General features: G+C 38.9%; 47 protein-coding genes. 22 read left to right on the top strand and 25 right to left on the bottom strand.

The window, feature by feature from the left end; all coding sequences use genetic code 11:
- Positions 1–398 precede the first annotated feature (398 nt).
- The 6 genes from K5G00_RS21145 to K5G00_RS21170 form a co-directional block, all read right to left on the bottom strand.
- Complete coding sequence (locus tag K5G00_RS21145) at positions 399–1,436, bottom strand: PDDEXK nuclease domain-containing protein (protein WP_238768243.1); 1,038 nt, start codon at positions 1,434–1,436, stop codon at positions 399–401.
- A 63-nt stretch (positions 1,437–1,499) separates the two neighbouring features.
- The gene (locus K5G00_RS21150; RefSeq protein WP_238768245.1) at positions 1,500–2,546 is read right to left on the bottom strand and encodes a nucleoid-associated protein; all 1,047 of its coding nucleotides are present in this window, start codon (positions 2,544–2,546) and stop codon (positions 1,500–1,502) included.
- On the bottom strand, positions 2,543–3,694 hold the full coding sequence (gapS4b, locus tag K5G00_RS21155; protein ID WP_238768247.1) for a GapS4b family protein: 1,152 nt from the start codon (positions 3,692–3,694) through the stop codon (positions 2,543–2,545). Before gapS4b ends, K5G00_RS21150 begins: the two co-directional genes overlap by 4 nt.
- Positions 3,694–4,602 carry a GapS4a family protein gene (gene gapS4a / locus K5G00_RS21160; RefSeq protein WP_238768248.1) on the bottom strand — a complete coding sequence of 303 codons (909 nt, stop codon included), beginning with the start codon at positions 4,600–4,602 and terminating at the stop codon, positions 3,694–3,696. Before gapS4a ends, gapS4b begins: the two co-directional genes overlap by 1 nt.
- Before the next feature lie 1,070 nt (positions 4,603–5,672).
- Positions 5,673–6,191, bottom strand: a complete 519-nt coding sequence (locus K5G00_RS21165) for a PIN domain-containing protein (RefSeq protein ID WP_238768249.1) — start codon at positions 6,189–6,191, stop codon at positions 5,673–5,675.
- A gap of 24 nt (positions 6,192–6,215) precedes the next feature.
- On the bottom strand, positions 6,216–7,292 hold the full coding sequence (locus K5G00_RS21170) for a helix-turn-helix domain-containing protein (RefSeq protein ID WP_238768252.1): 1,077 nt from the start codon (positions 7,290–7,292) through the stop codon (positions 6,216–6,218).
- A gap of 256 nt (positions 7,293–7,548) precedes the next feature.
- Here K5G00_RS21170 and K5G00_RS21175 point away from each other — a divergent pair, with 256 nt between their 5' ends.
- From K5G00_RS21175 to K5G00_RS21220, 10 genes are all read left to right on the top strand, one after another.
- Positions 7,549–8,523 carry a hypothetical protein gene (locus K5G00_RS21175; RefSeq protein ID WP_238768253.1) on the top strand — a complete coding sequence of 325 codons (975 nt, stop codon included), beginning with the start codon at positions 7,549–7,551 and terminating at the stop codon, positions 8,521–8,523.
- Positions 8,524–8,528: 5 nt separating this feature from the next.
- Positions 8,529–10,199, top strand: coding sequence for a ThiF family adenylyltransferase (locus K5G00_RS21180; protein WP_238768255.1), 1,671 nt, complete (start codon positions 8,529–8,531; stop codon positions 10,197–10,199).
- A complete protein-coding gene (locus K5G00_RS21185) occupies positions 10,199–10,660 on the top strand; it encodes a Mov34/MPN/PAD-1 family protein (RefSeq protein WP_238768257.1) in 462 nt (153 codons plus the stop codon). Before K5G00_RS21180 ends, K5G00_RS21185 begins: the two co-directional genes overlap by 1 nt.
- The gene (locus K5G00_RS21190; RefSeq protein WP_238768259.1) at positions 10,653–11,477 is read left to right on the top strand and encodes a DUF6602 domain-containing protein; all 825 of its coding nucleotides are present in this window, start codon (positions 10,653–10,655) and stop codon (positions 11,475–11,477) included. The genes K5G00_RS21185 and K5G00_RS21190 overlap by 8 nt, the downstream gene beginning before the upstream one ends.
- 1,077 nt (positions 11,478–12,554) lie before the next feature.
- A complete protein-coding gene (locus tag K5G00_RS21195) occupies positions 12,555–13,559 on the top strand; it encodes a DUF362 domain-containing protein (protein WP_238768261.1) in 1,005 nt (334 codons plus the stop codon).
- Between the two features lie 2 nt (positions 13,560–13,561).
- On the top strand, positions 13,562–14,545 hold the full coding sequence (locus K5G00_RS21200) for an aldo/keto reductase (protein WP_238768262.1): 984 nt from the start codon (positions 13,562–13,564) through the stop codon (positions 14,543–14,545).
- A gap of 35 nt (positions 14,546–14,580) precedes the next feature.
- Positions 14,581–15,324, top strand: coding sequence for an SDR family oxidoreductase (locus K5G00_RS21205; RefSeq protein ID WP_238768264.1), 744 nt, complete (start codon positions 14,581–14,583; stop codon positions 15,322–15,324).
- 29 nt (positions 15,325–15,353) lie between these two features.
- Positions 15,354–15,995, top strand: a complete 642-nt coding sequence (locus K5G00_RS21210; protein ID WP_238768266.1) for an NAD(P)H-binding protein — start codon at positions 15,354–15,356, stop codon at positions 15,993–15,995.
- 53 nt (positions 15,996–16,048) lie between these two features.
- Positions 16,049–16,885 (top strand): oxidoreductase, encoded by an 837-nt coding sequence (locus tag K5G00_RS21215; protein ID WP_238768268.1) that lies wholly within the window; start codon positions 16,049–16,051, stop codon positions 16,883–16,885.
- A gap of 99 nt (positions 16,886–16,984) precedes the next feature.
- On the top strand, positions 16,985–18,202 hold the full coding sequence (locus K5G00_RS21220; protein WP_238768270.1) for a multidrug effflux MFS transporter: 1,218 nt from the start codon (positions 16,985–16,987) through the stop codon (positions 18,200–18,202).
- A 151-nt stretch (positions 18,203–18,353) separates the two neighbouring features.
- Here K5G00_RS21220 and K5G00_RS21225 read toward each other — a convergent pair whose 3' ends face one another.
- Entirely contained in the window at positions 18,354–19,268 is a 915-nt protein-coding gene (locus tag K5G00_RS21225; protein WP_238768272.1) for a helix-turn-helix domain-containing protein, read from the bottom strand.
- A gap of 157 nt (positions 19,269–19,425) precedes the next feature.
- Here K5G00_RS21225 and K5G00_RS21230 point away from each other — a divergent pair, with 157 nt between their 5' ends.
- From K5G00_RS21230 to K5G00_RS21280, 11 genes are all read left to right on the top strand, one after another.
- Positions 19,426–20,592: an alpha/beta hydrolase gene (locus K5G00_RS21230; RefSeq protein WP_238768274.1), complete on the top strand. Its 1,167-nt coding sequence runs from the start codon at positions 19,426–19,428 to the stop codon at positions 20,590–20,592.
- 2 nt (positions 20,593–20,594) lie between these two features.
- On the top strand, positions 20,595–21,446 hold the full coding sequence (locus tag K5G00_RS21235; RefSeq protein ID WP_238768276.1) for an aldo/keto reductase: 852 nt from the start codon (positions 20,595–20,597) through the stop codon (positions 21,444–21,446).
- A 54-nt stretch (positions 21,447–21,500) separates the two neighbouring features.
- Entirely contained in the window at positions 21,501–23,360 is a 1,860-nt protein-coding gene (locus tag K5G00_RS21240) for an alpha/beta hydrolase (RefSeq protein WP_238768278.1), read from the top strand.
- Positions 23,361–23,435: 75 nt separating this feature from the next.
- Complete coding sequence (locus K5G00_RS21245; RefSeq protein WP_238768280.1) at positions 23,436–24,491, top strand: alpha/beta hydrolase; 1,056 nt, start codon at positions 23,436–23,438, stop codon at positions 24,489–24,491.
- A 12-nt stretch (positions 24,492–24,503) separates the two neighbouring features.
- Positions 24,504–24,950, top strand: a complete 447-nt coding sequence (locus tag K5G00_RS21250; RefSeq protein WP_238768282.1) for a nuclear transport factor 2 family protein — start codon at positions 24,504–24,506, stop codon at positions 24,948–24,950.
- 21 nt (positions 24,951–24,971) lie between these two features.
- A complete protein-coding gene (locus K5G00_RS21255) occupies positions 24,972–26,159 on the top strand; it encodes an aldo/keto reductase (RefSeq protein WP_238768285.1) in 1,188 nt (395 codons plus the stop codon).
- Positions 26,160–26,213: 54 nt separating this feature from the next.
- Positions 26,214–27,833: a carboxylesterase/lipase family protein gene (locus tag K5G00_RS21260; RefSeq protein WP_238768286.1), complete on the top strand. Its 1,620-nt coding sequence runs from the start codon at positions 26,214–26,216 to the stop codon at positions 27,831–27,833.
- Between the two features lie 33 nt (positions 27,834–27,866).
- Entirely contained in the window at positions 27,867–28,598 is a 732-nt protein-coding gene (locus K5G00_RS21265; protein ID WP_238768288.1) for a carboxymuconolactone decarboxylase family protein, read from the top strand.
- A 34-nt stretch (positions 28,599–28,632) separates the two neighbouring features.
- On the top strand, positions 28,633–29,127 hold the full coding sequence (locus K5G00_RS21270) for a cupin domain-containing protein (protein WP_238768290.1): 495 nt from the start codon (positions 28,633–28,635) through the stop codon (positions 29,125–29,127).
- Positions 29,128–29,524: 397 nt separating this feature from the next.
- Positions 29,525–30,358 carry an RteC domain-containing protein gene (locus K5G00_RS21275; protein ID WP_238768291.1) on the top strand — a complete coding sequence of 278 codons (834 nt, stop codon included), beginning with the start codon at positions 29,525–29,527 and terminating at the stop codon, positions 30,356–30,358.
- Between the two features lie 172 nt (positions 30,359–30,530).
- A complete protein-coding gene (locus tag K5G00_RS21280; RefSeq protein WP_238768292.1) occupies positions 30,531–30,845 on the top strand; it encodes a helix-turn-helix domain-containing protein in 315 nt (104 codons plus the stop codon).
- A 109-nt stretch (positions 30,846–30,954) separates the two neighbouring features.
- Here K5G00_RS21280 and K5G00_RS21285 read toward each other — a convergent pair whose 3' ends face one another.
- From K5G00_RS21285 to K5G00_RS21310, 6 genes are all read right to left on the bottom strand, one after another.
- Complete coding sequence (locus K5G00_RS21285) at positions 30,955–36,600, bottom strand: N-6 DNA methylase (protein WP_238768293.1); 5,646 nt, start codon at positions 36,598–36,600, stop codon at positions 30,955–30,957.
- Entirely contained in the window at positions 36,587–37,033 is a 447-nt protein-coding gene (locus tag K5G00_RS21290) for a DUF1896 family protein (RefSeq protein WP_238768295.1), read from the bottom strand. The genes K5G00_RS21285 and K5G00_RS21290 overlap by 14 nt, the downstream gene beginning before the upstream one ends.
- Positions 37,034–37,252: 219 nt before the next feature.
- Entirely contained in the window at positions 37,253–38,713 is a 1,461-nt protein-coding gene (locus K5G00_RS21295) for a DUF3945 domain-containing protein (RefSeq protein ID WP_238768297.1), read from the bottom strand.
- Positions 38,714–38,872: 159 nt separating this feature from the next.
- Entirely contained in the window at positions 38,873–40,918 is a 2,046-nt protein-coding gene (locus tag K5G00_RS21300) for a DUF3732 domain-containing protein (RefSeq protein WP_238768299.1), read from the bottom strand.
- Entirely contained in the window at positions 40,915–41,379 is a 465-nt protein-coding gene (locus tag K5G00_RS21305; protein ID WP_238768301.1) for a three component ABC system middle component, read from the bottom strand. Before K5G00_RS21305 ends, K5G00_RS21300 begins: the two co-directional genes overlap by 4 nt.
- Positions 41,376–42,509, bottom strand: a complete 1,134-nt coding sequence (locus tag K5G00_RS21310) for a hypothetical protein (protein ID WP_238768303.1) — start codon at positions 42,507–42,509, stop codon at positions 41,376–41,378. Before K5G00_RS21310 ends, K5G00_RS21305 begins: the two co-directional genes overlap by 4 nt.
- A gap of 146 nt (positions 42,510–42,655) precedes the next feature.
- Between K5G00_RS21310 and K5G00_RS21315 the strand changes: the two genes are divergently transcribed.
- Entirely contained in the window at positions 42,656–43,021 is a 366-nt protein-coding gene (locus tag K5G00_RS21315) for a hypothetical protein (RefSeq protein WP_238768305.1), read from the top strand.
- Between the two features lie 16 nt (positions 43,022–43,037).
- Here K5G00_RS21315 and mobC read toward each other — a convergent pair whose 3' ends face one another.
- From mobC to mobA, 12 genes are all read right to left on the bottom strand, one after another.
- Positions 43,038–45,047, bottom strand: a complete 2,010-nt coding sequence (mobC, locus tag K5G00_RS21320; protein ID WP_238768307.1) for a conjugal transfer protein MobC — start codon at positions 45,045–45,047, stop codon at positions 43,038–43,040.
- 208 nt (positions 45,048–45,255) lie between these two features.
- Positions 45,256–46,155, bottom strand: a complete 900-nt coding sequence (locus K5G00_RS21325; RefSeq protein ID WP_238768309.1) for a cation diffusion facilitator family transporter — start codon at positions 46,153–46,155, stop codon at positions 45,256–45,258.
- A 97-nt stretch (positions 46,156–46,252) separates the two neighbouring features.
- Positions 46,253–46,585 carry a P-II family nitrogen regulator gene (locus tag K5G00_RS21330; protein WP_238768311.1) on the bottom strand — a complete coding sequence of 111 codons (333 nt, stop codon included), beginning with the start codon at positions 46,583–46,585 and terminating at the stop codon, positions 46,253–46,255.
- A gap of 12 nt (positions 46,586–46,597) precedes the next feature.
- Entirely contained in the window at positions 46,598–47,866 is a 1,269-nt protein-coding gene (locus tag K5G00_RS21335; RefSeq protein ID WP_238768312.1) for an efflux RND transporter periplasmic adaptor subunit, read from the bottom strand.
- A gap of 15 nt (positions 47,867–47,881) precedes the next feature.
- Positions 47,882–52,228 carry a CusA/CzcA family heavy metal efflux RND transporter gene (locus tag K5G00_RS21340; RefSeq protein ID WP_238768313.1) on the bottom strand — a complete coding sequence of 1,449 codons (4,347 nt, stop codon included), beginning with the start codon at positions 52,226–52,228 and terminating at the stop codon, positions 47,882–47,884.
- A gap of 3 nt (positions 52,229–52,231) precedes the next feature.
- Positions 52,232–52,729, bottom strand: a complete 498-nt coding sequence (locus K5G00_RS21345) for a hypothetical protein (RefSeq protein ID WP_238768315.1) — start codon at positions 52,727–52,729, stop codon at positions 52,232–52,234.
- Positions 52,730–52,847: 118 nt separating this feature from the next.
- On the bottom strand, positions 52,848–53,147 hold the full coding sequence (locus tag K5G00_RS30230; RefSeq protein WP_394800873.1) for a DUF6660 family protein: 300 nt from the start codon (positions 53,145–53,147) through the stop codon (positions 52,848–52,850).
- A gap of 61 nt (positions 53,148–53,208) precedes the next feature.
- Complete coding sequence (locus K5G00_RS21350) at positions 53,209–53,613, bottom strand: Fur family transcriptional regulator (protein ID WP_238768317.1); 405 nt, start codon at positions 53,611–53,613, stop codon at positions 53,209–53,211.
- A gap of 183 nt (positions 53,614–53,796) precedes the next feature.
- The gene (locus tag K5G00_RS21355; RefSeq protein ID WP_238768319.1) at positions 53,797–54,696 is read right to left on the bottom strand and encodes a nucleotidyl transferase AbiEii/AbiGii toxin family protein; all 900 of its coding nucleotides are present in this window, start codon (positions 54,694–54,696) and stop codon (positions 53,797–53,799) included.
- Positions 54,689–55,459: a type IV toxin-antitoxin system AbiEi family antitoxin gene (locus K5G00_RS21360; protein ID WP_238768321.1), complete on the bottom strand. Its 771-nt coding sequence runs from the start codon at positions 55,457–55,459 to the stop codon at positions 54,689–54,691. The genes K5G00_RS21355 and K5G00_RS21360 overlap by 8 nt, the downstream gene beginning before the upstream one ends.
- A 56-nt stretch (positions 55,460–55,515) precedes the next feature.
- Complete coding sequence (gene mobB, locus K5G00_RS21365) at positions 55,516–56,778, bottom strand: conjugal transfer protein MobB (RefSeq protein ID WP_238768323.1); 1,263 nt, start codon at positions 56,776–56,778, stop codon at positions 55,516–55,518.
- A gap of 6 nt (positions 56,779–56,784) precedes the next feature.
- Positions 56,785–57,219 carry a conjugal transfer protein MobA gene (gene mobA / locus K5G00_RS21370; protein WP_238768324.1) on the bottom strand — a complete coding sequence of 145 codons (435 nt, stop codon included), beginning with the start codon at positions 57,217–57,219 and terminating at the stop codon, positions 56,785–56,787.
- Positions 57,220–57,671: the final 452 nt, after the last annotated feature.

Here is a 57,671-nt window from a genome sequence, read left to right on the forward strand (position 1 = left end):
GAGAGAAATACGCGTTAGCAACAGTAGTTAATTGGCTCGGAAAGAATAGAGTAATTTATTTGAACTCTATTCTGGATGTGCTTATGTGGGGAATGAACGCTAACGGTTACCTGTATGTGGCGTAGCCGACTGCGGGCTACTTCCCTGTCAAACCGAGATGTAGTTGATGCGGGAGATGAACCTACAATTACCCACAAAACCGGCTATGACATATACAGATTGTTACCTGCTGGGTTTTATTATCTTTCATAGAACTACTTCATTTTCAATTTTAGCACTGTCCCGATTTTGTTTTCGGGTTGGCAAAAAAGCGTTGGAAGACAGACAAGCTCTTTTGCAATTTTTGGTCTTAGGATAGGCTTGTGCGAATTGCAAATGTGCTTGGCTGTGTGTGCTGGCTATTTCATCTTTTTCATTTGTAATCTTTTTCTTTCCAGTTCTATTACCTTATGTAATTTCTTTTGCAATAATTCTTTTGGTGGCAATTCAACCAAATATTCTGCTACTCTTATTCCAGATTCTTCAAGTTGTAATAATTCAATTTGTTCTTTTGAACCTTCAGCACAAAGTATTAACCCAATCGGAGAATCTTCTCCTTTTTCTGTCTCAAATTTCTCCAGGTAGCGAAGGTATAATTCCATTTGCCCCTTGTATTGTGCTTTAAACCTGTCAAGTTTCAGGTCAATTGCAACAAGACGTTTTAGTTTCCGATGATAAAACAACAAATCAAGCTTAAAACTGTCGCCATCAATTAACATTCTTTTCTGACGCTCAACGAATGTAAAACCTTGTCCTAATTCAAGGATGAATTTTTCAAGCTCTCGTAATATCGCATCTTCTAATGATTTTTCGCTGTAGTTATCTTCTAATCCCAGAAAGTTTAGAAAATACGGGTCACGAAAAACGAGGTCTGGACTTAGTTTGTTTTCGTCCCGCAATTCTTTGAGTTCCTTTTTTATTAGTTCTTCAGGCTTTTTCGAGATTGCTGTTCTTTCAAATAACATCGAATCAATCTTTTCATTCAATGTGCGAGTATTCCAGTTCTCAATTCTGGTCATTTGAATGTAAAACTCCCGCTTAAGTTCATCGTCTAAATAGATTACAGTTCGAAAATGAGTCCAACTTAATTGTCTACTCAATGCGTAGAGAATTTCTTTATCGGGAAAAGTCTCCGCAAAGCGTAGACAATGTCGAAGATGTTGTTCACTCCAACCTTTTCCGAATTCTTGAGTCAATTCCTTCGAAAGCGTTTTTACAACTTCTTTCCCATATTCTGCCCGTTTGTTTTCAAGAATTTCATTATTAACTCGATGTCCTATATTCCAGTACAAAATAGTTGTAGCAGCATTAACAGCAACCGCAACAGTTTGCCTTGCTTCTTCAATCAGTTGTTTGATTTCTGAAAACAGGTTGTTATTATGTGGTTTGATATTCATGATTCAAATATAATACTATCCTAAGTTTGTTTGTAAGGTAAATTACAGTTAGGATTGTATTGATTATTTTTCCTCGTTATAATATATTTTGTAATATTTCCTGCCGTCATTATCGATTCCCTGTTCTATAAGTTCTTTATTACCATGAATGTAAATGTGAAAATTTTTGTCCAGTTTGATTACACTCTTAAAGACTCGTGCCTGTTTTTTTACTGCGTTCGCTGAAATTTCAAAGCTGTCATCTACTTTAATGTCATTTTCTTGTTGATACAATTCATTGAAATTTTTAAATGACTCAATTATGTTATTATCCTGCAATACCTCACTTTCAAATGTTTGTTTGTTAAAATTGTCCTTTGACTTAAAAAATTCAACAGAGCGATTTAGTAGGTCAATTTGGTCAGTCCGTGTAATATCAAATTCCTTTGTCAACTCTTTGGTTATGTAGTTTTTAGTAATGCTTAGGAACTGATTCGTTTGAAAAAACTCATTACTCAGAGGTTTAACTTTCAAAAAATCATCTTTCCAGTATTGGGCTTCTACAGACTTATTTGCATTGTCAATTATGAACAGTTTATATCCGTCATCGGCATTTGTATTAAGAATTAGACAGCCTTTGTCGATACCTTTTAGTTCAAATCCATATTCATGTTGTATGTCAAAATTTGTTTGACCAGGATTCATTTTTAAAAAAGGGACATCTTTTTCAGATTTAAAAATTCCAATTGCATCAACTATCTCATCGTCAATAATAACCTTGGAAAAATATGAAACATTTAATTTGCCCTCTTTTATTTTCGGATGCATTGATTGTTCATAAAGTAGCTTGGCAATATCTTGAGATGAGTTTATGAAAAGGCTATTGTCTGAAAATAACTTTCTAACAACTGTATAAATTTCATTCATTTCAAGTTCAATGGAGTGAGAGAATGAATAAAACTCTTCTGTTTTAATCGGCAATAAGAAATATTTTAACAGTAAATTTTTTGTTTCTTCGTCAATCGTTGTTTCTTCTACTGATAAAACAATTTTCTCATCTCGTAATTTATTTCCAACAGAATGTGTTATTAAGTTATCTATTTCTATCTCAGTGAAATCTATATTCGTCATGACTTTGGTGTGTATTGTTTATGTAGGTTTTGCATTTTACTCCATTCATACTTTTCTGTTTTCATTTTCTCGAATTCTTTAAATAATTGCCGCTTTATCGAAGAAAGTGGGACATTGAAGTATTCGTCTTTGGGATTAATTTTCACAATATCTACTACTAATTCAATATTTCCAATTCGTTTTTTAAAATAATTTGGAAATCCAAATCTTATTTTACAATTTCCTTCAACTGAAGGAAGGGAAAAATCGTAGATAATTTCCATTTCAGAAAGCACCATAAACTTATGGAGTGATTTGTCTTTTAAAAACGGAATATTGTGTAAGACTTCACCGTTGATATTTAACTCTCGTACTTTTGCCAATTCCAGCCAATTAATATCATTCGGTAAATTTTCATTAGGGTCAGGTCCGATATCTAAAAAAGTTGCTTTTGAGAAATCAAAAACATCATCACCTTCTGTCATATTTAAGAAGAAGTTTATTCTTTCCTCATTTGTAAAGTCCTTAAAAAGAATTCTCTGAATATCTTTTTTGGGATTCATATAATTTTTCTCTTTGAAATGTCTCTCTAAGGCTCTTGATACTTTTTCTGCTATTTCAGTAGTTTCTGGTGAAGTATGCACTATTTGAAGCTGAACCTTGTTGTCTTTTGTTTTTACCTTTTCAAATGCAACTTGTCCCTTGAATTCATTTTTCCCTCTAAACCAAGCTTTACTATAATTCGTCGTTTCGCATTTGAAGTCCAGTATTATTTTATCTGGATTATTCCCAACCATTTTAAAGTTTGGATTTCCAACCACTTTATATCTCGGGAAAGTTGTTTTAATAACTTCTTGTATATTGAAATTGTCAGGAATTGCTGAAATCAAGGTTTTTGTTGATTCCCATTCAAGAGTCCGATTAATCGTTTTTTCTCTATCTTCTTTTACTTGGAGACTTTCTTTCAAAAATTCAAACTCATTTGGACTAAGTAAGGAAGTTGTAAGAATAGGGAATGTACTATCTTCATCAGTATTATTAACAAAAACACCTTTCATTCTTAGCAGAAGTCGACGTTCTCTGTCTTTAATAGATTCATGTTGCAAAACTGCTCGCAGGGATTCACCAAAAGGTAGAAATCTATCAATATTATCGTTTATTTTTTCCATTAGTTCCGATAGTTTTGGTTATAATTCTCAACTGAAATTGTATTTGTAAAGGAAAATTCCTCAAACATCTGAATGGCATTACTCACAATATGCTCATGTAATAATTTGTTGAAATCAGGAAAGGCAATAATAGTTTTTGATTGATAATTAGCAGTAATGTTTTTTGCTAAGCCTAACAGTTTTACAAGTTCCTCTTCTTCAAATTTTTCTTTAGAACAGAGTATCAGAGTATTTTTATCATCCTCCAATTGTACTCTCATTGGTAGAATATTCGATGCTAAATATTGAACAGGCATAATTCTGCCGTTTTTGGGGGTGTCGTTATCACTATTTAATCCAGTATTGAAATATGTGAACTCAATGATTTTTGTTGGGTATTTTCTTTTCGAGAACTCAATTGCATTAAAGAAGAATTCAATCTTGTCGTTATCAACGAGGAATATTCCATCATGATAAAAATCTTTAGGAGCTTCAAGTTTTGATAGCTTGAATAATAGGTCATTTGAATCATTATCAACATTATTAAGCCAGAAAAGAATTCCTCTGTCAAAGATTGCTTCCAAGTCGGAATAACTATTATTGTTTTTTGCCCTAATTTCTGATTTCTTAAATGATTCAATAGCTTTCCCTAAATCAGTATAATGACTTTTAAATTTGGCTACAGGAGAATTAGGATACTTGTCCTTACTATATTTTACTGATATTAAGACATTTTCTAAGGTCTTTGAAATCAAAGGACTTTTGTAATGAAAATAAGCATCAATCCCATGAGATTTTTTCTCATGTTTTTCGGGGTCAATGCTTGGGATATCAAAGTTTCTGACTAGTTGATGCCAACCTATCAAAGCGAGAAATTCTGCAACTATTTCTTCGCCAATTTCACCTATTCGTTTTGAAAATTCACCCATAATATATCAGTTTAAAGTTTGTTTAGAATTTGGGACTGGGGCACTCTTTTGCAAATTTTGGTTTGTGTGCCGGCTTGTGCGATTTGCAAATGTGTGCAATGTGCGTGGGCTTTCCTAACTGTCCCGAAGGGCAGAAGCGGGAGGGCAAAACAAAATCTCTTCGGAGTAATCATTTTAATTTTGGTTTAGTTATTTCATTTAAAATCAGTTTGTTTGCTTTTTTTCAACCTTGCAGGTAACGGTCACTTGTAAGTTGTCGTTGCGGATTTCGGAGCTCGTTCCTGTCCGGCAGGACGGAACGATGTTGCGAGAATCCAGCGAACGACGTACCACCAACCAAGACATATGATTCTATTTATGTGTTTGAAAAAGAGCAAGTTGCAGAAATAATTTTGCAGACAGGTAACGATTTAGAAACGAGCGAACTTCTGTTTGTTTCTTCTTTTTGCTCAATATAACAAAGAGCGACTTTTGCTTATAAAGATACGAGATTTTCCAATTTGTTCGATTGATTTAATAAATTTATAATCATAACAAGAGACAGCAGTTCAAGCCTATCAATCTCTATTGAATCTGTGGAGTCGGCAAAGGTGTTGTCGTTATTAATATGTAAACTATTTTGTGTCGAAGAACATGGCCTTACCGTTAAAAAGCCCTGACGAACTAAAATCTTTCAAAAGAAATATCTTACATAGACGAAATTTAATGCACCCTATACGAGAATGGCAACATTACCCAGAAAGGAAAAATCGTTAGTTCTGTCTTCCCCTTAAAATTAACATTTGGACGGATTTCAATTTCGAACTGATAGAGTAAATGAAGCCTTAGACTGTGTTCGTTTGATGGACGATGAATTAAGAGGAAATAAAAAAGGGGTTATTGGCTGGATTACAGTATTTCTTTCTCTTCTGTGCTATAAGTAAATTTCTAACTGCAATAATATATTGTAACAAGATCATAAAAATAAACAATCCCGCTGCAAGTGATCGGGGTATCTTTAAGGAATTAGTTTTTAACTCGTAGCAAGTGAGGGGAGCTAACCCCGAAAAGATTGGAGAAGAGTATCTTAATCAATTTGAACTCCATGCCTTTAGTCTTTTACGTATTTCATCCACTAAAGGCTTGTTGTTTTGAAAAATGAAGTTTGAAGCGACAAGTTGCTTCAATTTGTTTGCAGCATCTCTTTTTGTTAGAATATTTGCTTCCACAAGTTTATCAAAGATCCAAATCATTCCATGATATTCAATGTCTTTATTTTTTGCACAATTACGTACTGTTTTATCACTACTTAATACGCAGGCGTTCAGTTTATTCGCAATATGCAAGACGGATTTATCAGTTTCTGATAATGATTTTGGATAATTTTCAGAATGGATTTCAATAAAGTCCTGTTCCTTGAGATTGTGAATAATAAGCTTTTCTACCGATTGATAGGCATTTAAAACTTGCTGTTGCTTCTCAAACAGTTCAAAATAAACTGCAGATGTTGTATGTATTTCTATTTCGAGTTTGAAGAATAGAGCAACAAGATCTAAATCACATAGGTCTATAAATATACACGCATCTGTGACAGCTATCTTTATTTTCATCTTTCAGGCTAACATTTGGCGCGATCAAAACATTGGCTGATGCTCTTTTTTAAACTCAGCAACAGATTTATTGGTTAAGGAGGCTGCCTTAGAAATAGATACCTGCTCTTCTATTAGCGCGCGGAATAAAAGCTGTTCAAAACGGTTGCTTTTTTCAACTCCCTCATATTCAAAAGGTTCATCTACTCTCCAATTCATTTGTCTGAATAAGAAAAAGAATTGTTTTGTATAGTGTTCATTTGTAATACGACAATCTTTAGCTCGCATTGCTATTGCCTGCATGGAAATACCATATTGTTTTTTTATGTTGCCTAATTCATTTATAGATAATTTACTTCTATGATTGCCTAATTCTGCTTTTAAAGTTTTTTCAGGTAATAACATTGCTCCGGCAAATTGGTGGCACAGTATTTCTCTTTGTCGCGCCGTAATGTCTTCAAACTTTAAAAGTAGATGTGCTAATTCGTGAAGCAAAGTAAACCGTATTCTGTCTGGCTTATTAGCTTTTCTTTCATTATAAGCTACTACAGGAAGTTCAATATCATTATTATACTTCACAAATGTTTGCAATCCATCAAAATCTTCTGCAACATTCAATTTAACTACTTTGATTTTATGGTCTTCCAATAATTCTACCACATTGAAGATTGGACCAGTTCCCAAATCCCATTCACTTCTTATTCGTTCGGCAGCTTTACTTACTTGCATGCTATCTTTAACCACCGGAAAATCTTTCAATGGATTCTCAAATTCATTGGATAGACCTAAAATTTCTTCTAATTCTAAATAACGGGAGAGATATTCTTTAGTGGTCTCATTAATGATAGAGACTTCCTTTTGAGGCATTTTACTCAATTTCCTATATTCAATTTCACTCAGCTCAATTTTAGTTGTCCTGAAAAAATAATCAGGGCTAACTTTTAAGGCTTTGCTAAGCATCTGAATTTTCTCTGCATCAGGAATAACCTCTCCTTTTTCATAGCGGTGTAAGGCCTGACGCGACAAGTTTCCGCCTAATTCGTCAGCCAAATCTTGCAATGAAAAACCATTCATCAAACGGGCTGACTTAAATCGTTCCGCAAATATCGCTTTTGTTTCCATTGTAAATTTGTTTTTGTTATGCAAAGATACAAATAATGGTTGACAACAACAAAGATAAAGCTGTGAATCCATAGTCCAATTTTGTAACTATGACAAAATTTCACTTGCCATAAACGTCAATAAATAAGTTAATTTGTCATGTTTTTTGCGTTGGACACTGTAATTGACATAACTTGGTTGACAGATTTTGTTAATGGCATATATTTTGTAACTATTACAAATGTAGCAAGAGCATGTTTAATTTAAATATTTTCAAATGAATAAAAGTAAACATTTAGAAGAGGTAATTAAAACTCATCAGATTACCAAGGAAAAGGCTCTTTTAGACAAGCACATCCAAAAGAAAAATGAAGTCAAAGATGCTTTAGAAGAAAAGTACGGAACAGACATTTACCCTCCGTTTAATTCAGGTTCTTACGCAAAGAACACTGCGATTAACACTAAATTCGATTTTGATTTAGTTTCTCCTTTTAAACGCAATGCTTTTAGTTCTAGCGGGACATTAGAACAAATGTATAATGACGTCTATGATTTTCTTTACGATAAGTATAAGAATGAAGCAGAGGTGAAAAAGCAGAAAGTTTCCATTGGTATGGAATTTTACGCTGACAGTGACGGAGATGTTATCAAAATTGATGTAGTTCCCGGAAGAGAACTCAACCAAGATCAGTACAGTGATGACGAGAATCTCAACTTATATGTATATTATAAGTACGGTAACTTTGACGCAGGAAGTGAAAGAATTAAAACAAATGTGAAAACTCAAATCAATAACATCAAAGACAGAGCTACTAATGAGAAAGATTCCATTAGAAAAATTATCCGTCTACTGAAAGTCTGGAAAAACAATAAAGGTAATTACCCTACTAAGTCATTTTTTTTAGAATTAATAACAATCAAAGCATTTGACAACAACGAGATTACAGGAAATCTTTGGGAAAAGCTGAAAGTTGTGTTAGAATTTATTAGAGACAATGTCACCAAGGAAAACTTTACACTTAAGGATCCAGGAAATAGCTCTAATGACTTAGCTGATACTTTGACAACTTATGAGAAACAGCAACTGTCATCCGACATGGAGAATATGCTGAACCGGATAGGAGAAAATGATGAGAATCTGAAAACATATTTTCCGGAGAACCAAAAGTTTAAAGAAGAGGTTTCAAATAAAAATGAATATGGAACAAATTCAGGAATCCCGATTCCTCCTCCAAAACTAAATTTTGGGTAATAGTAATGAAAGGCAGGACCACTGAAATCAATACAATAATTGGAAACATTCCAGATGTAACAATTATCGAACCTTTTGAATTGAAAGATGGACTAACCAAGGGATGTATTTCCGTATTTGTTGAAGGTTTAACAGAAGCTATTCAATTCTTTGTAGAGATTTCTGAACAATACCCTTTCAAATGGCACGATTCCGAAACCATAAAATTCTTTAATAGTGAATTGCTGGATTATAAGCACATTATGGAAGACGGTTCAGCCTGTATACACACTGCGCATAGTCCTGTTTTGTCGAAAAAACTAAATTACGACATAGAGTCTGTTAAGGCATGGATTAAGAAATACTACATAAACAGAGAGTTAGACACCCACTATGAGCATTTAATAGTACCGAGACGAAAATTTAAGGATGCTTGTTTTGCATATTTCTTTAACGAGGTTGATTATCAATTTTCTAAAAATCAATATGGCTATTTGGACTATTCCACTATAAATATGGGGCATTTTCATAAGGATAGATGTACAAGTTCTATAATCCAATCCTTTAGGAATAAAGACAATAAAGAGCTTGTCGAGGCAAAATGGAATTTTCAAATAAAGTCTCTGGAAAAGCACATTGGAGTATACATATTCATAGAAAATACTCCGTCAAAAAATAACCGCTGGATTTTCGAAAAATGGGGAGATTTTGCAGACATTTTACCACCTGACTTTTTGAAGTTTCTTCATTTTGTTGAAGGACAGTTTAGAAAAAACGAAGGGGCTCATTTGCCATTAATGATTGGCTATAAGATCACCGAAAGCGAAATACATTGGCAGGCCGTTATGTTGGAAATAGGGAATTTCCCAATTTACGGAGAGAAGGTAAACCAACAATGGGTTTCTCAACTAGACAAAGAGCGTATAATTGATTGGGCGATGACCAGAGATTGTTCTTATAAGTACTTCTTTGGAAGAGGAAAGTTATGTGATAGAATTACTGAAAGCAAGATACTTATGATAGGTGTTGGTGCGATAGGAAGTATTGTTGCGAAAACATTTGTTCGTACAGGTTGCACAAAACTTGATTTTATAGATTTTGATGTAAAAGAACCTGAAAATATATGCAGATCTGAATACTCTTTCACAACAGGATTGAATAACAAAACGGATGATCTTATTTTTGAGCTGTTCCGGATATCTCCTTTTTTCGAACCAATAAAAGGAGGATATGAATTTTCTGAAACGTTTAATTATTTCATCAAGTCTAATTTATCCGACAACCAACTAAAATCTGAAATAGAAAAATATTTAAATAGTTACGACATCATTATCGATTGCACCGCAGATAATGATTTGCTTTATATATTAAGTCGACTCAACATAACGTCTTCGCTAATAAATTTATCAATTTCTAATCATGCTAAACATTTGATTTGTGCTACGGAGCAAAATAGATACGAGTTTATCACTACTCAATTTAATGGAAGCGTTTTAGAATTCGATACCGAAGATTTACACAACCCAACCGGATGTTGGAGCCCAACATTTAAAGCATCATATAATGATATTAATACGCTTGTCCAATTTTCAATAAAGCACATTAATTTAAAGATGGGGGAAAAAAAACAATTAAGAAATTTTGTAATCGAAACAGAAGATCAAAATGGATTTAATATTAAACTAAAAGAATTTTGATGCTGAAGGTAGAGGAAATAGGTTTAAGTCTGGAAATTGAAGATATGCTTCTCAATAGTTTGCTGGTAGAAGGGAAAAAGCATTATCCGAATGAGTTTGGAGGATTCCTTATTGGGAATTATTCTAATAACAATAAACATTTGAAATTAACAGATTCAATCCTGCCTACTAAATACAAATCCTCCAGACGTAATTTCGAAAGAACCACAGAAGGAATTGAAGAACAGTTGAAAAAAATGTATTATGAGAAACCATCGAAGTTTTATGTCGGGGAATGGCATACCCATCCCAACAATAGTACTATTCCGAGCTCAACCGATATCTCGGCGATTTACACAATCGTAAATATGCGGGATTCGTGTATAAAAAATCCAATTTTACTAATAATTGGATATACCAAAAGCCAAGTCGATTTCGGCTTCTATGTATATTTTAATAATAAGTTATACAGATATGAATAGCATTGACTTAAAGCAATTATTTAACGGCCTGCAGAAACAAATGTCTGCTTTGCTTAATACAAACAGGGAATTTATTGAACATCCAGGTTCAAAGGGTGATGCTTTGGAAAATGCTTGGATTGAGTGGTTAAGAAAATATCTCCCTAACAGATATTCTATTGATAAAGCGATTGTAATAGACCATAAGGGAAACACAAGCCAGCAAATGGATATAGTCATTTACGATAATTGGTATACACCATTTATTTTCAATCAAAATGGCTTTTACTATATCCCGGCAGAAGGTGTTTATGCCGTTTTCGAAGTAAAACCGGATATACAGGGTAATGTTGGAGATAAAACCTATATTGAATATGCAGGAGAAAAGATAGAGAGCGTAAGGATACTAAAACGAGAAGCGGCAAGCTTTATTAATGGTGGCATCAAATACACACCAAGGCCTTTGACAAAAATTGTCGGGGGAATTTTATGCAGCACCAATTCTTTTACGCACAAAAACAACGATACCATAACAGGACACCTAAAAGCATTACATAATTTAAAAAGTATTGACTTAGGCTGCGTTGCAGATTATGGGAGTTTCTATGTCGATTACAATCCGAATGAAGAAATTATGACTGTTGGTCAGGATGCTTACCTGGAATTCTACGCAAAACGAAAGTTCAACAAGATTAAGTTCAGTGATGCGAATCATTCCTTTGTAACTTTCTTTATGCAACTGACAAGATACTTGCAACAAGCAATAGGTACAATACCGGCAATCAACTTAAATGCATATCTTGAAAACATTGGGGAAGAAATTGATGAGCAAATATGAAATTAGTTAAAAACCCTAAGAGACCCGAATGGGTAAGTGGTTGCATTTAAGGTAATTACATTTTTTTTGAAATGTTTTTATTTTTAGTTCGAACACAGAAAAGCCCTGTAATTATAACTATTACGGGGCTTTTGTGAATTTTTGGTGAACCCTACAGTATAAAATTCGAACCATTTAATGGCAGAACTAAAGCAATTAGGAGATCTTTCGGTTTTATAAAATCAGTTGGGGAATCCTAATTCATAAGTAATTTCACTTACGTTTTACTCGGATCAAATATTTTATCTTTAGCCAAATCACTCTTTTTGCGATGAACATGTTTCAACGCCGACTTCCCTGTTTCTTTTTTTACCAAATCACCGAAATAATTAGAAGATAGGTTTAATTGTTCAGAAAGTTCGCTTCATAGGAGAAAAAAGTGTAATCTTTCAGGTGCTGATTCAGTGAAATCCCGTAAATCAAGTTAGGATGGAATATCAGGACATAGCCTTTTGGTTGAAAATATTCGTCTTTGCGATAAACACCTGAAATTTGCCTAGGCCCGATAAATACCAAAGTATCCTCTCCATAACTATATTTGCTGCATCTATAGGTCAAATTACTACACTTTATTTCTTTCAAAAATATACAGTATAATCCTAAATTCATATAGATATGCTGTATTGGTTTTGATTTTGAAAACTCAATAATACTTATCTATGGATGTAAAGTTTCCATTCCGTGTAGCACATTATAATGAGAAACATTATCCAGTTTTATAATATCGTTCATATAAATCTTTCTGTTTGAAAAAATTAAGCAAATATATCATGCTCATTTCGAATATTTTATTCATTAGTATTCAATCAGTAAAAATGGTATGAATACCTGTAATTTGTATAATAAAGAGACTATTCCTTTTACTGAACTTTGTAGCGTAAATAAAATTAATTCTTAGTCTCGATAATTAATTCCGATATTAGAATACCCCTCTTAAATTTTGGTACTTATTGGGTATTCAAGGCAAGAATAGAAAATTAGATTCAAAATTAACCAGTTTACAGAACCGGAAACATTCATTTTTAAAAGAGATAAATTATGGACAAGAATGTATCATCACGTCGCATGTTTTTGAAGAAACTCGCATTGTCCGGTGGCGCAATTACCCTAGCGAAGTATTCAAGTCTGGCAAATGACTTAAACTTCTATCACGATAAATCACCGGTCTTTTTTACAACTGAAATTAGCAATGAAAGTTTGCTGAACATCTATTCCAAAGTTTCAGAAGCACACAGTTTATCTGGGAAAATAGCTGTTAAACTCCATTCGGGCGAACCTGGAGGTCACCATTTTGCATCTCCGTCATTAATAAAAAATCTGGTGCAGTCGGTAAACGGGACTATCGTGGAATGCAACACGGCATATCAAGGGAAAAGGTTTGAAACAAAGAACCATAAACAGGTTATTAAAGATCATGGCTTTGCTTCAATTGCTCCTTTCGAAATTTTAGATGAAAACGGTTCGATTACTCTTGAAGTCCCCAAAGGGAAGAATATTAAAGATAATTATGTCGGGGCCGGTTTCGCACACTATGATTCTTTCCTTATTCTTTCACACTTCAAAGGACATGCTATGGCCGGTTTTGGCGGTGCTATAAAAAATATGGCCATTGGAATCGCTTCCTCTAAGGGCAAGATGTGGATACATACAGCCGGATTAAGCAAAAGCACTGATGATTTCGAACAATGTTTTAAAACAGAACAGGATCGCTTTTTGGAGTCTATGGCAGAAGCTGCTTTGTCAGTTGATGCCGCTTTATCAGGCAGGCTCATATATATTAATCTGATGAATAATCTTTCTATCGATTGCGATTGTGATAGTAATCCGGCACCACCCGAACTGAGTGATATTGGCATACTAGCGTCTCTCGACCCGGTTGCTTTGGATAAAGCCTGCGTTGATTTGATTCTTGCAGCCGATAAGGAGAAAAGCGCCGGCCTGCGTCAGCGCTTCGAAGAAAAAAACGGGCACTATTTGCTTGATTACGCCGAAAGCATCGGTTTAGGAAATCAATCGTATAAAATGATTTTAATGGATGATTAATTATGAAAACAAGAACATTAGGAAAAAGCGGACTGGAAGTATCTGCACTAGGATTAGGTTGCATGGGGTTAAGTTTCGGCTATGGACCGGCAACCAATAAGCAAGATGCAATTAAACTAATTCAAAAAGCGTATGAATTAGGTGTAACTTTTTTTGATACCGCTGAAGTTTACGGGCCTTTTACTAATGAGGAATTATTGGGCGAAGCGGTGGAACCTTTCCGAAATCAAGTGGTTGTTGCAACTAAATTTGGTTTTAAAGAAGGAACGACAAGTAAAGGGATGGATAGTCGTCCTGAAAATATTCGCGCAGTAGCTGAGGCATCATTGAAAAGACTGAAGACTGATTGCATTGATTTGTTCTACCAACATCGGGTCGATCCGAACGTACCGATAGAAGATGTTGCAGGAACGGTAAAAGACTTGATTCAGGAAGGAAAGGTAAAACATTTCGGTATGTCGGAAGCCGGAGCTAAAGTTATTCGAAAAGCACATGCCGTTCATCCGGTAACTGCTCTGCAGAGTGAGTATTCGTTGTGGTGGCGCGAGACGGAAACTGAGATTTTACCCACACTTGAAGAGCTTGGAATCGGTTTTGTGCCTTTTAGCCCGCTTGGTAAAGGATTTTTAACCGGGGCAATCAACGAAAATACGCAGTTTGACAGCACTGACTTCCGGAATTCTGTTCCTCGGTTCTCTGAGGAAAACAGAAAGGCAAATCAGGTTTTGGTTGATTTGTTGAAATCGATTGCCACAGAGAAAGAGGCCACGCCTGCGCAAATTGCATTAGCCTGGTTGCTGGCTCAGAAGCCATGGATTGTCCCAATTCCCGGAACAACAAAACAACATCGTTTACAGGAAAATATCGGAGCTGCATCAATTGAACTTACAGCTAATGATATGGAGGCTATTGAAATAGCTGCGTTGAAGATAAAAGTTCAGGGTGACCGTTATTCTGTTACTTCTCAGAAAATGGTTAATCGTTAATCAATCAGTCGGTTTTAATTTAAAATTAATATAAAATGGAAAATATAGAAGGAAAAGTAGTCGTAATAACAGGGGCAAGTAGCGGATTTGGAAAAATCACGGCCGAGTATCTTTCAGAACGTGGAGCCCTCGTAGTTCTTGGTGCACGAAGTACAAAAAAAATAGAAGCAATCGCTAATGAGATTATAAGTAAGGGTGGTAAAGCTGTTGCTATAACCACTGACGTAACAGATAAGAATCAGGTGAAAAAACTGGTGGATACCGCTGTAACAGAATTTGGAAAAATAGATGTATTGCTTAATAATGCGGGAATTATGCCGTTATCGCCTTTAGAATATCTAAAGATCGAAGATTGGGATCAGTGTATCGACATCAACATAAAGGGAGTACTCTATGGTATTGCTGCCGCTTTGCCCTATATGAAAGAGCAAAAGTCCGGACAAATTATCAGTGTTTCGTCGGTAGCAGGTCACACCATAAATCCCGGAGGTGCAATTTATTCTGCAACGAAATTTTCGGTGCGAGTAATTTCAGAAGCATTGCGGCAAGAGGTAAAACCATATAATATCCGGACAGCGGTAATTTCCCCCGGAGCTGTTGATACAGGCCTGCCAGAAAGTGTAACTGCCGGAGATGTGGCTGAGGGCATCAAACAATTCTATGCCGAATATGCGATTCCTGCAGACTCTTTTGCCAGAGCAGTCGCTTTTGCCATGAGCCAGCCAGAAGATGTTGATGTGAATGAGATTGTGTTCCGGCCAACAAAGCAACAGCGTTAGTGGATGATAATTTTACTAAAGCACAGGACATGAAAATACTGATATTAGGAGCAGCAGGTCAAATTGGCCGTCTGCTCACTAAAGATTTATTGGAACAAACCGATTACGATCTGGTGCTTTATGCCCGTAATGCATCAAAAAGATTAAAAGATGCCAAGTCCAACCGAGTTTCGGTCGTGAACGGCGATTTTACCAACTATGATGCCCTTGTTACCGCCATGAGTGGTGTTGACGCCATTTACTTAAACGACATGAACAGTAGAAACGGTGTTCAAACCATTGCTAAAGCAATGAAAACTACCGGGCTTAAACGGATTCTAGTAGCATCAATACTGGGCATATACGACGAAGTTCCGGGGGCTTTCGGAAAATGGAACGAAAAAATGGTGGGTAAAGCAGGAATTCAAAGTCACAAAGAAACCGTGACACTCTTTGAAAATCCTGATATGGATTACACGATTTTACGACTTACCTGGCTATACAATCAGGAAGGTAACCGAAACTATCATCTGACTTTTAAAGGAGAACCTTTTGAAGGAGCCCAGTTAACCCGGCAAGCCGTGTCACAGTTAATTGTTGATATTTTGCAGGATAAATCGGGTAAGTTTTTAAAATCCAGCTTAGGGGTTGCTGAGCCCAATACCAATTGGGCTAAACCTTCATTTTATTGAAAATTCAATTGTAAAATATTGAATTTTCAATGATAATCAAAAATATAATAAAAATGAGTACATCAAATAAAACATGGTTAATTACAGGGTGCTCAAGCGGGCTTGGACGTGCTTTTGCGCAGGAAGTATTAAAAAGTGGATTCAATGCAGTGGTAACTGCACGCAACCCTAAAGATATTCAGGACATTGTTGAAGATTATCCGGGAACAGCTTTGGGATTAGCATTGGATGTGACCAATAAGGAACAGATCAAGGCCGTGATAGAACAGGCGGAAGCAAAATTTGGGTACATCGATGTATTGTTGAATAATGCGGGTCATGGATATCGCGCAGCGGTTGAAGAAGGTGATGAAAGCCGGGTAAACGAACTATTCAATACCAATTTTTTTGGTACTGTAAATATGATAAAAGCGGTGTTGCCCAGAATGCGTAAACAAAAATCAGGTACTATTTTCAATGTATCCTCTATCGCAGGACGTTATTCGAATCCAGGGTCGGGTTATTATTCGGCTACTAAATTTGCGGTGGAAGGCATGTCTGATGCACTTAGTAAAGAAGTTGCACCATTAGGCATTCGGGTAATCGTGGTCGAGCCGGGTGCTTTCCGCACCGATTTTGCTGGTCGTTCTCTTGTGGGGACTCCAGCAGAAATTTCAGACTATAAAGAAACCGCTGGTAAGCGTAGAAAAGAAAACGACCACACACACGGAACTCAGCCGGGTGACCCGAAGAAAGCTGCGCAAGCCATTATCAAAATAGCAGAAAGTGAAGTTACTCCATTCCGCTTATTGTTAGGAACAGATGCCATACAGCTGACCCATTCCGAATTAGAACATCAGATTAAAGAATTGGACGAATGGAAAGAAATCAGTTTTAGCACAGATTATTAGTCATATTGGAACACGGAAAGCATTATGGAAAAGGAGTCATCACTAAAAAAAACTCCGTTCATCGACTGTCAAAATAATAGGCGAAAAAGACAATAAAATATGAAGAAGAGATTGACCAGGACAAGCATGTCTATCGATGTGTTTGTCCTGGTTATTTTGGGGGGACTAATGGCTTTTACATCGTTGTCAACAGATATTTACCTTCCTGCCATGCCACAGATGCATAAGGATTTGCAGGGAGACATAGAGCTGACGATTACTGGGTTTCTAATTGGATTTGCGATTGCGCAAATATTTTGGGGCCCAATTAGCGACCAGTTCGGAAGGAAAATTCCTCTCGTTATCGGTTTAGCCTTGTTTATCATTGGCTCCGTTGGTTGCGCCATTTCACAAACCATTACCGGAATTATGATTGCCCGGGTTGTACAGGCATTTGGCGCTTGTGTAGGGCCAATGCTTTCGAGGGCTATGGTGCGCGACATGTTTGATCGCATAAAAGCTGCCGAGATGCTGTCAACTTTGATGATTTTGATGGCGCTGGCACCCATTGCAGGGCCTCTTTTAGGCGGACAATTACTAAAATTTAGTTCCTGGCACAGTATCTTTTGGTTGCTGGCAGTCATTGGGGTAATAATGCTGATTTCTTTAGTGAAGTTACCGGAAACATTATCTAAGGAAAACCACAGGAATACTTCGGTATGGGATGCTTTTAGAAGCTACGGTATCTTGTTTAGAAACAGAAAGTTCATGGCATATGTTCTATGTGTAACATTTTTTTACGTTGGAGCCTACTCGTTCATTGCCGGTTCTCCCGCGGTTTACATCACCTATTTTGGTGTAAGACCACAAAATTATGGTTGGTTATTCGCCATAAATATTTTAGGAATTATGGGACTGAGCTTTGCAAATCGCATTTTGGTTAGAAAATACAATTTAGATTTTTTACTAAAAGTTTCTACGGCAATAGCCATGTCAGCAGGAATTGTCTTGGCAATTTTCGTAAAATGGCATATCGGAGGAATTTATGGAGTTGTCATTCCTGTATTTTTCTTCTTTTCCATGAACGGCATTATTGCAGCCTCTACCACTGCTGCTGCATTAGATAAAGTACCAGAAATGGCAGGTGCGGCATCGGCTTTACTTGGGGCTTTACAATATGGTAGCGGGATTGTATCGACTCTTTTGTTGAGTTGGCTGGGCGATGGTTCCGGTAACCCTTGGAATATGAGTTGGATTATCGCCGTGTTTGCTATTTTCTCTGCATTAACCATTTTTGCAAAAGGTATATTGCAGTTAGCTACTAAAGTGAAGAAGTGAGAGAATACAAGGTACGTGACAAATAAATAAATTGACAATTACTATTATCTAATCCTCCCGGTTCAGAATGGGTTGAAAAAGGAGAAATTAAAAATGGCACAACTATTTTTTACAAAAAATCCCTTTGCTTGAATTTGGTTTGTAAATGAGTTTAGTTCAGTGTTGCCCTAAATTCATTCGGTGTAAAACCAGTCTCACTCTTAAACATTCTACTGAAATGTTGAGGATATTTGAAACCCAACTCAAACGCTATTTCACTCACTGATTTATTTTTATTGAATATTTTGTTTTTGGCCAGCTCAATAATTTTGTATTGGATGTATTCCTTTGCTGATTTCCCTGTTTCCTTTTTTATCATATCACCAAAATAGTTGGCCGACAAATGAAGTTCTCCGGCAAAATAAGCAACAGAAGGCAAGCCAATTGCCTGGGGTTTATCCGACAAAAAATAACCATTTAAAAGTTCCTCAAACTTTTCCAAAGTTCCTTTAATGACATTTTCCCGAGTAATGAACTGTCGATCGTAAAAACGTTCACAGTAGTTCAGAAATAACTCAATATTCGAGGTGATAAGTTTTTTACTGTGTTTGTCAACACCTTGCTGTAATTCGTGCCTTATTTTCGAAAAACAGTCCAAAACAATATGTCTTTCCCGTTCGGATAAATGCAATGCTTCATTAGCACTGTAACTGAAAAAGTGATATTCATGGATACTTTTGGCAAGATTTGTTCCCTGTATCAGGTCTGGATGAAAAACCAAAGCATACCCTTTGGGTTGATAAACCTTACCATCGGTTTCTATTTCCATGACTTGACCAGGAGATACAAAGACCAAAGTACCTTCTTGGTAATCATAGTAATTACGGCCGTATTTTAAGTCACCGCATTTTACTTCTTTCAAGAAGATACAATACAGCCCATAATTAATCCTGACATTCTCGTCTTTACCCCAGCTTCTTGGGTTTGCGTTCGAAAAATTAATGACGCTAACCAGTGGATGGAGTGTTTCATGATTGTTCAAGGCATTGTATGAACTTACAGTATCAAATTGATGCATCTTATCCATAACTGTACTATTATTTAGATACAAAAATAATCATTCCCCCCAAAGCATACATCATCTTAAAGCTGATATCCGTAAAAATGGTAGGCAATACAGTAATTTGTATACAAATATTTATGCGAATAGTCCATAATTTTGTGATAATGAAAACTATAATAGCATGAAACATGAAAATTTCACGAGGAAAGCAGGATATTTGAACAATGCCTCCCAAAGTCGAATTAGCAGATCAAAATTGTGGAACATTTTTTTTCAGCTTATCATAGTGCTTGTTTTTTTCGCTTGTGCGACAAATGATTCAAAAAATACGATTGGCGAGAATCCTTTGGTTATTCGCGAACAGGGAAGTTTTGCAGTTGGAGGAACTGTTAAAAAAAATCCAGGAATTTTCAACACAATTACACGCACACCGGAAGGGCAAACTTTTCATGGAGACCACGCTTATGTTTTTTATCAAATTCCGGCACAAGCCCGAAAATATCCTTTGGTAATGTGGCATGGAATCGGTCAGTTTTCGAAAACCTTCGAAACAACGCCTGATGGACGCGAGGGCTATCAGAATATATTTTTAAGAAGAAAGTTTGGTGTTTATCTGATTGATCAACCGAGACGCGGAAATGCAGGACGAAGTATGGAGGAAGCAACAATTGCACCAACTCCTGATGAACAGTTTTGGTTTAATACTTTTCGTGTTGGTGAATGGCCCGATTTTTTCCCGGGTGTACAGTTTTCAAAAGATCCTGAGGCTCTCAATCAGTATTTTCGGCAGATGGTACCCAATATTGGCCCCATTGATTATGATGTGAATGTAAATGCCGTATCTGCATTGTTCGATAAAATCGGAGAAGGTATTCTTCTTACACATTCACATGCGGGAGGGATGGGCTGGTTGACTGCAATTAAGAATCAGAACATAAAAGCAGTAGTTTCCTATGAGCCAGGCAGCGGATTCGTTTTCCCGGAAGGGGAAGTGCCTGAGCCGATTGAAAACTCAGCTGGTCCGTTGGTAGCAACCGGTGTTCCTATGGAAGAATTTATGAAACTCACAGAGATCCCCATTATCATATATTATGGCGATTTCATTCCTGAGAAACCTGATCCAAATCCAGGAACGGATGGCTGGCGTGCCCGTTTGGAAATGGCCAGGATTTGGAGAGATGCCGTTAACAAACACGGAGGTGATGTAACAGTTATTCATCTTCCTGAAATAGGAATTAAAGGAAACACACACTTCCCATTTTCAGATTTAAACAATGTGGAAATAGCTGATCTTATGGAAGACTGGCTAATTGAAAAAGGGCTTGATAAACAAAGCAAGATAAAATGAAGATGAAAACAGTAAAGTTAAATAATGGAGTAGAAATGCCAATCCTCGGATTTGGAGTATTTCAAATCGCTAATCAGGAAGAATGCGAAAACAGCGTGCTAAACGCGATAGAAACCGGATACCGCTTGATTGATACTGCCTCTTCGTATATGAACGAAATTGCGGTTGGGAATGCAATAAAAAAAAGCGGTGTAACAAGGGAAGATTTTTTTGTAACCTCAAAACTATGGGTTCAACATACCGGGTACGAAAACACAAAAATATCTTTTGAGAGTTCATTGAAAAAGCTTCAACTGGATTACCTCGACTTGTACCTGATTCATCAACCTTACGGTGATGTGCACGGATCGTGGAGAGCCATGGAAGAGCTTTACAAAGAAGGCAAAGTAAGAGCCATTGGTGTGAGTAATTTTCAACCCGATAGACTAATGGATATCATCACTTTTAATGAAATTGCTCCCGCTGTAAACCAGGTCGAAACGCATCCGTTCAATCAACAAATCGAAAATCAAAAATTCCTTATAGACAATGGCGTTCAGATAGAATCCTGGGGGCCTTTTGCTGAAGGAAGGAACAACCTGTTTACCAATGAACTTTTATCTGAAATTGGTAAAAAATATAATAAATCAGTTGCACAGGTGGTGCTCCGTTGGTTAACACAAAGAGGGGTAATTGTGATACCTAAGTCAGTCAGAAAAGAAAGAATGGCTGAAAACTTCAATGTGTTTGATTTTGAACTTAGCAGTGACGATATGGAAGCTATCGCTACGCTTGATACAAAAACCTCCAGCTTTTTCGATCATCGTGACCCGGAAATTATCAAATGGATGGGCAGTCGCAAGCTCGATCTTTAGTCGGTTTATAATCTTGTATTGCATGGCTTTTATAAGAAATATATTATGGTCAACATGGCAAAGAAACATTATTCAGGATCGCGAAAGAATAGTAATAATCCGCCTTTTTTCAGCAATGTCACAATTCTGTTTCTGTTAACCGGACTATTGCTATTAAGTTGTTCGGATAAATATATCGACAAAACAATTGATAATCAAGAGAGTAAAGACAATATTGAAAAACCCGATGAGATGTATAGTCATCTTACGACAAATAGTTATGTTCGGGATATAGTGAATCATCCTGCATTTGAAGGCTTTGGAAAGTTGTTGTTACCTCATGATGATAATTCTGGATACTATAATACCAGCTTGAATAACGTTGGAACCCTTATGCCTTATCATGGACATGTAGTACCGGAAGATGTTGTTGAGGCTCTTAATCGCATGATAGACGATGTAAATGAGGGGAGCAATATATTTTATGATTTCTATACCGAAGAACAAAAACAAAGTAATCCTTCTAAGGAAAATACCGGGTTGTTCTTTTTTAGAGGGAATCCAGGCGCCCCATTTACCATTATTTGTCCGGGTGGTGGTTTTTCATACGTAGGCTCACTGCACGAGGGGTTCCCACTGGCAAAGGTGGTAAGTGATAAGGGATATAATGCATTTGTTATTCGGTATCGGATTGGCGGTGAGCAAATAGCTTCTGAGGATTTGGCTGCGGCAATTTCCTATATATTCAGAAATGCTGCTGAATTGGGTATTGATACTGTTGATTACTCATTACTGGGAGGCTCTGCAGGAGCCAGAATGGTTGGAGACATCGCATTAAGAGGTGTAGCTGCTTATGGCGGTGATAATTTGCCAAAACCAGCAACGGCTATAATTGCTTATACCGGTCAATCCACCTACTCAAGTAGTTTTTCTCCAACATTCATTACGGTGGCTGCCAATGATGGGATCGTGAATATCAATACAGTAGAGAACCGTGTTGCGAATTTACGTAACGCAGGTGTTGAAGTTGAATATCAACGATACGAAAGAGCCGGACATGGTTTTGGAATAGGAACAGGAAGCGATGCTGAGGGTTGGCTGGATTTGGCTATTGATTTTTGGGAACGTCATATGGATAGAGGGGAAGTACAAAGTAGTCTTCAGAAAATAAATTATTTATGGAATGAAGGAAATGTTCCGGCAACTACCATTTATACCGTAAACAATTCCAATTATTTCGATCCACCTGAATTTCGCCCTAGCATGGTTTATTATCCGGTTAAAGTGGGTTTGACACCCAAAGGGGCGGTGCTTATTTGTCCCGGTGGTGCTTTTCAATTTCGTTCCGAAAATGAAGGTGCACCTGTAGCTGAATATTTAAGCGCACTTGGGTATCAGTGTTTTGTGGTGAATTATCGATTACGCCCATATACCATGCAGGAAGGAGCTTTGGATTTAGCCCGTGCAATTAGAATTGTGCGAAGTCATGTCAATGAGTTAGGAATTAACGAAGACGATATTGCGATTGCGGGATTTTCCGCCGGTGGCATATTGTGTGGTGAAGTGCTTCTAAATTTTGATGGAAATGTTAATGGAAGTGTCCTTGACTCGGATTACATGCCGGATGCATTGGATAACATTCGGGCAGATGCATGTGCTGTTGGAATGATATACTCTTTTTATGGAAGATTAAGTGTTGCATCTACAGATGTAGAAAAGTTTAAATCATCTGATTTACCTCCAACCTATTTTCTTTATGGTACAAGAGATCCTTTTGTTCACCAATTTGAATTATGTGTGGCTGCATTGCAGGAGGCTAATGTTTCAGCTGAATCCCATGTTTTGCGAGATTGGCCTCATGGTTTTGGCGCGGCTGATGGTCAATGGATAATCGAATTTGATAAATGGCTTTCACAAGTAATAACAAACAATTAGTAATTGATGATTTTAATTGATTCACCTAGTATAAATATTTAATCAAATAACTTATTGAAAATGAAAAATATAATAATGAAAAATATAATTAGTACAATAATTATGACAACAAGCATAATTGCTTCGGCTCAAAATAAAACAGACAATCCTTTTGGTCTTGTTTACAAGGATGCTATTACTGTAAATGTGCCCGGGACAGTGAATATTCACCCGGTAAACTACAAACTGAACGGAATTGATATTTCGGCCAATGTTTACACTCCGACAAATTACGATCCGGAAAAGAAGTATTTGGCAGTGGTGGTGGCTCACCCTAACGGTGGCGTTAAAGAACAGGTGGCCGGACTATATGCACAGCGTCTGGCAGAGTTGGGTTACATCACAATTGCTGCCGATGCGTCATACCAGGGCGCCAGCGGCGGAGAGCCCCGGCATACAGATAAACCCCAAAACCGCGTTGGTGACATTCATGGAATGATTGACTTTATTTCCCAATATCCGGGTGCTGATGCAGACCATTTGGGTGCCTTAGGAATTTGTGGTGGCGGTGGTTATACACTAAAAGCAGTTCAATCGGATAAGCGAATTAAGGCTGTTGCTACTTTGAGTATGTTTAATTCTGGTGAAGTAAGACGTAATGGCTTTCAAAATTCCCAATTAAACACTATTCAGGAACGCATGAAACAAGCTTCGGATGCCCGTGCACAAGAAGCGGCAGGCGGTAAAATTATCTATTCGGGCGTGGCGAGCATAACAGATGAAGAAATCGCTAAAACCCCAACTGATTTGTATCGCGAAGGATTTGAATATTATTATAGAACTCACAAGCATCCAAATTCAACTTTTTTGTACACAACAAGTAGCTTAATGGATTTAATGACCTGGGACGCAACAGACCAAATTGAATTAATCAACCAGCCTTTACTGATGATGGCCGGTAGCAAAGCAGATACAAAGTATATGACCGATGAGGCATTTGCGAAAGCTATCAATGCTAAAAACAAGGAATTGTTTTTGATTGACGGAGCAACGCACATTAAAACCTATTATGTTCCTGAATATGTCAATCAGGCGATGAATAAGCTCGATGAGTTCTTTGGAAGATATTTGGAAACAACTACTAATCAATAAAATTATACGACTATGAAAACAAAAATCATCGGACTATTTGCACTACTTCTTTGCGTACAGTGGTCTTTCGCTCAAAATACTGATGCGGAACAGAAAATTATTCAGCTATCAAAAGACAAATGGCAATGGATGGCGGATAAAAATGTTGATGAACTGAGTAAGCTCTTTCACCCAAAAGCCGAATTTGTTCACATGGGGGGACATTGGGGAACTGAGCAGGAACTCGGTATCATCAAAAGTGGTGGTATTTGGTACAAAAAAGCTGACATACACGAGGTTTCGGTGAATATCATCGATAATACTGCTATTCTTCTGAATCGAATTGACCTGTTGGCAGAAGTTGGTGGAAACGAGGTTACCAATCCGTTTGAAGTTACCGAAGTGTATATAAAACAAGATGGAAAATGGATGTTAGGCTCACTTTCGTTCACACGATTACTAACACCAGGAGATCATTAATTTATCTAAAACCACACAGCAATGAACAAATCAGAAGATAATAAATCAAACCGGGGTCTTAACCGCCGGAGATTCTTTAAAACCGGAGCGGTAATTGCCGGAGGATCTATGCTCGCATCAGCCACCGGGACAAATAAAGTATTTGGGCGAAACATTTCTGATAGCGAGTTAAACCGAAATGCCGGAACATCCAAACTAAGTCGTCGCACACTTGGCGGACAGTTGGAAGTTTCAAGTATAGGTCTTGGTGTTCAGAATATGAGCCGGACGTATCAGACAACTATTCCAACTCGTTCCGAAATGCTCAAAATTATTCGTGCAGCCTTTGACAATGGCGTAACCTTGTTTGATGCGGCTGAAGCTTATGGCCCATTTGAAGTTGAACGTATTTTAGGTGAAGGTGTGAAAGGTTTTCGTGATGAAGTTGTCATCGAAACAAAATTCGGTTGGAACATCGATCAGGAAACCGGGCAACGTTTACCGGGACTCAATAGCAAACCAAAGCACATTAAGCTAGTTGTGGAAGGAATGCTGAAACGCTTACAAACCGACCGAATTGATTTGTTGTATCAACATCGTGTTGATCCTGAAGTGCCAATCGAAGATGTTGTTGGGGCTATAAAAGACCTGATTAAAGAAGGAAAAGTATTGCATTACGGGCTGTCGGAACCGGGGTTGCAAACGGTCAGAAGAGCGCACAAAGAGCATCCTGTAACTGCCATTCAAAATGAACATTCATTATTATATCATGACTCTGACAAGGATGTTATTCCACTTTGCGAAGAATTGGGTATTGGATTTGTTCCATGGAGCCCGCTTGGTGTTGGATTCCTGACAGGTGCAATTGATGCACACACACGTTTTGCCCAAGGCGACATTCGTGGTATGGAGTCTCGGTTTTCTCCTGAAAGCATAACCAATAACCTGGCACTTGTTAGTTTACTTCAGAAGTGGGGCAATAAAAAACAAGCAACACCAGGTCAGGTTTCACTGGCATGGTTATTAGAACAAAAACCATGGATAGTCCCGATTCCTGGTACAACTCAAATGGCACACATGCTGGAAAACATTGGTGCCGACTCGATTAAATTCACTGCTGAAGAATGGCAACAATTCAACAAGGAACTAGAAACTGTTCAAATTTTAGGAGAACGGTTGCCGGAATTTGTATTACAATTTTCCAAGGTTGAAGCTCCGCCAAAGCTTTAATGCTGCATTATTCCTAATTAATCCGATTGAGGATAAACTTATAACGAAAATGAAATGAAATCAACATTATCCATATTAATGGTCCTTTTGATAGCTTTTTCTATAAATGCGCAAGAGACAAAAAGAACTGAGGTAAAAATCAAATCAGGTATACTGAGAGGTGTAACAGAAGGCGATGTCTCTATATTTAAAGGAATACCTTTTGCGGCCCCACCCGTTGGCGAATTTCGCTGGCGTCCGCCACAACCGGTAAAACCCTGGAAAGGTGTTCGAGACGCGAGTGAGTTTGGACCGAATTGTGCACAAGGAGGCTGGGGAGCAGCTCCCGGAACCATCCAGGCAGGCTCTTCAGAAGATTGTCTCTACTTGAATTTGTGGAAACCTGCTGACGCCCGATCTGGTTCTAAATTGCCAGTTATGGTTTGGATTCATGGCGGCGGGTTCACTGGTGGTTCAGGTTCAGGTACGTCAGGAGATAAGTTCGTCAAACAAGGCGTTATACTGGTAACGATCAACTACCGGCTTGGACGATTGGGACATTTTGCATTTCCGGCACTAACTAAAGAGCACCCGGAAGAGCCAAAAGGTAGTTACGCTTTTATGGATCAGATTGCAGCTTTACGATGGGTGAAGGATAATATCGCTGTATTCGGAGGTGATCCCAATAATGTGACCATTTTCGGACAATCTGCAGGTGGAGTATCTGTTCATTCATTATTAACCATTCCGGTTGCAAATGGCCTATACCAGAAAGCAATTGGTGAATCGAGTGGTGGCAGAGACGGTGTTCTTACCGGAAGACCAATTAACAAAGAAAATGCAGATCCTCTTTATCCGGTTTCAGCAGAAACGATTGGGGTAAACTTTGCAAAAAAACATGGGATTGAAGGTACAGATGCAGCTGCTTTGGCAAAACTTCGTGTACTACCAGTTGAAGAAATAGTAGACGGAGGACAGGAAACAGACGGACCGGGCGGGCCACGTATTTATTCAGGACCGATTCTGGATGGTACACTCGTTGTTGAAACTTCGGAGAGCGCGTATAACGCTGGCCGACAGGCTAAGGTTCCGCTTATTATAGGAAATTGCAGCGCTGAAATTGGTGGTGCTTTTGTAAGCACGGCCACCACAAAGGAAGAATTGTTTTCACAATTCGGCGAACTGGAAGCAGAAGCAAAAGCCGCCTACGATCCTGATGGGAACAAAGAATTTGCTGAGGTACAAACATTGTTTAACACTGACTGGGTGTGGGCTGAGCCTGCAAGGTTTACTGCAAGAGCTTTTATTGCTGTTGGGGAACCGAGCTACGTTTACCATTTTGGACTTGTTCCTGCGGCCATGAAACAGTGGGCGAGGTATGGTGCCGGTCACGGAACCGAAGTTGGATTTGTATTCGGTAACCTGATGAACCGTGATGGATCTCCTGTAGCCCCGGAAGAAAAAGAAGTTGCAAAAATGATGAATGCCTACTGGACAAATTTTGCCAAAACCGGCGATCCGAATGGGGAAGGACTACCAGTTTGGCCGCTTTATAATACGCAGGATGAAAACATCCTAGATGTCCAGCCTGACGGGAAGCCGGTTGGCAATCCCGATCCGAGAAAAGCCAGGCTGGATGTAATTGAAAAGGCATTTAAGGATAGAGCTAAAATACAATCCCGAGGTGGAATCTAAGCGAAAGAATATTAGTTACCAACAACAGTTACAATGAACAGATTACTAGTCAAAATATTTATAGGATTCACTATTATTAGTTTTTTGAGCGGTAGTTTAAATGCTCAGGATATGTCAGAAACTAATAAGACCTTAAGCGCAAAGCAGGAAAGTATAATTCCCATTGCAGCACTAACTGCGCAGGGTAAGTTACAACGATTAAAACCGGCGTTGAACGCAGGCTTAGATGCCGGCCTCACCGTTAACGAAATTAAAGAGATAATGGTTCATCTTTATGCCTATTGTGGATTTCCACGCAGTATTCGCGGGTTACAGACTTTCATGGGAGTGCTTGAAGAACGGGAAGCAAAGGGGATAAAGGATGAATCGGGACCTAATGCATCTTCATTAAATGACGACCGCAGCAAATATGACCGTGGTAAAGCAAACCTCGAAACACTTATCGGAAGACCATTGTCCGAAACTCAAACCGGTTATGCTGCATTCGCACCGGTTATCGAGATTTTTCTGAAAGAACATCTTTTCGCCGATCTTTTCGACCGCGATATTTTAACTTATGCAGAACGCGAACTGGTAACAGTTTCGGTAATTAGTGCCATTGGAGGCGCAGAACCGATGTTACAAAGTCACTTATCAATTTGTTTGAATATAGGTTACACGTCGGAACAATTAATCGAATTTGTAAGTGTGCTTAAATCAAAAGTGGGTAAAAAAGAAGCGAAAGCTGCGCAGGCTGTTCTCAATGAAATTCTTAAGAACAGGTAATTGTAATTTTTGTAAAAAATCTAAAATGAACAATATGAAACATACTTTTAAATACATCTCAATCCTTTTAATAATTGTAATTTCTGCATGTAACTCGGGAAATAATTCAAGTGAAACCAGTAAGCAAAACGAATCAATATTTCCAAAAGGAGAAAAAATTGCCAGTAATAATTTCTCGGGAACTGTGTGGGTTCAAATGATGGGAGCTAACGACAGTACCCTGTACGCAAGGTTTGGAAATGTAACCTTCGAGCCCAAAGCAAGGACAAACTGGCATTCTCACCCTGGAGGTCAGGTTCTTTTTATCACCAAAGGCAAAGGATATTACCAGGCTTTAGGCCAGCCAGCCCAATTATTAAATAAAGGAGATGTCGTTGAAATTCCAAGAGATGTTGTACACTGGCATGGAGCAGCACCTGACAGCGAATTTGCGCACATCGCAATCAGTTTGAATTCTGATGAAGGAAACGTAGTTTGGTTAGGGCCTGTGACAGATGAGGAGTATAAAGATTTAAACATAAATAATTAATAAAATAAAAAGTAAAAGTTGTTAGTCGCAGGCCATTTCTCAGGTCTGGGTTTCAATTTTGCTTATTGGCAAGGTTTGTCCCAAAGGAAATAGAGGGAGCAAGAAAAAGATGACAAATTGGACATTGTTAAGTCCTCTCTTAATGATTTTTAAGCTGTTTTACAGAGAATAGGTATAAGTAGAAACTTCAACTACAAACGAACGAAGAATTACATAAGAAAATGATTACTCTTCACGGTATTCAGGCTAAAATTTCAAAGAAACTGCTCAGTCTATTTAATGTTGCTCGTGCTGATACCATCAATCTTATTTTTACTCAATTAAAAAACTGTTAATAAAAGATATTAGTTTTCATAATTGGGCAAAAACGTTTAGCTGTTTAGTTAACAAATGAAATATGGTTAAATACGTTACCAAACTGCGCAAAGAAATGGACGACGCTATCGATCGTATTGAATCATCGGATTCCAATATCCTGAAAAAATCGCTGGAAGCCTCTCATGTACTTGCGGAGGCGTTCGACCAGTTAAAGACATTTTTTCTTTCCTATAAATTTATGGATGAAGAGGAAGAAATCAATTTTTTCAAAGAAATCAAGCCCAAAATCTGCTACCGCCTAATTTATTATCGAAAACTATATAATATCGAAATGAACCGCCCTGTTGCAGGTACTTGCAGGCAGAAAGAATACTTATGTGGAGAACTGGATTCTATTAATAAATACACGAATAAACGGCTGGATTTTATACGTTATTATCGCTCTGGAGCTACTCATCTGGATTCACTTTATTTCTTACGCGGAAAAATGGACAATGAACAATATTTAGAAACATTTTATTATGAACTTGACCCTAATTTCTCAACCAATTGTGATTTTATCGTAGCCAAGATATTGGCCAATGACATTTTACAAGCCTATCTAATGCAAGAATTATCTCTTTTGGATAATAAGTTATACTTGCCTATATCTCATTCATTTCCTAAAATTAAACTAACGTGGCAAGGGACTAAAACAGAACTGATGGAACAGCTTTATTCCTGGGATAGTGATAGTACCTTCGGAGATGTGCCACTCACGCAATTATCTGATTACGTCCAAAATGTTTTCAATGTTCGGCTCGATAAGAACCTATCACGTGCATTCAGTGAGATGAAAACCCGGAATATTCCTGCTCCCTTTTTAGATAAGCTAAAAGCTGCCCTGCTCCGGCGGATGGGAAGAAAGAAATAAATAACCAATACCGAGTATCCTTCTATTTTTTCATGGTTGTTTTCTTCAGAAACTGCTCAGTAAATCTTTGAGTATTAACCTGTCGTAAATTATTTCAAAAAAAGTGGTACCGACTTCCTTATTATCTGTATGGATAGTCAATAATTTTGCAGTAATTCAATGAGTTACTGTAATGTTTATAGACAAAGAATATTTTGAGAACTGGATGCATCGTATTTTGTCACGACTGGATGATGTTGTTGACAAACTGGATGATTCAGAGGAGGACGTTCCTTTATTTGAAGGCGAAAAATTACTGGATAACTTTGATGTCTGTAGAATGCTTAATGTCAGCAAACGAACATTACAACGTTACCGTTCGTCAGGCGAACTGCCATTTCAAATGATATATCATAAGACTTTTTATAAAGAATCCGATGTTATGAAATTCATTGAGACCCATTTCAGCCGTTTTCATACACGGCGTAACCGGAAAGATAAAAAATAAGTTATTTGTTTTGCATTATCCGCTTTGTTGCTAAACGGTGCGGATATGGAGATAAAAAGAAAAGTGCCGGTATCAAATTAATTAAAGTACCAGCTCTTTTCGTTCTATGCTATACTTTCAAACTTTTAGAAACGATGGGAGTATCCTGTTTCGCTGAATAACCAATCCCGGGGATAATAATTCTTCCGTCTGAAGCTTCTGCAATTTTCTGTAAATGTTCCGGTACTTTAGGTGGCTCTTCCGGGTTATTCTTTTCCGGTGGGAGTAGCTGTTTGCTTACAGTACCATTAACCGGAGCCGGAATTTGCCCTTCAGTTTCTCCGGTTGATTTCAGTGACTGCTGAATTTTCCTTTCCAGCTTTACCAGTTCCGATTTTAATTCAACCAATTCAGGTTCCCTTCGCCAGGTACTTTCCACCACTTCTTTGAGCACAGGAATATCTTTAGACAGTTTTTCGTTATCTGTCCTATAACGCTCTAACAGCCGGGGCATATTTTCTACCAAAGCATGCAGAAAATTTTGTGAGGCCAGCTTTGGGTCAACGGCCATCTGCCCGTTGTTGTATTGATAAAATATTTCACCGTCGCCACGAACAGAAAAGCGGTTCTGTATAAAGTCAAGACCGTCTTTATTGGTGGTTTCACTTTTTACATAAAGAGTGAAGCCATACAAGTTACCAATCGGCTCGTGTGCGCCATGTGTTTTGGCTGTACTGGCAATCTCATTTAGTTTTTTACCAATTACCTTGAAATCACTGCCAGTGACGCCGTCCAACTGTACCGGGTTACGGTAAGAACCGTCTTCGTCGGTCTGGACGCGGGATTTAAAGTTTTCCACGTCTTTGGAGATACGTTCAATAAATCCTTTATTCCTTTCCACTGTTTGTGTAATGTTCTCCAGCTTGTACCGGCTCGATGACTTCCCCCTGACAAATGCCTGGCGTTCGCTTTCCAACGCAGCTATCTTCTTTTCCAACCTTGCTTTTTCCAGCAGTTCTGTATTGCCAGACAAAATGGCCACATACTCTGAAAAGTTCATGCCGCTTTTTTCATCCATTGCTCCTTCGTCGATGGTACGGCATCCCAGACTGTTATTTTTTAGTTGACGGATAAATAGCTGTTTGTTATGCAGCAGGCCAAACTTATAGGCATCCAGTGATTTTTCCACGGCATAAAGAATAACATCTACCTGGTTCCCGGCAACCGTTTTGGCTATCTCATTGCCCCTCCTTACCGCCCGTCCATCGCGCTGTTCCAAATCCGACGGACGCCATGGGCAATCCAAATGATGGACCGCTACGGCGCGTTTCTGGGCGTTTACACCTGTTCCCAGCATTTCTGTGGAGCCAAACATCACCCGGATTCTACCGTTGTTCATATCGGCTATCATCATCTTCCGGGCTTTTTCTGTTTTGGCTTCCTGTATAAAGCGGATTTCGTGTGCCGGAATGTTATGGTTTTCCACCAGTTTGCGCTTAATTTCGCTGTAAGCATTCCATTCCCCCGGTTTATAGGTTCCCAAGTCACTGAACACAAACTGTGTCCCTTTATGTCCGTTGTATTTCCTGTAATAGCCATCAATCATTCGGGCACAATGGCTTGCTTTGTTGTCGATATGGTCCTCAAAGCGGGAATCGACCATACGCATATCCAGTGACATTTTTCTGGCATAATCTGTTGCAATCAGCATTTTTGCCTTTTCTTCCCGCTCATTCAGTGGGGCACGAAACAACAATGTTGCATCGCCTGTTTTGGCAAATTGTACCAGCCGGTTTATAAAATCAACCTGGTCCGGTGTCGGCGGAATGTTGTGTAGGATTTCATTCTTTTTAGGGCGGTCAATACCAATATCGGCAGCCGTCCGGTAATCGGTAATCTCGGCGTAGAACTGTGCCAGTTCCGGCACTTTAATAAAATAACGGAAACGTTCTTTTTGTACGATTTCATTGGTTACCGAAAATTCGTAGTCGATACTTTTCTTTGCAAAAATTGCTGCCCATGCATCGAATGTTTTAATGTTCTGCCGTTCCAGTTCCTTTGGCCGCAGGTATTTAAACAACAGGTACAATTCCGTTAATGAATTTGAAATGGTGGTCCCGGAAAGAAAGGTTGCACCCAAATCCCTGCCGTTGCGCTCTTGTATAGTACGAAGTGCAAAAAGCATATTCAATGCCCGCTGACTGCCTTCGGGATTGCCCAGACCGGCTACCCGGTCATGCCGGGTGTTAAAAGTCAGGTTCTTGAATTTATGCGATTCATCCACGTACAAATGGTCAATCCCCATCAGACGAAAATCCACTGCATCGTCTTTCCGGTTTTCAATGTTGAAAGTAATCTGTTTGAGTTTGGCTTCCAGGTTCAGTTTACGTTTCACACATCCTTTCAGCATGGCACGCGAAACTTCTTTCCCCTGTCCTTTTAGGACTTCAAGGTTTTCCTCCACGCTGTCGAGTTCTGCCTGTAAAATATCGCGCTGTACCTCCGGCGACTGCGGAATCATACCAAACTGTTCATGTGTAAGGATTACAGCATCCCAGTTGTTGTTTTTTATCTCGTTGAAAATCCGTTGTCGGTTTTTTGGCGTAAAATCCTCCTTGCCCGGATAAAGTACACGCGCGTTAGGATAAGCCGTACAGAATGTTTTGGCAATCTCATGAATGTTGGCTTTTAGTCCTGTTATCATTGGTTTGTTGACCAGCCCAAGTCGTTTTTTTTCATACGCCCCGCAGCACATGATAAGCGTTTTTCCGCCACCGACCTCATGGTCACAAATACCACCCCCGTTGAGTTTATCCATCCAGATAGCATCTTTCTGGCTTTGATAAAGGGTGCTAATGCCCAACCCTCTTAGGTCAAGCCCAGGAAAATTTTGGTGCGAGCCGTCGTAAGCCGGGCGGACAAAACAGTTAAAGGTGCGGTTGTACAAACTAGCCAGCCGGTCTTTGAACTCGGGCGACTGTTCCCTGAGCCAGTCGGAGAAACCGTTTCGCATTTCATCGATACGGGTATTGGCAAGCTGGATGGCTTCCCCGTCCCGTACTTTTACTTCCTCGCCGTCCACTAGGATTGTTTTTGTAATGTTTGGCGAAGTATTCTGCAAAGCATGCTTCATCAGGGCAAGCCCGTTAAAAGTGCGGCTTTCCGATTTTACAGCATACTGGTCGGTAATCTTTATATTGGAATCATTGGATTGAACGCTGAACTCATCACGGCTGGAAGCGTAGTGGATGTTCACTTCGGTATCGAAAAGGTGTGAAGCATATTTGTTATAAACTCCTGTCGGAATCCAGCGTTCGCCAAAATTAAAATCAAGGTCGTCGAAAGCAATTGGTTTTGGGGTGGCTTCTTGCAGAGCGTGTAAGGATTCTTCCGCCTCACGGTGTCCGGGATTACGTTCCAGGAAACGTTCCACTTCTTCGGCTTTTGAAATAACATTACCCGAAATAAATTTATCAGCCACCTCGTACCCGCCAGTCATGGGATTGAAATAAATTGTCTCTTTCAGTTCTTTTTTCAGGTCATCGGCGGTGTTTCCGGTCAATGATGCCATATAACCCAGGTCTACTCTGGCATATTTGTTTAGTGAAGCTGCCAGCGCCTCGTGAGGGGTATCAACCGTAGTAAGTTCATTTGTATTGAACGCCACCGGACGGTTGAAAATATCGGCTTTTACCGCTTTCCCGTCGATGTAGCGTTCCAGCGATAATATTTCGATTCCCCTTGCGTCCAGTTTAATCAGGTCAAGGTTTTTCTTGTCATTGAGCAATCCGAACCGAAAGGAAAAATTGTCGTACAGATTGTTCAGCATTTCACGAAGGGCGGGATTGGCTTCCAGCCGTTCGGCTTCGTTGCGGTACAGGTGATGATAAGTGTCGCGTATTTCTATGTATAGAGATACTTTTTGCTTTTGAACGGTACTTATATCCAACGGATAGAACATCGGCTGCAAGCCTTCGATATTTCTTAAATGCCCAATACGGTTGGTCTCGTCAGATACCAGTGAATCTTCCCGGTAATGAGGTAACAATTCGCCTTTGAACGGTACTGGTTTCATCGCTTCCTCACGTTCGAGATGCTCCTGCTTCTGTTTTAAGTCCCCAGGCTGTTCTTCTTTTCCTGTAACGTTTACAGGATGTACTTTTCTGTTTTTAAGGGATTCTTTTTCCTGCTGCCTTCTCCTTTGCATTCCTTCATAATGCAACCGCTCGCGCCATTCCATGAAAGGAATTTCCTGCTGCTCCTGTTTTTGGGGCTGTTGGTTCCTTCTCCGGTTTGAACGTTTCTGCCCGTTTCTCTCTTCTTCTGAAATGCCAAACAAATCGTACAAACTGATTAACGGTTCCTGCGTAACAGCTTGCCGGGATTTCGCCCCGTTAGCCGGTTCTTTCTGAATGACCCTATCGTTCACATTGAAAAGCGTACCCTGCTCTGAATATATCGGTTGTTGTTTAGGTGGTTCAGGTTTATTTTCTATCGTAGGTTTTACCGCTCCGGTTTGATTATCGTTGGGGAACCAATTATCCTCGATAGCTTGCCAAAATGGATCGAGTTCATTGAAATTTGATTCAAGCGCCGGTTTGATTTTTACGGTGGCTGCTACCTGTTCTTCCAGTGTGTCCTGGGCATGGGATTGATAACGCTGCAAATCTAAATGTCGGGAGAAATCTTCTTTCAGTATTTGCCGGAGGTCTTTGGCAATTCCTTCAATGCCGCCTTTATGGGTGAACACCATTGCAGGTTTGCCGTAAGGATCGGTATCGACTTTGGCATCGGTGTGGACTACTCTGTCGAAGGTTTTAAAACTGTTGCTGACCGAAATTCCATTGGACAGTATCCTTGATTCAATAAATGCCTGTTTTATAGGGTTAGAAACGGACAGGTCTTTTTGTTCCCGTTTTTGCAGGACAATCAGGTCACTGCCAACCTCTGTTCCCGCAAATTCGGAAAACAGGTTGTTTGGGAGTCGGATAACTGAGACAGGCTCGCAATTAGTCATCAGGTATTCCCGCACCGGTCGGTTTGTCGTGGCATTTAATACTCCCTGAGAGGTAATGAAAGCCACTAGTCCTCCCGGACGTACCATATCTACTGATTTCAGGAAAAAGTAATTGTGAATGGAGCGTGAGGCAATCTTTTTTGCAGGGGCGCTGTCGGAGAATAAAACCGGGTCGAACACTGCCACATCCCCGAAGGGGATATTACTTGCTGCTACATCGTAATAACCGGCATATTTTTTTTCAATATTTTCAAAACCCTCTACTCTTACCTTATCTTCAGGGTGAAGGTGTTTGAGTATCATTCCGGTAATCGGGTCTTTCTCAAAGTAGGTAACTTCGGTATCGGGGAAAAGTTGTTTAAAAGCCTGGGCAAATACACCTGTTCCTGCGCTCGGGTCAAGCAAGCTGCTCAGTTTGATTCCGCTATCACTAAGTGCTCCGGCCAAAGCATTTACTACTTCTGGTGGTGTGTAGAATGCTGTAAGTATAGAATCTTTCAGACCGTCGAAACAGCGTTTGTATTCTTTTTCATCACGAGTATTTTCACGTAAAACCTCATGCAATTCATTTATCAGGGGATTGGCTGAACCGTTAGCGGGATGAGGGTCGAGGATTTCCTTTATTGCGCCGAAGCCGGAATAGCTTGCAAGTGTTTCTTTTTCCACGGCTGTTGCCTGCCTGTTCTCACGTTCAAGGATAAACGCCGTTTTTATCGCATCGATATTTGCCCGCAGGTGCACCTTTTTATTGTACGCCATCTTCGAGCAGTATTTCTACGGTTCCCGTCAGTTCAGTATATAATTCATCGTATTGCGAAGTGCTTTCAAAATCATCCGTAAGGGTATATTTATCCAGCACTTCACTGCATTGAGTTAACATTTGAAGCGCAATCTCCTTTGCCCTTTCCTCAGGTATTTCTCCTGAAAACTCGTTCCAAAGAATGTGAACAAGGGTGTTGTAAGCGGAAAAATGCAGGCCCTGGTAAAGTACTTCAGAAGCCAGTTCTTCGGCTTCAATGTGTGTCTGTCCGTTTTTAACCGCATTGCTGTATGTTTCTGCCGCGGCATCTGCACGTTCTTTTATAAAAGTTGTGTCTGCAGTGCGTTCGGGGTGGTTTTCTTTGACGTAAGAAAGGAGGGAGAACCCGTAATAGGATAATTCCTGCCTGGTTTTATTTTTTGTGTTTTTCATGATACGGATATTTAGTGGTTGAAAAAAGGAAGGTATATCAGGCAAAAGCGCCCCGGGTTCCCACCCGGAGCGCACCACTAAAATATCTGTCACTACAAACAATAAACAAAGAAAAGTTATGCCTATTGAAGAAAGCAGCGGTATATTCAGTGGTAAATATAACCATTACCGATTGAACTTGTCTTCTGTTATTTCATCCGGAACTGTTTAAAACAGAATTCAGATTTTAATCCCGCTTTTCTTTTCAGCGGGCCTGCGTGCTTCTTGCTTAAACTGGTTTTCCGTAGGCTTTTGCTGTCCCTGTTTTAGTGGCTCTTTTACATTTTGGGTCGCTTCATTTGTTTTGCCTTCGTTGTTGACAGCAACCTGCGTTTTGCTTTCTTCTGCGGGTTTCACTTCTGCCCCCTGTTTCTTGGCCTTGTCGGGATTCCATTTGAAAAAATCGAATTTCATTTTTTCAGGATTAGGTTTTACCCACGCGTTGAATGGTTCCCCTTTGTCGTCTTTCAGCATCCCCCTGATGTAAGTGGCCTGGCCTGCTTTAAGGTATTCCTGTTGTTTTTCAGTGAGTTCAACGCCAAGCAGTTTTTGTGGGATAAAGAGTTGTTTTTGTTTTTCGGATTCCCCTTCCGGTGCATTTTCTTTCTGCTGGTGGCGGACTTCCTTATTCTCTTTTGCATAGCGGTTACGGTCGAGCCCTTCATACGAAAAATCAAACTTTTTGTCCGAAGCATTAATTTGAATATATCCATCAAAGAACCGGCCTATCCGGGACACCATTTTTTCTACCATTACCTTTTCTCCTGCTCCAAGCCTGAGTTGCTGGTCTTCAGAAAGGTCTGCCCCTTTTATTTTATTGGGAATGGAGATGTTCTCCACAGGTAGGGCTTCGAGTTTGTTGGTAAGCCGGTCGAGTGAAACAAAAGCCGGTATTTTCTGTCCGGCGGTAGGTTCCAGTTCAATTACCCTGCCAGCGTTCAAGGATTGCCGCAAATTCTCCTTATCCTGTTCGTTGAGAAGTACGCCGTGAAAAGGGGCATCCAGGGTAGGCTTTTCCTGCCAGTAATGCGGTATGATTTTTAGCGAGCCATCGGCTTGCTCTTCCAACGATACACGTCCTTTGGTGGGAACCCGGATACCTGTTTCCAGTTCAGGGTTTAGGGGAATCATTTGCGGTGATTTGTGTCCGTAGGACATGGCTTTGAGATGAGGTTCCAAATCGGCAGCGTTGATCCCGTATTTTTGAAGTTCCTGCCGGTCTATTCTACTGACATCCATCGGCTGGAAAGTACTTTGAGTAGTTTCATCACCGCCACTTTGTGTTCGTTGCGCGTTCTGTTTCTGTACCTTTTCAAGATACTCTACTGGATTTACACGGTGTAGTTCCAGTTCGTGAGGGTCGAGGTCGATTTTGACAAGTTTATCCAGCATTTTTTCTGTCATGAGGAAAAATCCTGTGTGTGAGGGCTGCTGCGCTTGTTCCACCATCTTTTTGAAGAAGGCCTCCAGCATGGGCTCGTTCGTGTTCACAGCAAAAAGGTTGCTTTGGTTTTTTGTAGACGGTTCCTCTGTCTGGATATTGCCTTTTTCATCCATACCGGTAACGGCTTTTACTTTGCCGTCATTTGCGTCTTTGACGAGTAATACTTTTTTGTCGTCGTTACTGATTTTTTCGTCCATTTTACGAATGTTTTAGTTGTTGCACCACTATTGATGCATGGACGAAAATAGGACTAACGGGTTATCAGATAAAGGGATATACGAAGTGTGGCAGCTTGAGGAACTGTGCTGGTGGTTTGTGGCGTTTCCTGACACTTTGTGACAATACACACAAGGGATTTAAATATCCTGATCTTCTTGTGTTAGTTTTGATAAATCAATAAATCCATCATTTTCTTTTCTCCAGCGTTTTCGAACATAGTTTTCGAAGGAATCACCATCAAGTTCCAAATTGTCTGCATGATCTGATACAATTACTTGTGGTGTTATTCCATATTCCTCATCAGTTTTTTTTATAAAATAAATGATTTGATTAAATAAATTTGTAACGGCATTTAAATCAACATCTGAATTTTGAAGAGCTCCTTCTATTTCTTTCAATTTCTTTGGATTAAACTCAACTCTATCATTATCAACAATAGTTGGGAAGTATACTTGGCTTGGTTGGTCTAAAAATAATATAGATGGAATCAGACACTTGCTACCTAATGAACAGAAATATTTTTGAAGACTCAAGAAAAGACATATGTGAGAATAAAGCCAATTGGCACCACTCCCCATAGACCTAAGATATACTTTCTTTCCATTTACTTCTGATTCTCCTGTTTTTAGATGATATAGTTCAAAGTTAGCAATGTCAAAATTCAAATTTATTGGTTGATATGATTTTTCAAAATCAAGCTTGTTCCCAAGCTCATTCATTGTTTTATTAATAAAAATTTCAGCTTCTCTTAATTTGTCATTTATGTTATAATCATTTTTGAGCTTCTTCTCTAACCTTTCTATATCAGAGCTTAATTGTTCAATATTCAAATCCTTAATCCGATTTTTTCGATCAAGTGACCACTCTAAAAGATTTTCTATTGAAAGGCGTATCTTAAACCCTTGTTCTTCCAACGATTTATTTTTTTCTAACTCGGCATTCACTTTCAATATTTTATTTATCTCGTCACGAATATGTCTCAGACTACTATCTATTGCAGCTAACTCATTTTCACACTTCTGTTTCTCTGGTAAGAAAGAGTCTATCATTAATGGAGCTTTACGTAATTCTGAATTTAGCCAGTCAATAGCATCAGTCAGTTTGTTAATCTGTTTATTAGTATGTTGATTTTCTTGTAAACAAAAAGGACAGTGAGAATCTTCTTTTATCGCTTCAGATATAGGATTTATCATATCTATCGTTTCACTGTACTTTCTTGCATAGTTAATTGACGAGTTAATATTTTCCAGTTTTAATACAATTTTTCTTCGAGATGCCAGAAGCTCATTTCTTTGCGCTTCAAATTTCGCATACTGTTCTCTGAAGATATTTGAATTATCGTCAACCTTAATTGAATCAATTTCCTGAATTTTATCTAAATACAATTTGGGGGCTTCCAACATATTTTGCGCCGAATAACCTTTTAATAAAGGATTTCCCGCAACCATATAATATTCGTCTAATAATTCTTCTAATTCTACAATTCTTTTCTTTTTTTCATCTTGATAAAGATTGGCATCCCTTACCTTCCTTTCGTATTCTTGCTTTTTGTCATTAATCTGTTGTTTTAATGTGAAGTAATCTTGATCAACATATCCTGTGAATATTTTGAATTCATCAATTGTCCTTTCTCTTTTTTCCTTCTCATCAAAACGATAAAATAGAGAATGCTTATTTGCAATAAGATTCTGATGCTGTAGAATGTAAGATATCATATTTCGGACGGAGGGACGTCCTTTTTTTACTTTATAATTCAATGCTTGATTATCTTCATCTGTTGAAGAAATATTTAACCCAAAATATCTTCCTAGTTCTTCCTTAAAAGTTTTTAAAGGCAAGTAATAATCTTGGTGAAAGTACTCCGAATTTAAAGTTTCCAATGATGGGAAATTCGGGTCAATCTTAAAAAAAACATAAGTGCTCTTTTCCTCTTGATTCCTTGCTAATATTAAGCTTGTATTGTTGATTTCAAAGACGACAAAATATAACTTAGCATTATCTGTAATTATCCCTTCAGGAATCGAATTCTCGGAGTTTCCAAAACAAAAGTCAAATATCTCAATTATTGCACTTTTCCCAGTTGAAGAACGTCCTGTAATTATATTCAATCCTTCTTTTAAATCGATATAATGACACTTATCATTTTTGTCTAATAACCCAATATACTTAATATAGCTTTTCATAATCCTTTTATTCCAAATGCATAATATGTGTTTATCACGTCCAGCTTAAACATTTTAGGCAACTTTGAAGCAATGTTGATCGCTTTATTTAAAGAACTATCTGTATATAAAACATCTCTATTGACAACCTTTACGCTTAAGTTGGTTTCATTTATTTCAATGTATTTACAATCTAAAGCATATTGGAGGCAATCATTCGTAATTTGATAGAATTGTTTAAATCTATCATGAAATCCAGCCATTACTTTTTTATTAGAAACTAATCTCGTCAAATTTGATTTAGTTGTAATACTTTTTATCTCGTCTAATACAATTGGATCAAGGACTATGGGCAATATAAAATAAGCAAGAAAAATATCCTTTTCTCTTGACTTATAGTTCTTATAAAAGGCTATAATAACAGGGGTCAAAGAGAATATATTGTTATGTATGGTAAAAATATTATCAGTAAACTTGCTCATAACGAATCACATTTTTTCAACAGCCAACTAAAATTATCTTCTTCTTCTGCTAAAATATGTAACATTCCATTATGAAAATAGGCAGGGACAGAATTGTAAATATAAAAAGTACCTTCATCTGAAGACATCATGTGATCATAAAAATTCTGGGAATGGAATATTCTTTTTACATCGGAGTCACAATTTCTGCATGCTTTTCGATACTCAACCTTATGCCTACTGAAAAGAGAATCTTCATATTCGACTAATGAATCAGAGATTTTTTTTGACACCTGTATTTCTTTTATTATTAGCCATTTTGTTTGCACATAATCTGTTATGGCATCTAAAATAACACCTTCGTACTCGATTTGTCTAATTTTATTTACAAAAAGATTTTCATTATACTCTATATGTTTCAAATCTTTTAATTTGATTTTAGATGGAAATTGTGTTGTTGTATCAATTAAAGATTGGGCAATTAAATTTACTTCTCGTGTGAATTCTTCATATGAGATTTTCCAATTATTGTCAATTACTTTAGGAGAAACAACATATCCTAACATTGAACGTATAAATTCTTCCTGACGAATATTAGGAATCGCCTTTGCATAAGTTTCTTTAATTGAATTATAAACTTTTATATCGTTTAAGGCATTATTATCAATCACAAACTTTTCTAAAACGACTTTCAATTTCAGTGACTTTGATTCATCCAAAACAACATTTACAAGCTTTTCTGTTTTTGTATTTTTTGTCGATCGTTTCCTTGCATATTTGGTTGAAATATCTTTTAATATTGCTAATTTGTCTTTAGTACTTTTTTCATTCCATCCAAACCAAGCGCTTGTTGACTTCACTTTTTGGGTTGTCAATAACACCAGAGAAGAGAAGGAATGTAAAGGGAATTCATCTTTAAGCCAGTTGTTTAATGTATTCCAAACATTGTGGTCCGCATCTGTCAGGTCGCTTTTATAAAATTTGGATTCAATTTGTGATGTATCTTTTCCTCCCAAAATTGAAACATCTCCAAATGTTTCAATATATACTGATTCTCCTTCTTGTAACTCAAAACACTTTTTTAGGGCTACAAGAAATTGATAGATAAATCCTTTTAATGTCGGAGTAGAATTATTTTTCTGTTTTACCATAATCACAAACTATTTTTAGTTTGCAACTTCAATTACTGTTGTTTTAACAAAGATATAATTTTTGAAGAATATCAATAACCTCCGATTAATCAAATAGTTCCGTGTTGTATCCAATGACGTATTTAAGGTAAATAGAAAGTTCCAATATGCATTTTCTCCGCATATTACTGATTTTACGGTTTACCCTTTTACGAGAGGCTCACGGATTAACCGATTATTATGGATTCAACTACGATGTTAAAAATCACAAAATGATTTCGGTTGGTGATATTATTGAACAGAGTAGTCCGGAACGGATAAATCGCTTCCTGAAATCACACTTTAAAAATCCAGAAGATTGTTATAACACTGCCCCAACTCTTGACTGGGTGACAACAATTAATTTCACAACTTCCGATGTTTGTTTTACTGATGCCCAACATAAATTGGGACCTTATGTTTGTCGAACGCCGGAAGTTACAGTTCCCTTGCCAGAATTAAAGGGAATGTTTTTGCTAGCCCGTAAAAATTAATGGTTACAATTTTCTATTATTCCTTTCTCGGCAACAAATAACAAAGCGCCGGGTCATTACTAATCCTTTCCAGTTCATCTGTAACAATCTGCTTTGTTTCTTCCTTTATGCGGTTATAATTGTCCTGAATCATTTCCTTCATGCGGTTAACACCGCTTTCGTCCACAAAATTGGTGATAATCGGAATCTGGTTGTATCCTTTGGTCTCGGAGACAACCTTCGCACTGTCCACCACAATTTCGGCGTGAAAAATTTTTTGTTCGATGCGTTCATTAAAATTGTCGGCAACCGCCCCGACAAACATTCCTTGTGTAAGCGTGGAGATTTTGCTGGCCGGGATAAGGCTGTCCAACTGGGTACTGAAAGAAGTTGATTTATCGTTTCGGTTAATAGTCATCGACTGGCGTTTCTGTAAAACCTTACCGAAACGTTCAGACAGGTTTTTAGCTGTATCGCCCACAACCTGGCCAGAGAAAATATTACCTACGGTATTCATTACTACGGCAGCTTCTTTATCGCCGTAATCGCGTTTTAACTGCGAAAAATCCTGAAATCCTAATAAGACTGCTACTTTGTTGCTCCGGGCTGTGGCAATCAGATTATCCAGCCCTTTGAAATAAATGGTCGGCAACTCGTCAATGATAACCGAGCTTTTTAGCTGCCCTTTTTTATTGATAAGTTTTACGATACGGCTGTTGTACAAACCCAATGCTGCACCGTAAATATTCTGACGGTCGGGATTGTTCCCTACAACCAATACTTTCGGGTCATCGGGATTATTGATGTCCAGCGTAAATTCGTCGCCTGACATTACCCAATATAATTGCGGCGATATCATCCTCGAAAGTGGAATTTTAGCCGATGCTATTTGCCCCTGTAACTGGTCTTGCGCTCCCGACATCCAGGCATCCATAAAAGGAGAAAGATAGTTCTCCAGTTCGGGGTAGCTTGTTAGAATTGGAAATATATCTTCATACCGCTTATTCAGAAACTCGATGGCGTGGGGAAAGGTGCAATACCGGCCATCCTTATATATGCGCAAATACCAGATGATAGCAGCAAACAGGATAATCGGTGATTCTACAAAAAAGTCGCCCTGCTTTTGCACCCATGTACGGTTCAGGTTCAGCATGATGGTATAAGCGCTTTCGTATGCATCAGATATATCGCTCATAAACGAAGGATTAATCGGATTACATCGGTGCGAACGTGCCGGGTCATCGAAATTGATTACATAAAACGTCGGTACTTTTTTGTATCTGCGTTGATTTTTCAACAAGTGGTTATATGCAATCGTCGAAAGGTCGGGAAACTTAAAATCGTAGATATACTGCGAATACCCTTTTTCTATCTGCTGCTTTATAAACTGGTTGATTACCGCGTAACTTTTCCCTGAGCCGGGAGTTCCCAATACAATACCTGCCCGGAAGGGATTTACAACATTAATCCAGCCGTTGTTCCATTTCTTTTTGTAATAGAATCTTGTCGGTAGGTTCACAGAGTATTCATTTTCAACCAGCCGTGTTTCCTGCATAAACGATTCGTTTTCGGTATTGAAAACATCATCCATCATATTGTTCTTCAAAAGACGGCTCATCCAAACACCACCAGCTAACAGGCAAAGATAACCGCCAGCCAATGTAAAAATGTAGAAAGCTGTTTTGGCAACTAACGGTATCGGCAAATCCAGCAACCACCAGTTGAGAACGAAAAGGACAAAGCCAATAAAAAGGGAAGCGATAATTTTGTCCCATGTGATTTTTTCCTTCTTAACTCCTTTTGTTCCGAGGCAGGATAAAGCCAGGAATATTATTGTGAAAAATTTCGTGTAAAGGATGTTCTCAAAAAGTTTTGCAGTGCGGTTGAAATTCAGAAGTATTTTATCAACTACACCAATATTGATGCCCCATTCGACCATAGCCTGGTAACAAAACCAATAGATGTTTATAACTACAAATAAAATACTCAAAGCCCGCATAAAGTCCATGACCTTTGCCAGTGCCCTTAAATCGTCTTCCTGTTGCATATTGTTTCGTTTTTTGATGTTTGGAAGGCGAAAGTAGGCAGCATGTTATGGGGAAACACTTAAATTGAAAAAGCTGGCAGCTTATGGCGTAGTATTGGTTGCATGTGACCTTGATATATAGGGATTTGTATCTACTATCTTATATGATAGCTTTTAGACTCCAAAAATAGAAACTCATAATAGATTTTTATTTTTAATAGCGCCAATTTTAACAGTCAGTTTTACAATTTTCTTCCATAACGGCGTTTTCTACTTGAAAGGTTGAATGGCTTATTTTAAATTCATGTTCGAGCCGATGTTGTAGATTATTAATAAAATTGTCACCAACAACATCAGGCATTACCAAGTGGGCTGTCAGTGCTACCTTTGTGGTACTCATGGCCCAAATGTGTAGGTCGTGGACGTTTGTCACTCCCTCCTGACTTTCTAGAAACCCCCGGACAACTTCTATTTTAATATGTTTGGGGACTGCATCAAGCGCCAACTCTAAAGAATCACTAAATAAATTCCAAGTTCCCCATAAAATAACAACAATAATTACAAAACTGGTGACAGGGTCAATCCATCGTAAGCCTGTCAGATTAATTAACAAACCGGCAACTACAACGCCAAGTGAAACACCGGCATCTGCAGCCATGTGCAGGAAAGCACCTTTAATGTTCAGGTCGTCTTTCTGACCTTTCATAAAAAGAAGTGCGGTTGCAGTATTAATTATGACACCTATGGCTGCTACAATTATGACCTGCGTACCAGCCACTGGCTCAGGGGTCTTAAATTTCCCAATAGCATCCCAGCCTATTAACACAACAGCTCCGAATAAAAGCAACGCATTTAATATGGAAACCAAGATGGTCGTTTTACGTAATCCATAGGTATATTTCCCTTTGGGTTTAATGGTTGCCAGCCATGCTGCTGTCCAAGCAAATACAAGCCCCAGAACATCGCTTGCGTTGTGACCGGCATCAGCCAGTAATGCCGATGAATTGGCAATTAACCCGTAAAAAATTTCAACTGCAACAAATACAATATTTAATCCTATTCCTAACGCAAAGGATTTACTGTGCGAAATGCCGGAAGTCTGGTGATGATATGTATGTTCATGTGTCATAAATCCTTAATTATTTACCGATATAAATTTAGTATATATACAGAACTTGTTTACAAATTGGAAAAATGTGGCAACCCTGAAGCTGCCACATTTCTGTTTACTTCCCGCTGTTTTTTAAACCATCTTTTACCCTGTAAACCTGATTTACATCGGATACCCAGATTAAGCCGTCTCCGGGATATATGGTTTTACCACATTCTGAAATAATGTTTACAACAAGTGCGACATCATTCTTATTGACAACCAGCTCAAGTTTAGCTACCTCGCTGTCGGTGATGGAAAACTTTTGCGATACAAAAGCTTTTTCATCCTGCAGTTTTCCGGTTCCTTCGGCAGACGAAATCGTCATATTCTCAAAACCAGCTTCTTTTAAATGATGGACAATTTCGTTCACTTTATTGGGACGAATAAAGGCTTTTATTTCTTTCATAATTCAATCGTTTTAATGTTCGTGTTCTGTTTCTTCCTTGTTCATATCAGCCAGTAAATAATATGCTGCATTGAGAACAACTTTAGTATTTTCAGGTAGTGGATTCAGGAGTTTAATCTCGGTATAATTACCTTCCTGCACTCCTGTAACTACCTCAATCATTTTGAATGCCAGGCTATGCCCGTCAGTTTCAGCAGTATGATTGTGTTCTTTATCAGCTTCATGTTCGATGTGGTTTGAGGATGTACCATGACCTGCTTCTTCATGTTCTTCGCCAGTAACGGTTTCATCCAAAACAAAGATATATGATTTCGTCCCCTCAGTAACAACTGCGTCATTGGGAAGTGACTGTACGTAGTTTTGGTCGGTGTGTATGTGCCCCGAAACATACATTCCAGGAATTAGATTCTCCTGATTTTTATCCAATTTGGCGTGAATGTGTACAGCTCGTGTGTTGGGCTCAAATTCTTTACCGATAGCAAAAATAGTCGCCGTGAGTTCCTCTCCCGGTCGGTTTGCCACGCTAAAATCTACTTTTTGGCCTTCTTTCAATAAGTGAATATCATTTTCATATACCATAAAATCCGCATGAATCTCCTTGTTATCGGTAATATTAAAAAGTTGGTCTTTTGCATCAACGTAAGTTCCCAGTTTGATGTTCACATCATTAACATATCCACTAATGGGAGAAAGAATGGAAATGGTACTGGAAATTGTACCTTTTTTCACGATTTCGGAAGACAAATTCAGCAACCTCAACCTAGACTTAAGTCCTTCATATTTTGCTTTTATAGTACTGTATTCCGATTTAACCTGCTGAAAGTCCTTTCCTGCACCAACTTGATTGTCGAACAATTCTTTTTGGCGGTTAAACTCCTGTTCCAGAAATTCAAGTTTGCTAGCTGTTTCAACAAAATCTTCTTGTAATGCAATGTAATCAGGATGTTCAAGAATAGACAACACTTGTCCTTTATTCACTTTATCACCGTGAAACACTTTAATTTCTTTTACATTTCCACCAATTATCGCACTAACTTCAGCACTGGCTGCCGGTGGAACTTCAAGCTGCCCATTTGTTTTAACGAGTGTGGTAAGGTTTCGCATTTCAAATACTCCCATTCTAATTCCCAAAGCCTCCTGTTGGCGTTCGTTTAATATAACCACCCCTTCCGACTCTTCGTGTCCAGAATGCCCTTCTATTTCAGGCGATTGTCTTTTATTGCTATTACACGACAATAGTGTTACTAAAGCAATAAGCATTAAAAATATTTTCGTTTTCATATTTATTTATATTTTCTATTGACCTATTATGTATTTTAATTGTTCCTTAATCTCGTAATATTCAGTCAGACGAGATAAGTATTCCCTACGGGTATTAATGGCCGATTCCATATTTTGGATAAACTGAACGTAATCGAGACTACCTAAACGGTATCCCAGGTTGGCCGCTGTAATTTGTTCGTCGGCCAGCGGTAACGCATCGGTTTTGTAGTAGTTGAGTACCTCTTTAATCGACTTGTAGCGATTAAAGAGTTCTCTGTAAACGGCGTTAATTTCCAGTTCCTTCTGCTGGTAACGTAATTCCGAAATCTTATAATTAATGCGCGAAGCTTTGTTTTTTCCTGCCTGGGAGAAGAACAACAGGGGCACAGATATTCCGGCCTGCCAACCATAAAACCCTGATTGCCCGTCAACGGACTGCATGGTGTAGCCTAAATCAATTTTGGGAAAAAGATTGGCCTTTTCAGCCTTCCGCTCTGCATTGGACACCTTAACTTGATTTTCGTAAAGATTCAAAATAGGTGCTTTCTTCAATGAGGCTGTAGGTTGAAGGGATAACAAATCACTTATCCAGTCGCTTTCCGGCACGGCAATATCAATATCCTGCGAAAACAACAGATACTGGTTAAGCTGCTGCAATGACGCATCGTACCGACTTTGAGCCTGTTTGATATTTACCATGAGCTCCTGATATTTTGCTGTCGCTGAAAGAAATTCAACCTTTGATGTGGCCTGCGTTTTATAGCGTAATTCCGCAGCTTTCAAAAAATTGGTATAAATACTATCTAACTGTAAATACAACTGCAACTGTTTTTTTGACGACAATGCCGAGAACCAAGCCAGACTCACATCTCGTTCCAACGTTTTTTCGGTGAGCTGTTGTTGTGATTCTGCCAGTCCGATTCTGGAACCTGCCAATCCTATTTTTGCGGGAATCGCAAATAGGTCAATTTCTGTTTGTGAGATTCCGACATTATTTTGAATACCAAGGGCACCATTTCCAACTTCTTCCTTACCTATAGAAATGGAAGTTTTACCCAAATCGTAACCAGTCGCTTTGAGAAACTTTTGCCTTTCAACTTCCATTGAAGATGCTTTTATAGAAGGATAATTCTCTTTTGCAGTATTAATTGCCTGTTCAAGTGTAATTGTAATTCCATCTTGCGCTTTTGCAACATTGCTTAGCCCGATACTTCCAAACAAAATCACAAGTGCGATGACAGTTGTGTTTAATTGCGGCATTTTAATATAACGTTTGCCCGATTCAACCATTTTATAAAGTACAGGTAAAACTATCAATGTCAGAAGGGTGGAAGTCAGCATGCCGCCAATTACTACGGTTGCCAATGGACGTTGCACTTCAGCACCTGCTGAAGTTGAAATTGCCATAGGTAAAAAGCCTAAAATATCAGTGGATGCAGTTAAAAATATCGGTCGAATCCGCCGAATTGAACCTTGCTTAATGATTTCGGCTAATGAAAGTTTGCCTTCCTCTTTCAATTCATTGAACCCACTAATCAGAACCAGCCCGTTTAAAACGGCTACGCCAAACAAAACAATAAAACCAACACCAGCTGAAATACTGAAAGGCATACCACGAAGGTAGAGCGAAATAATTCCGCCGACAGCCGCAAATGGAATGGCAATATATATCATCAGGGTTTGTTTAAATGATTTGATAGCAAAAAACACCAACATAAATATTAAGGCCAAGGCAAGGGGAACAACCAGTGTAAGTCGTTTACTTGCCCGTTCGAGGTTTTCAAATGCACCACCATAACGAATATAGTAACCAGAGGGTAATTTCAGTTTCTCATCCAATTTTTGCTGAATCTCAGTTACCAATGATTTTACATCACGGCCTTCTACGTTAATCCCCACATACGTTCGTCGGTTTGTATTGTCGCGGCTAATTTGCATAGGACCGGGTCGATAACTAATGTCGGCAACTTCTTTCAGAGGAACTTGTCCTCCGTTGGGCGTGTCAACAAATAAACTCCGTATATCATCAATGCTTTGGCGGTGCGCTTCGTCAAGCCGAACCACCAGATCGAACATGCGTTCACCTTCATAAATTACACCAGCCACACCACCACTAAAAGCAGTTTCAACCACGGTATTCAAATCCTTTATTTTTAACCCGTATTGCCCTAACTTCGTCCGGTTATAGTTAACCGTTATCTGGGGAAGCCCACGGGTAGCTTCGGCTTTAATTCCCGCAATACCGGGAATCCCTGCAATTAACCCAGATATTTCTTCGGCTTTATCGGCTAAAACATCCAGGTCATCGCCATACAACTTGATGGCTACATCTTCCCTAATCCCGGTAAGTAATTCATTAAAGCGCATTTCAATTGGTTGGGAAAATTCGTAATTGATACCTGGGAAAATGCTGACTTCGTCCCTGATTTTATCAACCAATTTTTCTTTTGTTTCTGCTTTTGTCCATTCATCAATTGGTTTAAGCAGAATAAATACATCACCAATATCAATTGGCATAGGGTCGGTTGGAACATCGGCAACCCCAATACGGGTTTGAGCCGATTCTACTTCATCGGGAAATTTCTCCAATAGCAGTTTTTCAATCTTTGTTGATGCATTGGTAACTTCGCTTAGGGCAGTCCCTGGTTTCAGAAACATATGCATGGCTAAATCCCCTTCATCCAATTGTGGGATAAATTCAGCTCCCATCCTGCTAAATAAAAATCCTCCGGCTATTAATAAGATTGCCGCAATTCCAATTATAAGCTTCCCTTTTTGCAATGCCCATGTTATTATGGGTGTATAAACCTTTTCTATTTTACTAATTGCCCGTTCACCCCAGGTTTTTTTATCGGTTTTTGGAGCACGAAGGAATATTGAAGCCATCATAGGTATATAGGTGAGGCATAACAAGATGACCCCAAGAATAGCAAAACCGAATGTCATAGCCATTGGGATAAACATCTTGCCTTCAACCCCCTGAAGGGCTAAAACAGGAATAAATACAATTAGAATAATGATTTGACCAAAGAAAGCCGAGTTCATCATTTTACTTGCAGAATTAAACGCTATCTCGTTTCGTTCAGGCAAACCCAATTTTTTTCCGATAAATTCTTTTCTGTGTAGGTGGAAAATCATGCTTTCTACAATAATAACAGCACCGTCAATTAATATTCCAAAATCGATAGCACCTAAACTCATTAAGTTAGCCCAGACACCAAAGATTTTCATCATGATAAATGAAAAGAGCAAGGCGAGCGGTATAGTGGATGCAACCAGTAGTCCTCCACGCATGTTTCCAAGGAATATCACCAGCACAAAAATCACAATTAGCGCCCCTAGTGAAAGGTTTTCTGCAACCGTTGAGGTCGTACTTTTAATTAGTTTACTCCGGTCGAGAAAAGGTTTAATTTTTACCCCTTCCGGCATCGATTTCTCGATTAATGCTAAACGTTCCTTAACATCTTTAATAACATTATTTGAATTTTCACCTTTTAGCATCATCACAATACCGCCCACAGCTTCACCTTTTCCGTCTTTGGTAAAAGCACCGTAACGAACAAAACTCCCAAAGCGCACTTCAGCAACATCGCGAATAAATACTGGCTGATTGTTGACTGTGGCTACAGGGGTATTTCGAATATCATCGAGGGAACGCATTAAACCTTCTCCACGAATAAAATTAGCCTGGTAGTTTTTTTCAATGTAAGCACCCCCTGTGTTTTGATTGTTATCTTCCAATGCTTCAAAAATATCGGACATGGTTAGGTTCATGCTGCGAAGCTTATCCGGGTTTAGGGCTATTTCGTATTGTTTCCCACGTCCACCAAAGGAGTTTACCTCCACCACACCGGGGAGCATTGCCATTTGTCGTTTGATAATCCACTCCTGCATTGTCCTCAAGTCCATGTCGTTGTATATGGTATCGTATCCGGGCTGTACTTCTAGGGTATATTGAAGAATTTCACCCAAACCAGTACTGATAGGTGCCATAAATGGCTCAGCAAAACCTTCAGGGATTTTTTCCTTTATTTCTGCCAGGGATTCGCTTACCAGCTGACGTGGCAGATATGTTCCCATATTGTCTTTAAAAACAATGGTAACAACCGACAACCCAAATCTTGAAACCGAACGTATTTCGGTAACACCTGGAAGATTGGCAACAGCTAACTCTACCTGATAAGTAACGAATTTCTCAATATCTTCCGTACCTAGGTTAGGAGCTGTAGTAATTACCTGAACCTGATTGTTGGTAATATCGGGATTGGCATCTAGCGGCACTTTGGTCATCGACCAAAGTCCTCCTATAATTAGCCCTATGGTCATTAAACTAATAAGGGCTTTATTTTTTATTGAAAATGAAATTATATTGTTTATCATCTCCTACTGATTTTTATTTGCTACTGCAATCGATTTTTTATTAGATTCATAATATTTATTGAATGTGTCTTGATTTTTAAAGTACACCAATTCGGGCTTTCCCTTTTGCTCAAGACCGATTAACGCATTTGCTTTATTTATTGAATCGCCAGAAAAAGCATCAGGCACAATTGCAACTTCTTTAAAGTGTCGTTGCAAATGATTAAAATCTTTTTCACTACAAAATGAATAAACCTTTTCGTTGTACTGATATCTCTGTGTCTTGTGTTTTTGCAAGAGATTGTTTCCCATACATGTCCATTCATCCGGGACTTTTTTACCAAACCATGCCCATTGGTGGTAGAGCAAACGGGTATCACACCCATAAGTGTAAAATACAAGAACTGAAATAGTGACAAGTAACAACGTGCTAAATATAAGTGTCAGACTTCTGTTAAACTTCCTATCTTTAATTCGTTGTATTTCCCTTAATTGCTCTTTGCTTAATTTTTTTCCTTTCATTGCTAAAAAGATTAGGTTAAACAATGTTCCGCAATATTGTATCTTAGATATACTATTACATCTAAAAATAAATTAGATGAAGATTTACTAATCGTTCATCCTTTCAAAAAGTTTTAGATTATATCTTAGGAGGTCTCCACAGAAAAATAGGGGCAGATAATACAGAACTGTCAATATATGTAATAGAAGTTCCTATTAATTTTGTAAAGTGTGAAAAGTAATGGTAATTGGCCGGATGGCTTATTGTTTGGCAACAGTTGCAAGTACAAAATGGGGAGCAGCTGTCAATATGTTCCAAATGCATATCCGCTATTTCAACAGATACATTGCCTGATTTATTTTCAGTATGTACATCGTCACATGGGAGTATAATTAGCCCCAGGATATAAATCGACAATATTGCTGAAAAGAGTTTCATATTCAATTGTAACTAACAACGACAAAAATAGACAAAAGTTCGTGCAACCAAATTGCAAATATCATTTTTTGCAATTTGAACATATTCCTTTAACAACCATATTTACACTTTTTAGCGAGAAATTGGGAGGAAGACTAATTTCAGGAATGGACAATTCGTGAAGACAATAAGTGCTCTCACACTTTGTGCATAGAAAGTGTACATGAAGGTCTTCCGGTTGGCATTCACACGATTCATGACATAACGCATATTTTACAGAACCTGTTCCATCATCTATCCCGTGAATTAGTTTCTTTGCTTCGAAAGTCTTTAAAGTACGGTACAACGTTGCTTTATCTGCCTTTTCGAATTTTTGTTCCAATTCAGACAGACTTATCGCTGTCTTCTGGTCAGTCAAAACCTGCAATACCAACTGGCGCATTGCGGTTGGTTTTATATTTCTGGACTTTAAATTTTTATCAATCACATCTCCCAATTTGATATTATACTACAAGACATTTTACGGTGAAAAATAGTCACGTAAATTTTGTGCCAAAAAATACTTTTTCAAAATCGTCCAATAAAATAAATATTTGTAATTAAAATAACTAACGACAAACTATTCTATATTAATACCTTTCTAATAAGCCTGTGATGAAATAGCCTTTTGCTACTCCACTACCCAATAAACTTTCAACCTATCTACTTCCTGCCGGTGTTTTGCCAGATTTTGTGTTTTCAGTTTGTTAACGTTAAGTAGTTTCCATTGCACAGAAGGAAAATCCCTGAAATCAGAGTAAGCTGATTTTTCCCATTGCGGGTCGCCTTCTTCAAAACTAATAAGGAATGCTTTGTCTTCTTCGCTCAGCATTGCGTTAATAAATGCGATAAGCTTTTCCCGTGCGGTTTCGTAGTTCTCATAAGTAAAAGGAATGTCTGTCATACCGCGAAACTGGTTTTCCAGGGCTTCCTGCTGGTTTATCGCGTGGGGTGCTAAAGATTCAATAAACGGTTTGTCGCTTCCTAGCAGGGCAAACATAAAACCTCGTTTCAAATTGTCGATTTTATCAGGTTCCATATAATTGTAGTCGAACAAATCGCGCGGATGCTGGCGGCTGAGGGCTGCTGCAATTTTTCCACCATACAACTGTCCAACGGGCACGATTCGTGCTTTGCAGTACATCCCAAACTCTGCCTGCGCTTTATTGCATAATGGCATTTCAATTGTGGCCCCGATAATGCCCCGTTTAATCCCGTTTACTTCAATTTTTACCGTGCTCCGTCCCAATGTGCATAAAAGCTTATTGGGTACCGGACGAATATTAATGTTCGGCACAGCCCGTTGCAACTGCTGACTGATTGCAGCCAGCTTTTTGTTGATTTTTGCCAGGCTTTCGTCCCGCGGACCAAGCGGAATATAAGTTAAATCCACATCCACAGAATAACGCGGAAGGTCTTTGATAAACAGGTTTATGGCCGTACCACCATGAACCGCAAAATCTTCCTCGCGGTAGATTATAGGTAATATGCGGAGTAAAAGCCTGACCTGTTCTTTATAGAGGTTATTCATAATTTTTCAGTTCTTCAGGTATTACTATCTGGTATTTGCTGTCGTAAACACCGTTCGGTATAATTTCCCGTTTCCCGCTCCCTGTATCTATTTTCTGCAAATCCAGGTCGCTGAACCAGGCATGAGCGGCTTTTTCTGCCATATACAGGAACAGACGTTTCATTTTTACTGATGTATTCTGTTCCAGCAAGGCCTGTACCGTGCCGGGGCGAAGCGCAGTTAATTGTTCCATCACATAATACAAGTCCATGAGGTTGTACTGCCGCGGAGCAAGGTTCAGGCATTCCATAAAAGCCCGTTCCGGGGTGGAAACCAGTATTTCAAATGCCCCCTGCATCATCGGGGTTATACCGGTATCTGTATCAAAGTACTCAGAGGTAACCAATAATAAGTCCACACCCCAGTTATGTTTTTTGAGCCAGGATGGAACCCACTCATCTTTCGGATGTCCAACATATACAACAGGCCTTCCCATTGGAACAAAATGCGTATAACCGGCCAGTTCCAGTGCCGTTAAGCCGCCAACATAAAAGTGTTTGTGAGTTTGTTTATTCATGGAAGATAGTGCACCATATATGCCCGGATTTTCGCCAGTACGTGCCATCACACCAGCGCCGATGGGTCTTAGCCATTCCGAATCTCGATACCGCCGTTGTAGATCATAAGATATACCGTTTTCTCTCATCCACGATGAAAAGAACAGGCTTCCCGAAGGCAACTTCTGTAGTAATTGGTTTATTTTTATTGGCGTAAATGTACTCATAGTACAAATATACTCAAAAATATAAACCAAAATAGTATCCGGTTGGAATATATCATTTATGTCTGCCTTCCATATCTCCGTTTTTTCTTTTTACGCTTTTTGCGAAGTTGTTGCTGATTTTCAATATATGATTCCGGTTCCGGTGAAAAAATTGAGAACAGGCTGCTGATGGCGGATTCAATATGCTTGGCCTGATTGTTAGCCTGTGAAAACGGTTCAGCCGGAGGCGAGAACGGTTCTTTTTCGCCCGCCTGTTTTGTGTGTCCTTTGACTGCCGGGGACTCTCTAAACAGGTCATTAAATACATTGGCAGAAAACTCTTTGCCCAGCCTGGAACCGTTCAGTACACAACGGCTTTGATGGTCGATAAAAGTTACCCCGGTAATCCGCCCTGTATTATTTCGCCGGAGATATAAGTCAATATCCTTTTCCAGTAACTTTTGGCGTAGTTCCGTTTCACTTCCGGCTTCTCCCATTGCCTTGGCAACCAATGGGCGCAGTCTTTCCCGGTATCCCTTTTCTTTTATCAGGATGGCGGATTTCTCCATCCGCTCTTCGAGAGCAGTGAATCCAACTGTTTTTCCGAAAGCAGATGATTTGATCGGCATGCCGGCTTTGTTCCCTTCGCTGGCCAGTGCCGAATAAAGCAATCCCCGGTAAGGCTTTCCATTCCTCGTTCCCTGCACTTCTTCCACACCGATCTTGTAAAGAGATAACAGTGCCCGGTATTCTCCCATGGTCTGGAACCGGTAGATCGAAACAGCCGGCTTAATGACCGAACCGATTTGATTTTTCAAATCGCCTTTTGCCACATCGACGGGCTTAAACTGTCCTTGTTCCAGTTGTTTTTGTCCTTTGGCGCGGTGCAGGCCGTATTTCTTTTCCAGTTTTTCAGTCGCAGCTACACTTCGTAAATTGCGTTTGCTGTCATTAATTTTTTTACCCTCGCTATCCACCTGTAGCGAAACGATATGGATATGTTCCCGCCCGATATCGGAGTGTTTGAAGATAAGGTATGGTTGAGCGCCGTAGCCCATCTGCTGCAGATACTCACTCCCGATGTCTGCCAGTTGTTCATTTGTCAAATTATCATCCGGGTGTGGGTTGAGCGATATATGAATGACCGGTTTTTCTGTCCAGTAATGCGATGGTAACCAGCGGTTAAAAGCTTCGGTACACGCTGCCACCCTAAAACGGCCATCTTCCGGTTCCGGGATGATATTCGATGCAAGCACTTTTCCTAAGCCTTCGTTTACCTTCTCCTGGTTGTAGGCAAGTGCGCCGTAAATGTCTTTTCCGGTGGTTATTTTGGCAATCATACAAGGCTATTTCTGTAAATATTTTTCCTCAAACTCTTTTGTCAAGGCGATGATTTGCTGCCCGATTATTGCTAATTCAGTGGTCAGTTTTTCAAGTTTAAAGAGCACTGCGAGGGCTTTTTTATGCGAGAAATTGCTGTGCAATTCTTTTACAACTTGGTTGTAATTGGTTCCCACTCCCCGGAACTGTGCATAAAAAGTGGTCAGTTTAGCCACGTATTCGAGTGCCGCCCGGTCTGTTTTCACCACATGGAACGGCTGGCCGAATACCCTTGCTTTGATAAAAACAGCTTTTGCTTTTACCCCCGATTGTTCGAATAATGCCAGGAAACGGGCATATTCCCGGGCGTTAAAGCGTACCATGACGCACTCTGTTACGGGGTCGCTTTTGGCAGGGCGTCCCCCTTTTCGCCTTCGGCCTTTTGTATTTTCCTGTTTCATCTGTCGGATATTTTAGTGTTTCAAAAATCCGATACCATAATGCAGTCATTGTTACTGTCCTTATCAAAAAGCAGCGACTTCGGAGCCTCCTTTTCTCCCCTTGCGGGCAAGCGGTTTTGGGTTACGTGAAATGAAATGAGTAACTCAAAACACAGCTTGCTATTTGCCACTTTGCAAATACAATCTGTCCGCAATCCGGACAGATAAATTGACGGGCTGCAAAAATGATGGATAGCAGTCTGACCTGTTACCGGTATCGAACCGGAGGCAAAGTTATCGGTCTTTGTAACCGACTGTACAACATATATCTACGCCAAAAGATGTCATTCCGACGCCACAAGATGCCACCTGCCGCAAGGCCTGTTTAAACGGGATTTTATTGGCTTTTATTTGCATGAGGTTTTAAAAATATGACTGATTATGCAACTGATTGATGGTAGGATAAAATGGCT

It is taken from the genome of Maribellus maritimus (assembly GCF_022267315.1).
Taxonomy (GTDB): Bacteria; Bacteroidota; Bacteroidia; order Bacteroidales; family Prolixibacteraceae; genus Draconibacterium; species Draconibacterium maritimum.

Coding starts and splice junctions, on each gene's coding strand:
- K5G00_RS21145 (WP_238768243.1), bottom strand. CDS start 1,436: ATGAATATCAAACCACATAATAACAACCTGTTTTCAGAAATCAAACAA.
- K5G00_RS21150 (WP_238768245.1), bottom strand. CDS start 2,546: ATGACGAATATAGATTTCACTGAGATAGAAATAGATAACTTAATAACA.
- gapS4b (WP_238768247.1), bottom strand. CDS start 3,694: ATGGAAAAAATAAACGATAATATTGATAGATTTCTACCTTTTGGTGAA.
- gapS4a (WP_238768248.1), bottom strand. CDS start 4,602: ATGGGTGAATTTTCAAAACGAATAGGTGAAATTGGCGAAGAAATAGTT.
- K5G00_RS21165 (WP_238768249.1), bottom strand. CDS start 6,191: ATGAAAATAAAGATAGCTGTCACAGATGCGTGTATATTTATAGACCTA.
- K5G00_RS21170 (WP_238768252.1), bottom strand. CDS start 7,292: ATGGAAACAAAAGCGATATTTGCGGAACGATTTAAGTCAGCCCGTTTG.
- K5G00_RS21175 (WP_238768253.1), top strand. CDS start 7,549: ATGAATAAAAGTAAACATTTAGAAGAGGTAATTAAAACTCATCAGATT.
- K5G00_RS21180 (WP_238768255.1), top strand. CDS start 8,529: ATGAAAGGCAGGACCACTGAAATCAATACAATAATTGGAAACATTCCA.
- K5G00_RS21185 (WP_238768257.1), top strand. CDS start 10,199: ATGCTGAAGGTAGAGGAAATAGGTTTAAGTCTGGAAATTGAAGATATG.
- K5G00_RS21190 (WP_238768259.1), top strand. CDS start 10,653: ATGAATAGCATTGACTTAAAGCAATTATTTAACGGCCTGCAGAAACAA.
- K5G00_RS21195 (WP_238768261.1), top strand. CDS start 12,555: ATGGACAAGAATGTATCATCACGTCGCATGTTTTTGAAGAAACTCGCA.
- K5G00_RS21200 (WP_238768262.1), top strand. CDS start 13,562: ATGAAAACAAGAACATTAGGAAAAAGCGGACTGGAAGTATCTGCACTA.
- K5G00_RS21205 (WP_238768264.1), top strand. CDS start 14,581: ATGGAAAATATAGAAGGAAAAGTAGTCGTAATAACAGGGGCAAGTAGC.
- K5G00_RS21210 (WP_238768266.1), top strand. CDS start 15,354: ATGAAAATACTGATATTAGGAGCAGCAGGTCAAATTGGCCGTCTGCTC.
- K5G00_RS21215 (WP_238768268.1), top strand. CDS start 16,049: ATGAGTACATCAAATAAAACATGGTTAATTACAGGGTGCTCAAGCGGG.
- K5G00_RS21220 (WP_238768270.1), top strand. CDS start 16,985: ATGAAGAAGAGATTGACCAGGACAAGCATGTCTATCGATGTGTTTGTC.
- K5G00_RS21225 (WP_238768272.1), bottom strand. CDS start 19,268: ATGGATAAGATGCATCAATTTGATACTGTAAGTTCATACAATGCCTTG.
- K5G00_RS21230 (WP_238768274.1), top strand. CDS start 19,426: ATGAAACATGAAAATTTCACGAGGAAAGCAGGATATTTGAACAATGCC.
- K5G00_RS21235 (WP_238768276.1), top strand. CDS start 20,595: ATGAAAACAGTAAAGTTAAATAATGGAGTAGAAATGCCAATCCTCGGA.
- K5G00_RS21240 (WP_238768278.1), top strand. CDS start 21,501: ATGGCAAAGAAACATTATTCAGGATCGCGAAAGAATAGTAATAATCCG.
- K5G00_RS21245 (WP_238768280.1), top strand. CDS start 23,436: ATGAAAAATATAATTAGTACAATAATTATGACAACAAGCATAATTGCT.
- K5G00_RS21250 (WP_238768282.1), top strand. CDS start 24,504: ATGAAAACAAAAATCATCGGACTATTTGCACTACTTCTTTGCGTACAG.
- K5G00_RS21255 (WP_238768285.1), top strand. CDS start 24,972: ATGAACAAATCAGAAGATAATAAATCAAACCGGGGTCTTAACCGCCGG.
- K5G00_RS21260 (WP_238768286.1), top strand. CDS start 26,214: ATGAAATCAACATTATCCATATTAATGGTCCTTTTGATAGCTTTTTCT.
- K5G00_RS21265 (WP_238768288.1), top strand. CDS start 27,867: ATGAACAGATTACTAGTCAAAATATTTATAGGATTCACTATTATTAGT.
- K5G00_RS21270 (WP_238768290.1), top strand. CDS start 28,633: ATGAAACATACTTTTAAATACATCTCAATCCTTTTAATAATTGTAATT.
- K5G00_RS21275 (WP_238768291.1), top strand. CDS start 29,525: ATGGTTAAATACGTTACCAAACTGCGCAAAGAAATGGACGACGCTATC.
- K5G00_RS21280 (WP_238768292.1), top strand. CDS start 30,531: ATGTTTATAGACAAAGAATATTTTGAGAACTGGATGCATCGTATTTTG.
- K5G00_RS21285 (WP_238768293.1), bottom strand. CDS start 36,600: ATGGCGTACAATAAAAAGGTGCACCTGCGGGCAAATATCGATGCGATA.
- K5G00_RS21290 (WP_238768295.1), bottom strand. CDS start 37,033: ATGAAAAACACAAAAAATAAAACCAGGCAGGAATTATCCTATTACGGG.
- K5G00_RS21295 (WP_238768297.1), bottom strand. CDS start 38,713: ATGGACGAAAAAATCAGTAACGACGACAAAAAAGTATTACTCGTCAAA.
- K5G00_RS21300 (WP_238768299.1), bottom strand. CDS start 40,918: ATGAAAAGCTATATTAAGTATATTGGGTTATTAGACAAAAATGATAAG.
- K5G00_RS21305 (WP_238768301.1), bottom strand. CDS start 41,379: ATGAGCAAGTTTACTGATAATATTTTTACCATACATAACAATATATTC.
- K5G00_RS21310 (WP_238768303.1), bottom strand. CDS start 42,509: ATGGTAAAACAGAAAAATAATTCTACTCCGACATTAAAAGGATTTATC.
- K5G00_RS21315 (WP_238768305.1), top strand. CDS start 42,656: ATGCATTTTCTCCGCATATTACTGATTTTACGGTTTACCCTTTTACGA.
- mobC (WP_238768307.1), bottom strand. CDS start 45,047: ATGCAACAGGAAGACGATTTAAGGGCACTGGCAAAGGTCATGGACTTT.
- K5G00_RS21325 (WP_238768309.1), bottom strand. CDS start 46,155: ATGACACATGAACATACATATCATCACCAGACTTCCGGCATTTCGCAC.
- K5G00_RS21330 (WP_238768311.1), bottom strand. CDS start 46,585: ATGAAAGAAATAAAAGCCTTTATTCGTCCCAATAAAGTGAACGAAATT.
- K5G00_RS21335 (WP_238768312.1), bottom strand. CDS start 47,866: ATGAAAACGAAAATATTTTTAATGCTTATTGCTTTAGTAACACTATTG.
- K5G00_RS21340 (WP_238768313.1), bottom strand. CDS start 52,228: ATGATAAACAATATAATTTCATTTTCAATAAAAAATAAAGCCCTTATT.
- K5G00_RS21345 (WP_238768315.1), bottom strand. CDS start 52,729: ATGAAAGGAAAAAAATTAAGCAAAGAGCAATTAAGGGAAATACAACGA.
- K5G00_RS30230 (WP_394800873.1), bottom strand. CDS start 53,147: ATGAAACTCTTTTCAGCAATATTGTCGATTTATATCCTGGGGCTAATT.
- K5G00_RS21355 (WP_238768319.1), bottom strand. CDS start 54,696: ATGAATAACCTCTATAAAGAACAGGTCAGGCTTTTACTCCGCATATTA.
- K5G00_RS21360 (WP_238768321.1), bottom strand. CDS start 55,459: ATGAGTACATTTACGCCAATAAAAATAAACCAATTACTACAGAAGTTG.
- mobB (WP_238768323.1), bottom strand. CDS start 56,778: ATGATTGCCAAAATAACCACCGGAAAAGACATTTACGGCGCACTTGCC.
- mobA (WP_238768324.1), bottom strand. CDS start 57,219: ATGAAACAGGAAAATACAAAAGGCCGAAGGCGAAAAGGGGGACGCCCT.